This window comes from Leucobacter sp. BZR 635, assembly GCF_048061935.2.
GTDB lineage: Bacteria > Actinomycetota > Actinomycetes > Actinomycetales > Microbacteriaceae > Leucobacter.
The window spans coordinates 1-57,671 of the sequence record NZ_JBLUNZ020000024.1 but is presented as its reverse complement, the minus strand read 5'-3'; the positions used below and the strand labels follow the sequence as shown (position 1 = coordinate 57,671).

At 66.7% G+C, this 57,671-nt stretch carries 46 protein-coding genes and 1 tRNA gene (1 of these 47 running past the window's edge); 32 read left to right on the top strand and 15 right to left on the bottom strand.

Going from position 1 to position 57,671, the window contains the following annotated elements; all coding sequences use genetic code 11:
- The 17 genes from ACI1US_RS04410 to ACI1US_RS04330 form a co-directional block, all read left to right on the top strand.
- Window positions 1-593, top strand: the end of a protein-coding gene (locus ACI1US_RS04410) for an alpha/beta hydrolase (RefSeq protein WP_461638450.1). It extends 1,018 nt beyond the left edge of the window; 593 of the gene's 1,611 nt are visible here — the last part of the coding sequence; the start codon falls outside the window, past its left edge; its stop codon occupies window positions 591-593.
- 84 nt (window positions 594-677) lie between these two features.
- A tRNA-Thr gene (locus ACI1US_RS04405) sits at window positions 678-752 on the top strand.
- 183 nt (window positions 753-935) lie between these two features.
- Window positions 936-1,364, top strand: a complete 429-nt coding sequence (gene rplK / locus ACI1US_RS04400) for a 50S ribosomal protein L11 (protein ID WP_343962336.1) — start codon at window positions 936-938, stop codon at window positions 1,362-1,364.
- Window positions 1,365-1,374: 10 nt separating this feature from the next.
- Entirely contained in the window at window positions 1,375-2,064 is a 690-nt protein-coding gene (rplA, locus tag ACI1US_RS04395; protein ID WP_416549959.1) for a 50S ribosomal protein L1, read from the top strand.
- 556 nt (window positions 2,065-2,620) lie between these two features.
- Window positions 2,621-3,772 carry a serine/threonine-protein kinase gene (locus ACI1US_RS04390; RefSeq protein ID WP_461638448.1) on the top strand — a complete coding sequence of 384 codons (1,152 nt, stop codon included), beginning with the start codon at window positions 2,621-2,623 and terminating at the stop codon, window positions 3,770-3,772.
- A gap of 134 nt (window positions 3,773-3,906) precedes the next feature.
- The gene (locus ACI1US_RS04385; protein ID WP_461638446.1) at window positions 3,907-9,978 is read left to right on the top strand and encodes an Ig-like domain-containing protein; all 6,072 of its coding nucleotides are present in this window, start codon (window positions 3,907-3,909) and stop codon (window positions 9,976-9,978) included.
- Between the two features lie 121 nt (window positions 9,979-10,099).
- Window positions 10,100-11,101 (top strand): AAA family ATPase, encoded by a 1,002-nt coding sequence (locus ACI1US_RS04380; protein WP_461638444.1) that lies wholly within the window; start codon window positions 10,100-10,102, stop codon window positions 11,099-11,101.
- Entirely contained in the window at window positions 11,098-12,456 is a 1,359-nt protein-coding gene (locus tag ACI1US_RS04375) for a DUF58 domain-containing protein (RefSeq protein ID WP_461638442.1), read from the top strand. The genes ACI1US_RS04380 and ACI1US_RS04375 overlap by 4 nt, the downstream gene beginning before the upstream one ends.
- The gene (locus ACI1US_RS04370) at window positions 12,453-15,014 is read left to right on the top strand and encodes a transglutaminase domain-containing protein (RefSeq protein WP_461638440.1); all 2,562 of its coding nucleotides are present in this window, start codon (window positions 12,453-12,455) and stop codon (window positions 15,012-15,014) included. Before ACI1US_RS04375 ends, ACI1US_RS04370 begins: the two co-directional genes overlap by 4 nt.
- Window positions 15,011-15,826: a PP2C family protein-serine/threonine phosphatase gene (locus ACI1US_RS04365; protein WP_461638438.1), complete on the top strand. Its 816-nt coding sequence runs from the start codon at window positions 15,011-15,013 to the stop codon at window positions 15,824-15,826. The genes ACI1US_RS04370 and ACI1US_RS04365 overlap by 4 nt, the downstream gene beginning before the upstream one ends.
- Window positions 15,823-16,566: a hypothetical protein gene (locus tag ACI1US_RS04360; protein WP_461638437.1), complete on the top strand. Its 744-nt coding sequence runs from the start codon at window positions 15,823-15,825 to the stop codon at window positions 16,564-16,566. Before ACI1US_RS04365 ends, ACI1US_RS04360 begins: the two co-directional genes overlap by 4 nt.
- A 425-nt stretch (window positions 16,567-16,991) precedes the next feature.
- On the top strand, window positions 16,992-19,034 hold the full coding sequence (locus ACI1US_RS04355; protein ID WP_461638435.1) for a DUF5684 domain-containing protein: 2,043 nt from the start codon (window positions 16,992-16,994) through the stop codon (window positions 19,032-19,034).
- Window positions 19,035-19,617: 583 nt separating this feature from the next.
- Window positions 19,618-20,784, top strand: coding sequence for a branched-chain amino acid ABC transporter substrate-binding protein (locus ACI1US_RS04350; RefSeq protein WP_461638433.1), 1,167 nt, complete (start codon window positions 19,618-19,620; stop codon window positions 20,782-20,784).
- A gap of 83 nt (window positions 20,785-20,867) precedes the next feature.
- The gene (locus ACI1US_RS04345; RefSeq protein ID WP_461638431.1) at window positions 20,868-21,761 is read left to right on the top strand and encodes a branched-chain amino acid ABC transporter permease; all 894 of its coding nucleotides are present in this window, start codon (window positions 20,868-20,870) and stop codon (window positions 21,759-21,761) included.
- Between the two features lie 5 nt (window positions 21,762-21,766).
- On the top strand, window positions 21,767-22,945 hold the full coding sequence (locus tag ACI1US_RS04340; protein ID WP_461638429.1) for a branched-chain amino acid ABC transporter permease: 1,179 nt from the start codon (window positions 21,767-21,769) through the stop codon (window positions 22,943-22,945).
- Complete coding sequence (locus ACI1US_RS04335) at window positions 22,942-23,769, top strand: ABC transporter ATP-binding protein (RefSeq protein WP_461638427.1); 828 nt, start codon at window positions 22,942-22,944, stop codon at window positions 23,767-23,769. Before ACI1US_RS04340 ends, ACI1US_RS04335 begins: the two co-directional genes overlap by 4 nt.
- Window positions 23,766-24,476 carry an ABC transporter ATP-binding protein gene (locus ACI1US_RS04330; protein ID WP_416549957.1) on the top strand — a complete coding sequence of 237 codons (711 nt, stop codon included), beginning with the start codon at window positions 23,766-23,768 and terminating at the stop codon, window positions 24,474-24,476. The genes ACI1US_RS04335 and ACI1US_RS04330 overlap by 4 nt, the downstream gene beginning before the upstream one ends.
- Window positions 24,477-24,664: 188 nt before the next feature.
- Here the strand turns inward: ACI1US_RS04330 and ACI1US_RS04325 are convergent, their stop codons facing one another.
- The 7 genes from ACI1US_RS04325 to ACI1US_RS04295 form a co-directional block, all read right to left on the bottom strand.
- Window positions 24,665-26,170: an FAD-dependent oxidoreductase gene (locus ACI1US_RS04325; RefSeq protein ID WP_461638425.1), complete on the bottom strand. Its 1,506-nt coding sequence runs from the start codon at window positions 26,168-26,170 to the stop codon at window positions 24,665-24,667.
- On the bottom strand, window positions 26,167-26,508 hold the full coding sequence (locus ACI1US_RS04320) for a (2Fe-2S)-binding protein (RefSeq protein ID WP_461638423.1): 342 nt from the start codon (window positions 26,506-26,508) through the stop codon (window positions 26,167-26,169). Before ACI1US_RS04320 ends, ACI1US_RS04325 begins: the two co-directional genes overlap by 4 nt.
- Window positions 26,505-27,722: an NAD(P)/FAD-dependent oxidoreductase gene (locus ACI1US_RS04315; protein WP_461638421.1), complete on the bottom strand. Its 1,218-nt coding sequence runs from the start codon at window positions 27,720-27,722 to the stop codon at window positions 26,505-26,507. The genes ACI1US_RS04320 and ACI1US_RS04315 overlap by 4 nt, the downstream gene beginning before the upstream one ends.
- 13 nt (window positions 27,723-27,735) lie before the next feature.
- On the bottom strand, window positions 27,736-28,446 hold the full coding sequence (locus tag ACI1US_RS04310; protein WP_461638419.1) for a GntR family transcriptional regulator: 711 nt from the start codon (window positions 28,444-28,446) through the stop codon (window positions 27,736-27,738).
- A gap of 17 nt (window positions 28,447-28,463) precedes the next feature.
- Window positions 28,464-29,453, bottom strand: a complete 990-nt coding sequence (locus ACI1US_RS04305; RefSeq protein WP_416549954.1) for an ornithine cyclodeaminase family protein — start codon at window positions 29,451-29,453, stop codon at window positions 28,464-28,466.
- On the bottom strand, window positions 29,450-30,457 hold the full coding sequence (locus ACI1US_RS04300; RefSeq protein ID WP_416549953.1) for a proline racemase family protein: 1,008 nt from the start codon (window positions 30,455-30,457) through the stop codon (window positions 29,450-29,452). Before ACI1US_RS04300 ends, ACI1US_RS04305 begins: the two co-directional genes overlap by 4 nt.
- 110 nt (window positions 30,458-30,567) lie before the next feature.
- Window positions 30,568-31,473: a dihydrodipicolinate synthase family protein gene (locus ACI1US_RS04295; protein WP_416549952.1), complete on the bottom strand. Its 906-nt coding sequence runs from the start codon at window positions 31,471-31,473 to the stop codon at window positions 30,568-30,570.
- Window positions 31,474-31,750: 277 nt separating this feature from the next.
- On the opposite strand from ACI1US_RS04295, the gene ACI1US_RS04290 reads away from it, so the two are divergent.
- Window positions 31,751-32,935: a metal-dependent hydrolase family protein gene (locus tag ACI1US_RS04290; RefSeq protein ID WP_461638416.1), complete on the top strand. Its 1,185-nt coding sequence runs from the start codon at window positions 31,751-31,753 to the stop codon at window positions 32,933-32,935.
- 58 nt (window positions 32,936-32,993) lie between these two features.
- Here ACI1US_RS04290 and ACI1US_RS04285 read toward each other — a convergent pair whose 3' ends face one another.
- The 5 genes from ACI1US_RS04285 to ACI1US_RS04265 form a co-directional block, all read right to left on the bottom strand.
- A complete protein-coding gene (locus tag ACI1US_RS04285; RefSeq protein ID WP_461638414.1) occupies window positions 32,994-33,659 on the bottom strand; it encodes a GntR family transcriptional regulator in 666 nt (221 codons plus the stop codon).
- Between the two features lie 111 nt (window positions 33,660-33,770).
- Complete coding sequence (locus ACI1US_RS04280) at window positions 33,771-33,944, bottom strand: hypothetical protein (RefSeq protein ID WP_461638412.1); 174 nt, start codon at window positions 33,942-33,944, stop codon at window positions 33,771-33,773.
- Between the two features lie 45 nt (window positions 33,945-33,989).
- A complete protein-coding gene (locus tag ACI1US_RS04275; RefSeq protein WP_416549950.1) occupies window positions 33,990-35,021 on the bottom strand; it encodes a proline racemase family protein in 1,032 nt (343 codons plus the stop codon).
- 64 nt (window positions 35,022-35,085) lie between these two features.
- The gene (putP, locus tag ACI1US_RS04270; protein WP_416549949.1) at window positions 35,086-36,591 is read right to left on the bottom strand and encodes a sodium/proline symporter PutP; all 1,506 of its coding nucleotides are present in this window, start codon (window positions 36,589-36,591) and stop codon (window positions 35,086-35,088) included.
- Between the two features lie 88 nt (window positions 36,592-36,679).
- A complete protein-coding gene (locus tag ACI1US_RS04265; RefSeq protein WP_416549948.1) occupies window positions 36,680-40,243 on the bottom strand; it encodes a bifunctional proline dehydrogenase/L-glutamate gamma-semialdehyde dehydrogenase in 3,564 nt (1,187 codons plus the stop codon).
- Between the two features lie 145 nt (window positions 40,244-40,388).
- Here ACI1US_RS04265 and ACI1US_RS04260 point away from each other — a divergent pair, with 145 nt between their 5' ends.
- Window positions 40,389-41,324: a LysR family transcriptional regulator gene (locus tag ACI1US_RS04260; protein ID WP_416549947.1), complete on the top strand. Its 936-nt coding sequence runs from the start codon at window positions 40,389-40,391 to the stop codon at window positions 41,322-41,324.
- A 24-nt stretch (window positions 41,325-41,348) separates the two neighbouring features.
- Window positions 41,349-42,053, top strand: coding sequence for an endonuclease/exonuclease/phosphatase family protein (locus tag ACI1US_RS04255; RefSeq protein ID WP_416549951.1), 705 nt, complete (start codon window positions 41,349-41,351; stop codon window positions 42,051-42,053).
- Window positions 42,054-42,124: 71 nt separating this feature from the next.
- Here ACI1US_RS04255 and ACI1US_RS04250 read toward each other — a convergent pair whose 3' ends face one another.
- A complete protein-coding gene (locus ACI1US_RS04250; protein WP_461638408.1) occupies window positions 42,125-42,778 on the bottom strand; it encodes a GntR family transcriptional regulator in 654 nt (217 codons plus the stop codon).
- A 214-nt stretch (window positions 42,779-42,992) separates the two neighbouring features.
- On the opposite strand from ACI1US_RS04250, the gene ACI1US_RS04245 reads away from it, so the two are divergent.
- From ACI1US_RS04245 to ACI1US_RS04210, 8 genes are all read left to right on the top strand, one after another.
- Window positions 42,993-43,748: a PIG-L deacetylase family protein gene (locus tag ACI1US_RS04245; RefSeq protein ID WP_059059436.1), complete on the top strand. Its 756-nt coding sequence runs from the start codon at window positions 42,993-42,995 to the stop codon at window positions 43,746-43,748.
- Window positions 43,745-44,446 (top strand): 4-carboxy-4-hydroxy-2-oxoadipate aldolase/oxaloacetate decarboxylase, encoded by a 702-nt coding sequence (locus ACI1US_RS04240; RefSeq protein WP_461638406.1) that lies wholly within the window; start codon window positions 43,745-43,747, stop codon window positions 44,444-44,446. The genes ACI1US_RS04245 and ACI1US_RS04240 overlap by 4 nt, the downstream gene beginning before the upstream one ends.
- Window positions 44,412-45,506 carry a PrpF domain-containing protein gene (locus ACI1US_RS04235; RefSeq protein WP_461638466.1) on the top strand — a complete coding sequence of 365 codons (1,095 nt, stop codon included), beginning with the start codon at window positions 44,412-44,414 and terminating at the stop codon, window positions 45,504-45,506. Before ACI1US_RS04240 ends, ACI1US_RS04235 begins: the two co-directional genes overlap by 35 nt.
- A gap of 115 nt (window positions 45,507-45,621) precedes the next feature.
- A complete protein-coding gene (locus ACI1US_RS04230; protein ID WP_461638405.1) occupies window positions 45,622-46,425 on the top strand; it encodes an NAD(P)-dependent oxidoreductase in 804 nt (267 codons plus the stop codon).
- Window positions 46,422-47,537: an ABC transporter ATP-binding protein gene (locus ACI1US_RS04225; protein ID WP_461638403.1), complete on the top strand. Its 1,116-nt coding sequence runs from the start codon at window positions 46,422-46,424 to the stop codon at window positions 47,535-47,537. The genes ACI1US_RS04230 and ACI1US_RS04225 overlap by 4 nt, the downstream gene beginning before the upstream one ends.
- Window positions 47,534-49,312, top strand: coding sequence for an ABC transporter permease (locus tag ACI1US_RS04220; RefSeq protein ID WP_461638401.1), 1,779 nt, complete (start codon window positions 47,534-47,536; stop codon window positions 49,310-49,312). The genes ACI1US_RS04225 and ACI1US_RS04220 overlap by 4 nt, the downstream gene beginning before the upstream one ends.
- Window positions 49,313-49,362: 50 nt before the next feature.
- On the top strand, window positions 49,363-50,472 hold the full coding sequence (locus tag ACI1US_RS04215; RefSeq protein ID WP_461638399.1) for an ABC transporter substrate-binding protein: 1,110 nt from the start codon (window positions 49,363-49,365) through the stop codon (window positions 50,470-50,472).
- A gap of 95 nt (window positions 50,473-50,567) precedes the next feature.
- Window positions 50,568-51,752, top strand: coding sequence for an MFS transporter (locus ACI1US_RS04210; RefSeq protein ID WP_461638397.1), 1,185 nt, complete (start codon window positions 50,568-50,570; stop codon window positions 51,750-51,752).
- Window positions 51,753-52,089: 337 nt separating this feature from the next.
- Here the strand turns inward: ACI1US_RS04210 and ACI1US_RS04205 are convergent, their stop codons facing one another.
- Both ACI1US_RS04205 and ACI1US_RS04200 read right to left on the bottom strand, forming a co-directional pair.
- A complete protein-coding gene (locus tag ACI1US_RS04205; RefSeq protein ID WP_461638395.1) occupies window positions 52,090-52,794 on the bottom strand; it encodes a phosphonatase-like hydrolase in 705 nt (234 codons plus the stop codon).
- 9 nt (window positions 52,795-52,803) lie between these two features.
- On the bottom strand, window positions 52,804-53,592 hold the full coding sequence (locus ACI1US_RS04200) for a GntR family transcriptional regulator (RefSeq protein WP_461638393.1): 789 nt from the start codon (window positions 53,590-53,592) through the stop codon (window positions 52,804-52,806).
- Between the two features lie 140 nt (window positions 53,593-53,732).
- Between ACI1US_RS04200 and ACI1US_RS04195 the strand changes: the two genes are divergently transcribed.
- From ACI1US_RS04195 to phnE, 4 genes are read left to right on the top strand one after another with little or no spacing between them, the layout of a single operon-like run.
- Window positions 53,733-54,842, top strand: coding sequence for a TIGR03364 family FAD-dependent oxidoreductase (locus ACI1US_RS04195; RefSeq protein WP_461638391.1), 1,110 nt, complete (start codon window positions 53,733-53,735; stop codon window positions 54,840-54,842).
- 48 nt (window positions 54,843-54,890) lie between these two features.
- A complete protein-coding gene (locus ACI1US_RS04190) occupies window positions 54,891-55,811 on the top strand; it encodes a phosphate/phosphite/phosphonate ABC transporter substrate-binding protein (protein ID WP_461638389.1) in 921 nt (306 codons plus the stop codon).
- A gap of 5 nt (window positions 55,812-55,816) precedes the next feature.
- The gene (locus tag ACI1US_RS04185) at window positions 55,817-56,605 is read left to right on the top strand and encodes a phosphonate ABC transporter ATP-binding protein (protein ID WP_059059424.1); all 789 of its coding nucleotides are present in this window, start codon (window positions 55,817-55,819) and stop codon (window positions 56,603-56,605) included.
- A gap of 8 nt (window positions 56,606-56,613) precedes the next feature.
- Window positions 56,614-57,489, top strand: a complete 876-nt coding sequence (gene phnE, locus ACI1US_RS04180) for a phosphonate ABC transporter, permease protein PhnE (RefSeq protein ID WP_235590598.1) — start codon at window positions 56,614-56,616, stop codon at window positions 57,487-57,489.
- Window positions 57,490-57,671: the final 182 nt, after the last annotated feature.

The window sequence follows — 57,671 nt, the reverse complement described above, 5'->3', positions numbered from 1 at the left end:
CCTCTGACGGCCGCGTGCTCACCACGTCGACGATGCTCACCGCGATCGTCACGCCGCTGTACGCCGAGTCCAATTGGGGCTACCTTAACCAGCTGTTCGCGAGCGTTGCCGAGGGCGACGCCGATGTTGCGTTCGCGCTTGCCGACTCGTACTACGGGCGGATGGACGGGCAATACCTCGACAACTCGACCGAGGCGTTCCAGGCGATCAACTGCCTTGATTACCCGAACGAGGTCGACCCAGAGCGCATGCGCGAGCAGGCTGCAGAACTTGAGCGAATCGCGCCGACGATCGGCAGATTCCAGGGCTTCGGCGACGTGTCGTGTGCTGGCTGGCCGCACAAGGGGCCCGAGGAGCGGGCACCCGTGCGCGCGGCTGGTGCCGCACCGATTCTCGTGGTCGGAACCACGGGTGACCCGGCAACCCCGTACCGCTGGGCCGAATCGCTGGCCGAGCAGCTCGAGAGCGGCGTGCTCGTGCGCTTCGAGGGCGAGGGGCACACGGCCTACGGCCAAAACGCCTGCGTGAACGATGTTGTCGAGAGTTACCTCATCGACGGAACGGTGCCAGCAAGCGGCGTGACCTGTAGGTAGGCGCGGCGGGGCGCGCGGCGCGTGCAAACGAGCCTCCGCTTTCGTGCTAGAGTTTTCGCTTGTGTGCGGTGCAAACCGCGCCAGGCCGCCTTAGCTCAGGGGTAGAGCAGTTCCCTCGTAAAGAACAGGTCATCGGTTCAAATCCGATAGGCGGCTCCAAGTAATCACAGCAAGTTCCTCGTGAACACTGCTCGCTCAAGATGCGGGATCCGCGCGTATCGGGTAGGCTATTGAGGTTTGTGCTCGCGCCCCGCGCGCGGGCGGAACATCACCGCGCGCCGGAACGGCCGGCGAGGCGGGAGAACGAGTGCACAAGCATTCGTTCGGCGAAAGGAAACAATCATGGCAAAAGCCAAGAAGGTTACCGGTCTGATCAAGCTTCAGATCGCAGCCGGCGCCGCCAACCCGGCACCCCCCGTGGGTCCTGCGCTGGGTCAGCACGGCGTCAACATCATGGAATTCTGCAAGGCGTACAACGCGGCCACCGAGTCGCAGCGTGGCAACGTCGTTCCCGTAGAGATCACCGTCTACGAGGATCGTTCGTTCACGTTCGTCCTGAAGACCCCGCCCGCAGCTGAGCTCCTCAAGAAGGCAGCCGGCGTGCAGAAGGGTTCGGGTACCCCGCACACCGTTAAGGTTGCGAAGGTTACCGCTGAGCAGGTTCGTCAGATCGCCGAGCAGAAGCAGGCTGACCTGAACGCGAACGACATCGACGCAGCAGCGAAGATCATCGCGGGCACCGCTCGCTCCATGGGCATCACGGTCGAGTAAGGGTACGAACATGGCACAGAAGTCGAAGGCGTACCGCGCCGCTGCCGAGAAGATTCAGGCAGACAAGTTCTACACTCCCGCAGAGGCAGTTGCCCTTGCGAAGGAGACCGGTTCGGCAAAGACCGACTCGACCGTTGAGGTCGCAGTTCGTCTTGGCGTGGACCCCCGTAAGGCCGATCAGATGGTTCGCGGCACCGTGAACCTTCCCCACGGCACCGGCAAGACCGCACGCGTCATCGTGTTCGCAAACGGCGCTGCAGCTGAGGCTGCTATCGCTGCTGGCGCAGACGAGGTCGGCGGCGACGAGCTCATCGAGAAGGTAGCCGCTGGCTACACTGACTTCGATTCGGCTGTCGCGACCCCCGAGCTCATGGGCAAGGTTGGTCGTCTCGGTAAGGTACTGGGCCCCCGCGGTCTCATGCCGAACCCGAAGACCGGCACCGTCACGATGGACACCGCTAAGGCTGTCACCGACATCAAGGGCGGCAAGATCGAGTTCCGCGTTGACAAGCACTCCAACGTGCACTTCATCGTGGGCAAGGTTTCGTTCTCGCAGGAGCAGCTCAACGACAACATCGCGTCGGTTCTCGACGAGATCACCCGTCTGAAGCCTGCTTCGGCAAAGGGCAAGTACGTGCTCAAGGGCGCTGTCTCGACCACCTTCGGTCCTGGCATTCCGCTCGACGTATCGAACATGTAATGTCGCCGCGCGGGTTCGTCCCGCGCACACACGAAGACTCCCTCCGGGTATCCCGGGGGGAGTCTTCGTGTTTCAGGGGGGCAAAGCTGAGCGATCAGCATCTCCCCGTCGAGGGCACACGCCGCGGCAGCCTCGCTCGCGCGCAACCCACCAGAAACCCCGCCCACTTCCATCCTCCCACCCCCGATTAATCCATTCCGACCCCTTCGCGGCCCTCAGAAAGGTCGGTCTGAATTAATCGGGGCGGAGAGGACGCCGCGGGAGCCCCGCGAGGCACTCGGCGCACACCACCCAGTGTGAATATTCGGTAAATGCTGAGGGCTCGGTTCGCGGCAACCTAGTGTGAGTGTGGCGAAGGCCAAGAGTGAGAGCAGGGAAGGCCGAGCGTCGGCATGGCAAAGCCTGAGAACGGGGCCCCGTGGTGGTGAGCAGCCGCGGTCCAGAGTTATCCACAAGGCTTCCGCGCGCGCGTGTCCGGGCGCGTCACTGCATAGGATGGTTGCATGTCCGTCGCCACTTTTGACGCCTCCAAGCGTGTAACGCAAGCTGGCGCGCCATGAGTGATGGGAAGCAGCTGCGCCCGCCCGCGATCCCAGGGTTCTCCTATGTCCGCCCGCTCGGATCCGGCGGTTTCGCGCGGGTGTACCTCTACGAACAAGATATGCCGCGTCGTGTCGTCGCGGTGAAAGTGCTCGACGGCGGTGCCGGAACGGCTGAGGCCGAGCGCATGCGCGAGGTGTTCGAGAGCGAGGCCGACGTGATGGCGCGGCTGGCGAGCCATCCGTCGATCGTCACGATCCACCAGGCGAGCATCTCGCTCGACGGCTCCCCCTATATCGCCATGGAGTACTGCCCCGCGTCGATGGGGGCGCTCACGAAGGGCAAGCCGGCTCAGCTCGCCGACGTGCTCGATGCGGGGGTGCGGATCGCAGGCGCGCTCGAAACAGCGCACCGCGCCGGGGTGCTGCACCGAGACATTAAGCCCTCGAACGTGTTGCTCACAACGCTCGGCAAACCGGTGCTCGCGGACTTCGGGATCGCCTATGTCACGCAGCGCGGCCAGGCGGAGGAGGCCGAGGTGGCGATGTCGATCCCGTGGTCGTCTCCCGAGGTGCTGCGGCTGTCGATGAGTGGCTCGGTGGCGACCGAGGTGTGGTCGCTGGGGGCGACGCTCTACTCGTTCGCGGCGGGGCGCTCGCCGTTTGAACTCCCCGATCGTAGCCAGAATTCACGGTCCAAGCTGTCGGCGCGCATCATGAAGGCGGTGTACCCGCCTATTCCCGGCGCACAGGGCTACGGGCCGTTTGACGAGGTGCTGTCGCGGGCGCTGCGGCTGGACCCTGCGGCGAGGTTCTCGTCCATGGCCGAATTTGGGGCTGCGCTGCAGGAGCTGCAACGCGGCTATGGCTTCGATGTCACACCGCTGGAGGTGGTCTCTGAGGCGTGGCTGCCCCGCACCGAGAGCATCGCGGTCGGCACGCGCGGGCCCGTTGTGTCGAGTGTGGATCGGGTGTCCCGGGCCGAGGCGCGTGCCGAACACCGAGCCCAACAGCGAGCTCAGGCCAGAGGAACGGACAAGGACGGGCTCGTGCTTGACCGCCAGGGCGGCTCGTCGCTTCGCGCAGGCCTCATCGGGGCAGGCATCGCAGTCGCGGCGATCGCGATTGTCGGCGCTGTGATTTGGGCGGTTGTCGGGGGCTCAGGGTGAGTAGGCCAAGCCGGGCGAAGCAGCCTGGGCGCGCGAAACTCGCGGCCCGGCCTGGCCGGAGCGCTCACGCCGGGCGAAGCGCGCCTGGTGAGCGCGGCAGGCGATCGCGGGCGCGCGGGTGGATCGCGAGCGGCGTGATCGCGGCGCTCGTCGGCACCATTGCGGTCATCGCGAGTGGATTTGACGCGCAAGAGGTGCCCCGCCAGGAGCCGAGCGTGTGGGTTGCGCGCGATGCTGGCCAGTACGCGCGGGTGAACACCGAGACCGGTGAGATCGACACCGTGAGGAAGGTATCTGAGCCGAGCGGTGTCGTGCAGCTGGGCGCGGAGAGCCTCGTGCTCACAAACGGCAACGGCCGCGCATGGCCCGTGGACAGCGCCCGGACGGTGGACCTCACCGATCACGACGGCGATCCCGCGGAAGAGGCCCCCGCAGAAGCAGACGCAGATGCAGACACAGATGCAGAAGCAGACGCAGAAGCAGACACAGGGACAGCCGCCGACGCAGCCGCCACCCAGCCCCCCACCCCCGGCGCGGCCGAGCCCGTCAGGCTGCCCGACGGCACCCGCGAGGTGCTCGCGGCAGGCAAGCACCTCCTGCTGCGCACGGAGGCCGGCGCGGTCTACATCGGCACCCTCGGTGCCGATAGCGGCGGGGCCGATAACGGCCGTGCCGACAGCGGCGGGGCCAACGTGTCTTCCCCCGAGCAGTTGGCGGCCCGGCTGCAGTCGCTGCAGCGGATCGACCCGCTCGCCGAGGAGGCCGCGGCGACAGCAGCAGCCGGAGCGGCCGATCCCGATCAGCTCGGGCTGCGCGTTGACGCGATCGCGCTGTCGCCCGATGGCACGGCGGCGCTCTACTCGGCCACCGACGGTACGGTGTGGCGCTTCGACCCGCGGCGCGGCGACTTTGTTGGTGGCGCCGCCCAGGTTCCTGACGCGGTGACCGGGCTGACGGAGCCGCAGTTCGCCCTCGTTGCAGGCGACTGGGTGCTGCTCGACACCGACTCGGGCACGCTCTGGCGGGAGGGCGGCGACAGCGTCACCCTGCAGCTTGCCGGTGCCGCGAGGCTGCAGGCCAGCGGCGAGGGCGATGGGCAAGGAGCCGGCGGAGGCACCGCAGCGCTTATCGCCGACACGTCGGGGCTGTGGCGTGTGCCGGCGCAGGGCGATCCCGAACGCATTGCCGAGGCCACAGGCACGCCCGCGCAGCCGCGCTCGGTCGATGGCACCCGGTACGCGGCGTGGCTCGGGCAGAACAGCGGTGTGCTCTGGGACTCAGCGCAGCAGACGCCACGTGAGTTGCGCTTTGACGAGTCGGCCCGCGATCTCGGCGAGGTGGCTCCCGTGGTGTACACGAACGGTGACCGCGCGGTGCTCGGTGAGGCGCGCAGTGGGATGCTGTGGACGCTGCCCGAGGGCAGGCTGATCCCGCTGTCGCAGTGGACGATTTCTGACCCCCCGAAAGAGGATCAGGGCACCGTCGTGGTCGACGAGGTCACCGAGCAGGTGCCGCCGACCGCGCGTGACGATGCCTTCGGGGTGCGGCAGGGCGAGCCCGCGCCGCTGCCGGTGCTGCTCAACGACTTTGACCCGAACAAGCGCGACGTGCTCACGATCGTGCCGGAGTCGCTCGGCGAATCGCCGCTGCCGCCGGATTTTGGCGTGGTGGAGCTGATGCCCGACGGGCAGTCGCTGATGGTGCGGCCGCAGGCGGGTGCGACGGGGAGCGCGAGCTTCAGTTATCGCATCACCGATGGCGCGCTCGCGTCCGAGGCCGCGACGGTGACGCTCACGGTCGCCCCCGACGACGCGAACACGCCCCCGGAGTGGTGCCCGGTCGAGGGCTGCCAGCGGGTGTGGGAGGTGCCGCCGATCACGCCGGGCGGCACGCTCGTCTACCCGATTCTTGAGGGGTGGGTGGATCCGCAGGGGGATCCGATGATGCTCGCCGAGGTGGAGTCGCTGCGGCCAGAGGATCCGGTCTCCGCGATTGTCACAGCCGATGGTCGCCTTGCGCTGCGTCACACCGATGTGAACGCCGGGGCTTCTGAACTCATGCTGCGGCTCACGGTGCGTGACGGGCGCGGCGCGGAGCAGGCACGCGACCTGTCCGTCGCGGTGCAGCCGGGCGCGGTCGCCGAGTTCCAGGCGATGGCGACGACCGTGAGGGTGGGGGATCCGACGGTGCTGCGGCCGTTGGAGCGCGTCGCGGGTGGCTCGGGATCGTTCCAGCTCATCGACGTCTCGGTGCAGTCGGGGGAGGAGCGGGTGACCGCGGTTGCGCGGGCGGCCGCCGGACGGATCGAGGTCACGGCCTCCGAGGCTGGTGAGGCGCTGCTTTCGCTCGGCGTCCGTGACACGGTGACGGGGAGCGAGTTCACGGGCGTGATCCGCGTGACGGCGACGCCGGGGGTGCCGCCGCTGACGCTCCCCCCGCTGCGCGCATTCGTGCGGCCGCTCGCAGATTCAACCGTGGACATCTTGCACGCTATTCCGGGCGGAGCGGCCCGCGCGGTGTCGGTGTCGGCTGCGAACGTCGTGGACGGCGAGTTGCGTGCCGACGTGATTGAGCACTCGCAGGTACGAGTTGCGGGCAGCACGCCCGACGGCGGGCCAGGCCGCGTGGGCGCTGTGGACGTTACCGTGACCGAGGGCTCCGCCGAGGCGCAGGGCCGACTGACAGTGTTCCAGGTGCCCGAAGCGGGGGCGAAGGGCGCAGTCGCCGTCGCCGATACCGCGAGTGTTCGTGCTGGCGCGGTCGTCGATATCCGCGTGCTCGACAACGATGTGGCGGCTCCCGGAGAACGGCTCATCCTGCACCCGGAAGTGACCGGATCGGGAGCCGACGGCGAGCTCGCGTTCGCCTCGGGGAGCACCCTGCGCTACCTCGCCCCGAAAGAGCCGGGCACCTACCGCCTGAGCTACACGACCTACGGCGCTTCGAACCCGGAGGCCGGCGACGTCGGCAGCGTGACGGTGACGGTGGTACCGCGGGGCGCGAACCAAGACCCTCAGCCTGCGACGCTCACCGCTCGTATCGCTGCGGGCGAGCGCGCCCGGGTCGATGTGCCGCTGTCTGGGGTTGACCCCGACGGCGACCGGGTGCGGCTGATCGGAGTCGATGCGATCTCCGATCCACAGCTCACCGCGAGCCTCTCGGCGTCAGGAGCCGCGATCGAGGTCGCCGCCTCAGGGCAGGCGGCTCCCGGCGTGACGAGCGTGCCGTACACGGTGCGCGACGGCGAGGGGGGCACGGGAACCGGGACGCTGCGGATCATCGTGAGCCCAGCAACCGAAGACTCGGGGGCACCGATCGCGTCGAGCGACTACGTGCGACTGGTGCGCGGCTCCGGCGAAGAGGTTGCGGTGCGCCCGCTCGACAACGACATCGACCCCGCGCACGGCACCCTGGAGATTGTCTCCGTGGTGCCGAACCTCCCTGGCGGGGAGGCCCACCCCGACTTCCAACGCGCGAAGAAACGGCTGAACCTCGCGCAGCTCTCCAAGGGCGTCGTCGCGATCGCACCGGGTGACGAGCTCGGCACGATCTCATACCGCTACACCGTGAAGTCTTCGGTGTCTTCGAGTACGGCCGAAGGCCTGTTACTCGCCCAAACCTCGGAGCGCGTCGGAGCGCAGGCCCCGCGCATCACCGACACGGTGCTCAACGTTCGTGAGCGCAGCGAGCTCGCCCAGGGTGGCGTCGACGTCATCACCGACAAGGTGCGGTGGGCCGCCGGTGACCCCGCGGCACTCAAGCTCTCGCTCTGGGAAGGCAACTCCGGCGGATACCGTGTGAGCGGAAACTCGATCACGGGCGAGTACAACCCAGACGGCGACCTCGTGGCCTTCGAACTCTCCGGGCGCGACCCCTCGGGCGCTGAGGTGTCGAGCTTCGGCTTCCTCATCATTCCGCCGCTCGATGAGCTGCGCATCACCCTGAAGCCGGGGCTCAGCCCGCTCACGGTCGACGAGAACAAGACCGTAGAGGCGAGCCTGAACACGCTGCTCGACGTCACCGCGAGCGACCGAGTCGAACTCGCACAACACGCGTTCCCAGTCGGGCGCTCGCAGGCGAGCTGCTCCGCGATCTCGGCAGACGGCATCCGATATGAGGCCGGCAGCGAAGCGCCGTGGAACGACTCCTGCATGGTGAGTGTCAGGCTCGTCGGGCAGAAGGCGTGGACACTGCTGCCGATCCCCGTCGAGATCGTGCCGCGGGCCCCGATCGCGCAACTTGGTGCGCTCACCCGGACGGTGCCGCCGGGCGAGACAGAGACGATCGAACTGACTGACATGGTGCAGTGGCAGGGCAACCGCGCTGGCGACGCCGCGAAGCTCCGGTTCACGGCGAGTGGCGGGGGAGCCTCGTTCGACGTGCAGCAGTCGGGGTCAACCCTCACCGTTGCCGCCAGCGCCGACGCTACGCCGGGACGCCAGGAGAACGTGAGCATTTCAGTGGCCGGAGCTGGCGAATCAGCCGCTCCGCTCACCCTCCGCGTCGGCGATGCGCCGCGCGAGCAGCCGCGGGGCGGCACGATCAACCTCAGCTGCACCGTCGGCTCCGACTGCGCGGTCGACGTGATCGGCGCGGCGGGAGAATACGACCCCTTCGCAGGCAAGCGCGGCGGCGGCCTGAAGCTTGAGACCGTGAGCGCCGCCGCGTGCAGCTTCGGCACCGTGACGAAGGCGGACGAGCGGGGCGTGGCTGTGACCTGGCCCGATAGCCGCGGCCCCGGTGGCCGCTGCACCGTCGGCTTCACCGTGCGCGACGCGCAGGGCCGGCTCGGCGAGGGGAGTATCGAACTCGACGCGCAGGGCGTGCCGCGCGCGCCCGCGAGCCTGAGCCTGCAGAGCTACACGGGCTCGAGCGTCACCTTCGTTGCCGAGCTGGGCGCCGCCCAGAGCGCGCACCCCGCGATCACCGGGGTCGAAGTTTCGGGAGCCGGATCGAGCTCGTGCGTGCCAGCCGGGCCTGCAAGCTACCAGTGCGTCGTGTCGGGCCTCGAGAACGGCGCGCAGCACACGTTCACCGCGCGGGCCGTCAACGGCGTCGGCACCTCCGATCCGAGCTCCGCCGCAACCGCGTGGGCCTACAAGAGCCCCGAGGCCCCCACCGTCACGAAGCTGGAAAGCGTCGGCGGCCCCGGAATCACGGCGTCGACGGGCCGAGTCGAGTTCAGCCTGGCAGGCGGATCCGACGTGGCGAGGTACAGCGTGTCGGCCGGTGGATCCACGGAGGTGTTCGACGGATCAAACGCGTCGGGATCGATTGCCGCGGGCGTGGGCAACCAGACCTTCACGGTGGTGCCGCAGAGCCGATTCGCGCCACCCAACGGCGCGCCACCGGCCGCGAACGCGCTGACCGTTCCAGTGACGGTCGCGGGGCTCCCGAGCGTCGGCAGCCCCCAGCTCAGCTCGGCGGCAAAGGGACAGCTCACCGTGTCTGCGACCGGAGCGGGGGCGAACTTCGCCCCGGCATCGAGCCTCGGCTACACCTTCTCGACGCCCGTGCCCGCAGGCCAGACCCCCGCGGCCTGTTCGAACGACCCCGCGGGCTACCCGGCTGAATCCACGAAGCTGTTCACCGGGCTTGATGACTTCCAAAGCTACGCCGTGCGCGTGTGCGTGAAAAACAGCGTCGGTGTGGCGAGCAGCGAGATCGCGAGCGGCAGCCCCATCGTGCTGCGCGGCGAGAAGCCGCCGGTAATCGCCGGCCCCCTGAGCTTCTTGATCGACCCGGATCCGCGTGGCGCGGGCAGCAGGGTCGGCGAGTACGTCGTGGCGTACGAGGCGAGCCCCGAAGTGCTGCCCGGCCTTGAGCTGCGCTACTACGTCGACGGGGAACGGGTCGCTGGCCCCGTCCACGAGCTGGGCTATGTCGGAGAGCTCTCGGTGCGCCAGTGCCTCCCCGGAGGCGGCAGAGCGCTCTGCTCGGATCCGACGGTGATCGAACCGGCCGGTGCGCCGACGATTGTGCGCGCCGCACTCACCGACTCCTGTGTGCCGGTCGGCGACGCGAGAGCGGTCGTCGAGGTCTCCGCGGCCGCGCGCGACTCTGTGAGCGTTACCGGTTCGGAGACCGGAGCCGTTACGCTCACCTGGAACGGCGCGTTCGAGAGCCTGAACTCGCTCACACTCCAGGGCACCGCCTGTGGGCCGCCGGGGGAAGCAGTGCCGGGCGATCCTCCACCGGCCCCCTAAACTGCCAAGCAGCCGAGCAACTCAGCAACTCAGCAACTCCGCAATCCAGACCCCCAGTCACAGACCCGCCCTCCAGATCCGCAGTCCCAGACCACCAGGCCAGTACCCACCGAAGGAACCGATGAGCAGCGAAACCTCTTCCCAGCCCGAGCGGGCGAAGGCGATGACCGCCGAGCAGGCGCAGTGGGTCGCTCGGGTGTTCGACGCGAGCGCAGGCGCGATCGAGCAGGTCATTCACGGCAAACGGCGAGTCATCGAGCTCGTGCTCGCGAGCGTGCTCGCCGGCGGCCACGTGCTGCTGGAGGACGTGCCGGGAACGGGCAAAACGGCGCTCGCGCGTGCGCTCGGCCAGGTGATCCAGGGCACCTCGACACGCATCCAGTTCACCCCTGACCTGCTGCCCGGTGACATCACCGGTGTGTCCGTGTTCGACCAGCGGGCGGGCGTGTTTGAGTTCCACGCCGGCCCGGTCTTCGCCAACGTTGTGCTCGCCGACGAGATCAACCGTGCCAGCCCGAAGACACAGTCCGCGCTGCTCGAAGTCATGGAAGAGGGGCACGTCACCGTCGACGGGAAGAGTCACGACGTCGGCTCGCCGTTCCTCGTGATCGCGACGCAAAACCCGATCGAGCAGGCGGGCACCTACCGGCTGCCCGAGGCCCAGCTCGACCGGTTCATGATCAAGACCTCGGTGGGCTATCCAGACGACGCAGCGATGGCACGCATTCTCCTCGGAGACCGCGGCCGAGCGAAACAGATCGAACCGGTCGTGACGACCGAGATGATCGCGCAGGCGCAGGGCCTCGTGCAGCGAGTGCACGTGAGCCCGATCGTCGCCGACTACGCGGTGCGGATCGTCGAGGCGACGAGGCGTGCGAGCGACGTGCGGCTCGGCGCGAGCGTGCGTGGAGCGATTGCGCTGGTGCGGCTCGCGAGCGCGTGGGCCGCAGCGAACGGGCGACACTATGTCGTGCCCGACGACATCAGAGACCTGGCCCTCACCACGCTCGCGCACCGCATCGTGCTCGAGCCAGAGGCCGAGTTTGATGGGGTGAGCGCGATCGACGTTATCGGCCGCGTGCTCCTCGACATCCCCGTTCCGCAGGAGAACGGCACCGCGTGAGCCAGCACACTTCCCGGGCACCCGACTGGGGAACGGGTACGGCGAGCCGTACCTCCGGCACGACGCGCTGGGGCGACACCGGCACGGGCCGCGCGCGCACCCAGCGCACCCGCGCCCGCAGGTGGTGGCGGCGCAACCGCATGCGGCTGCTGCGCACCTGGCGGCGCTGGCTGCAGACGGTCACGCCAACGGGCTGGTTCGTGCTCGGGATCGTGCTGCTTGCGGCGACCCTCGGCGCGACGCTCGGGTGGGTCGAGGCCTGGTTCGTGGCGATCGCCGCGGCGATCGTGTTGCTCGTGGCGCTGCCGTTTCTGCTCGGGAGCCGCGCGTACCTCATCAGGCTCACGGTCGACCGGAAACGGGTCGTCGTCGGCGGGGCAGTGCAGCTCGGCATCGACATCGAAAACTCGGGTGCACGCCCCGCACTGCCGGCGACCGCCGAGCTGCCCGTCGGAGATGCGCTGCGGGAGATCCCCGTCCCGTTCATCGCGGGTCGTGGCCGCACGCTGATCCCCGTGCCGGTCGCCGCTGATCAGCGGGGTGTCGTCGAGGTCGGGCCTGTCACCCTCGCCCGGCGCGATCCGCTCAACCTGTTTCACCGCGAGGTGACCTGGCGCGACAGGCACCTGGTGCACGTGCACCCGAAAACCGTCACGCTTCCACCCGCGTCCGCTGGCCTCGTGCGCGACCTCGAGGGCGCGGCGAGCCGCCGGCTGACCGACTCCGACCTCTCGTTCCACGCGGTGCGCGAATACGTACGCGGCGACGCCTTCAGGCATGTGCACTGGAAGTCGACCGCGAAGACCGGCACCCTGATGGTGCGGCAGTACGAGGAGTCGCAGACGGCCCGTGCCGCGGTGCTGTTCGACGCGAACCGGGCGGAGTACGCGAGCGACGAGGAGTTTGAGCTCGGCGTGAGCGTCGCCGCCTCGGTCGCGCTGCAGGCCGTGCGCGAGGGGCGCGAGCGCTTCGTTGCCTCCGCCTGGGCCCCGGGGCGGCTGCGCCCGAGCATTGACGGGCTCGAGGAGCTTCCGTCGGGGACCCCGCAGCAGCTGCTTGACGCCTGGGCCGAACTCGAGGCCGCCGAGGAGGCGCGCCCGATCGAGCGGCTCACCCGCGCCCTCGCAGAGTCCCGGCGGCCGCTGTCGGTCGTGACGCTCGTCACCGGATCCGGCCCCGATACCTCTCGGCTGCGTCGCGCGGCCGTCGCCTTCCCGCCCGACGTCGCGGTGGTCGCGGTGCGCTGCGAGCGGCTCGCGGACCCGGCCGCGCAGCTCATCGACGGAACCTGGCTGCTCACCGTCGGCGCGCTGAGCGACCTGCCACAACTGCTGCTACGCGGAGGGCTCGTATGAGCGCGGGGCCAGAGGGGGCGCAGGGCCGGGTTGCACCATTCCTCGCCGCGATCCTCCTCCTCATTCCCATTCCCGTGCTGGCGGTGCTCGCCGCCTGGCCCATCTACGAGACCGGCCAGCTGTGGATCGTCGCCGGCGTCGGGGCAGCGCTCGCGCTGTGCGGGGTGCGGATCGGAACCCGGCGGCGCTGGGGGTCGCTCACACTCGCCCTGCTCGCCGCCCTGCTGCTCGCGGCAGTGCTCCCGCTCGGTGTCCCCGGCGCGCTCGCGGGCGGCCCGCGTGAGTGGCTGCGCGGTTTCGGTGACGGGGTCGCAGCAATCGCTCTCGGCTGGAAGCAGCTGCTCACACTCTCGTTGCCGCTCGGCAGCTACCAGACCGTGCTCGTGCCGTTCCTCGTCGTCGTCTTCGTCTCGGTCGCAGTGGCCGCAGCGCTCATGCTCAGGGGCGGCAGGTGGGCACCCCTCGCGGGAATCGGCGTCGTGCTGCCCGTGCTCTTCGGCACGGTGTTCGGATCGTCCGCCGTGAGCGCCCCACTGCGCGCCGGTGGGCTGAGCATTGCCGCGCCGCGCGAACTGGCGCTCTGGATTGCCGCGTTCGGCGCTGCCGCCACGTGGGTCGCCTGGTCGTCCGGGCGCAAGCGGCGAGCCGCGCTCCGCCGCGGACGGCTCGCGGACGCGGCACTGGACACCCCGTCCCCCCAGCCCGCTGGCGCCGATGGGCCGGGCCCGGGCGCACCTCCTGCTGCGCGCTCGCTATCGGGGCGACGTGCCGTCCGCCGGAATTCGCTGGTGCGCGGAACCATCGGCGCCCTCACCGTGGTCGCCGCGCTCGGAGCTGCTCTCGTAGTCGCCCCGATCGCGACGCAGGGCCCCCGAACCGTGCCGCGTGACGTCATCGACCCCGAGCTCGTCGTCTCAGAACGCGTGAGCCCGCTCGCCGCCTACCGCGGTTGGAAGCGCGATGACGCGTTCAGCAGCGAGCTGTTCGCGGTGTCGACGGCGAGTGGGGCCGCGGATCCTCTGCCGCCACGGCTCAGGCTTGCCGTGCTCCCCGAGTATGACGGCGTGGACTTCACCGCCGGCTCAGGCACCCAGGCCGGGCGCTTCGCCCGCTTCCCGAGCGGCGGCCCCGTCCCCGCACCGACCCAGGTGAGCGTGGAGATCCGCGAGGGCTACGCAGACGTGTGGGTGCCGATCGCGCCGCCGCTCGCCGCACCGCCGCAGTTCAGCGGCCCGCGCGCGAGCGCCCTGGCCGACAGCTTCTACCTCAACCGCGAGACGGGCAGCGCCGTCGCGGTGCCGACGGCCCGGGGCATGCGGGAGGGCGACGGCTTCAGCGTGACGATGGACGCGTCTGACGACGCCGTGCTCGACCGGACTCCCTCGACTGAGACCCCCAGGCTCGACGCCGACGCCTTCCCCGAGCTGCTCCGTTGGCTGCAACTCCAGCAGCTTCCGAACAGCGGCGACGGACTCACCACCGCCGTTGAACGGCTGCGCGAGCGCGGCTACCTCAGCCACTCGCTCACCGACGGCGACGGCGAGAACCTGTGGCTGCGTGAGCTATCGGCCGAGCACGGCACCCGTTTCGTGTCGAGCGCCGGCGGGCACTCGGCCGCGCGGCTCGAACAGCTCTTCGCAGAACTATCGGAGCAGCAGCTCGCCGCAGGCGACGGCAGCACAGCGGCGATGCTCGTCGCAGGCATCGGTGACGACGAACAGTTCGCCGCCGCCGCCGCGCTCATCGCACAGGCGATGGGCTTCGACTCGCGGGTCGTCGTGGGCGTGCGACTCGGCGGCACCGATGCCGGGGTGCCGGGCGTACCCGCCTGTTCCGAGGTGTGCACGGGCGAACACATCGCCGCCTGGGTCGAGGCCGCGGGAGCCGACGGGGTGTGGGCCCCGCTCGATGTCTCCCCGCAGATCGCGATTCCCCCGACACTGCTGCAGAAGGGTGAGCAGCTGCCCGAGTTCCCGACGCAGCCGGAGGATCGCGACGCGAGCGAGAGCGATCCGCCCGTCGGCATGACCGACCATGACAGCGGCGAGGTGAGCGAGACGGAGCCGGGCCGACTTGACGCGCTCTGGCCGGTGCTGCGCGTGATCGGGCTCAGCCTGCTCGGCGTGCTGCTCCTTGCCATGCTGCTGCTGTTCGTGCCCGTCACGAAACGACTCCGCTTGCGGGCCCGGCGAGGGCTGACCACCCCTGAGGCGCGGGCGCTCGCCGCCTGGGATGAGCTCCTTGATGCCTACCGTGACTCCGGGCGGCGGCCCGTGGCGGCCAGCCGCACCGACCTCATGCGCGAACTCGAGGTGGCTGACGGCGACTGGATCGCCTGGACCGTTGACCAGGCCGTCTACTCTCATGAGGGCATCAGCGAGGAGACGGCCGCTACGCTCTGGGAGATCGTCGATGCCCGAATCGCTGAGCAGTGGGATGATCGTAGTGTGTGGCAGCGGGCGCGGGCGCGATTCTCATTCGCTTCGTTCGGAAGTGTGACATGGGCGACCGGGCGCGATGCGCTGCGACGCCGTGGACAGAAGGAGGCGCCCGAATGATGCGTGGCGTGGAACTCGACTATGCAGTCGTGAGCGATGTTGGTCAGCGGCGAGCCGTGAACGAGGATTCGGCTCTCGCGCAATCCCCAACATTCCTCGTCGCCGACGGCATGGGTGGCCACGAAGCTGGCGATCTCGCGAGCCAGGCTGCGATCGAAGCGTTTCGCGGCCGCCTCGAGGCCGGCCGCCCCTCGACCGTTCCCGAGGTCTCTGCGGCGCTTGATGCTGCGCGCACCGCGGTCTCCGGCGTTGCCGCGGGCCGCGAGAAGGGGGCCGGCTGTACCCTCACGGGCGCGGTGCTCGTCGACAACGACGGCGACCTCGCCTGGCTGGTGCTCAACGTTGGAGACTCGCGGGTGTACCTGCACCGCGGGGCCGAGCTGCAGCAGCTCACCGTTGACCATTCGCTCCGCGACGAGGTCGAACCGGGCTTTCTCGGCACCAGGCCGCCGCGAAACATCATCACACGCGCACTCGGCTCAGCCGACACCACGGCAGACTCGTGGCTCCTCCCAGTCGAGACCGGAGCGCGCCTGCTCATCTGCTCAGATGGCCTCACCACAGAGCTCACCGACGAGGAGCTCCGGGCAACGCTCACCATGGGCGGCCGTGCCGACGCGGTTGCCGAAGAACTCGTGCGCCGGGCGAATGCCGCAGGAGGGCGCGACAACGTCACCGTGATCGTAGTCGACACCATCGGCGGCGGAACCGAGTGGCACCTCTCGGGCGAGCACTCCTCGCTCGCTGAGACCGACACCGACGACACCCTCACGGTGACGATTCCGCGCAGGCGAAAGGCCGGAGCAGAGTGACGGTGAGCGGAGAGGATCGGGCGAAGGTAACCGGTGCTGGCGGTGCCGGCAGTGCCGGCAGTGCAGGAAGCGCCGGAAGTGCCGGCAGCGCCGACGCTGTTGACGACGCGACGATCGCCGTGAGCAAGGGCGACGCTACCATTGCCGTTCGAGGTGCCCCGGCCCCGACGTTACCGGCACTGCCAGAGTCGCACGCACTGCCGGAGCTGCCCGATATTCCCGCAGCGCGTGCCGGGGAGGGCCCCGCGCCTGAGGCAACGATCCCCGTACTGCAGCCGGTGAAGCGCCGGCCGCCTGAGGCGGCGCACGCCGACGGCACCTCCGCGAGCACCACCTCCTCTCAGGTGGGGGCGCCGGTGATTGAACACGAAGAGATCCCGCCAGAACTCGCGAAGCTGCTCTTCAAGAACCCGCTCGATAAGAAGCGGCGCGCACCGGCAGCCCCCTTCCCCATCGAGGATGCGGCGCTGCCGCGCGGTGGTGTGCGCGGCGGGATGCCCGTCGTTTACGGCGCACGCAGCGAGAGCTTTGCCCACAGCGTGCGGTCGAGCGAGCTGGGACGAGCAATCGGCGCTCCGCCCGCCGGGTACGCGCTGCCCGCGGCTCCCCGTGACGGACTTCCCTCGCTCTCGCGCCTGAACCGGCGTTTCAGCGCTCTGGCCTGGGCGGGAGCGCTCGTCGTCCCGGTGGTCGCCGGCGTCGGGCTGTGGTGGGTGCTCACCACCCTGCTGCGCCCGTAACTCGGCGCACAGCCCGCCAGTCTCCCCGCGCGCGGGGCCCAAACACTGGCCCTGCTCAATTGTAAGGTGTATCCCTCAGCCATGCGGAGCGCTCAAAAGCCATGACCTCAGCGAGGTCATGGCTTTTTTGCTGCCAATCACTCCTGACTTCGCTGAGGACATATCTGCTGAGCGCTATTCAGGGTGGGCTTGCTTCGCTGCGAGGCCGGGCCCGGGGCGTGTAGGTTTCGCAGCTCCCCATGGGCGTTCGTCGGGCCTGGCGGTTGTGGCCTGCCAGTGAGGCGGGGGACATCGCTCGACTCACGATTCCTCGCCAATGCCGGAAGCAGCTACGCCCTCGATTGCGAAGCGCCCGAATAGTGCCGTCGTGAAAAGTCACGGTACCTTTGGTACAGCAACACGAGGCTGCGCAAAGTGAGGACTTCATGACGAACGATATGGGATACGGCGGATTTGGCGGACCAATTCTCGCCCTCATCGGCATCTGGTCGTTCGTCGGTATCGGCGTCTACATTTGGTACCTGTGGTCGCTCGCGCGCCTCTTCCCGTACCTGGGGCTGCCAGCGGCGCACGGCTGGATCCCAGTCTGGAACCAGTGGCGACTCATCGAACGCGGCGGCCTGCCCGGTTGGACTGCCGTCGTCGGCCTGATTCCGGGCCTGAACATCATCACTGTGGTGATGTCGATCATGGCTATCCACCGTATTAACCAGGAACACGACGAGACCACCGGGATGACGGTCCTCGGCGCGCTGGTTCCGCCGATGTGGGCGACGCTGCTCGGAACCCGACTGCAGGATCGCGGCTACGCCACTGGCGGTGGCCATGCTGGCTTCGGCCAGCCTGGCGGTGCGGGACATGGGCTCGTCGAATACGGACCCGACGGTCAGGTGTACCCGCTGCTGCCCGAGACGACTCCCGTGCAGCAGACGCACGGCATGCCGCCGGTGCCGCAGCGCGCGGGCGCAGGCTCTGCGCCTGCTGCGGGCGCTGCCCCTCATTCGGGTGCTGCCTCTGTTTCGGGTGCTGCCTCGACTGGGGCTACGGCACCCTCGGCACCCTCGGCACCCTCTGCGTTCACCGGTCGTCCCGGCGGATCAGGGGCCCCCGCGGGCCCCGCACAGTCGCCCGCCGCGCGCCCGGCCTCGACGCCGCTGCATCCCGGTGGGTTTCCCGCTCCGACCGTAGCCAGTGGTGACGCTGCCGGCGTCGGTGCGGGTAGCGCTCCCGCAGGCCCGCCCCAGACCCCTGTGACTCCGGCAGCGACTGCCGCTCCGGCCACCCCTGCGGTACCGGCAGCGCCGGCTCTGCCTCAGCGCAACCAGTGGGGGCTGAGCAACACGACGGAGGGCAACTTCCAGCGCCTCGCGAGCGAGCAGCTCCCGTCGCGCGAGGCGTCATTCGGCAGCAACTTCGACTCGCGGCCCTTCTCCTGGCCGCAGCCAGCACCACTTCCAGTCGACACGAAGGCGGCCCAAGCGGACCCGGCGAAGCCCGAGGACGCCGCGGTGCCGGTCACCGAGGTTCCGGCTGCTGCCAACCCGGTGAATCCCGCTCCGGCAGCAGGCCTGACCGCGCCGGCTGCTGCGGCTTCGGCTGCTGAGGTTCGAGCTGCTGAGGTTCGAGCGTCTGAGGCTCTGGCAGCTGCCGATCCAGCACCGACCGCTGCCGATCCGGCCCCCGCTGCCGATCCGGCGCCTGCTGAGTCGACGCCCGCGCCGGCCGCCGCGCAGGTTGCCGCCGGCAGTCCGGAGCCCGCACCGACTTCAGTGTCGGCCGTCGATATCGACCTTGCGGCCGCCGTAGCAGCGGAGCGCTCGGAAGCGCCTGCCGTGGACTTCCCCGTCGAGCACGTCGCCGGTTCTCCCGCGGACGCCGCGGAGCAGCCGCTTGCAGACCCCTCCGAAGATGCGGCCGTTGACGTCTGGGGTGATCCTGTGGACGAAGCACCGCGGGAGACTCCTGTTGCGCCTGCCGACGCGGTGAGGGCCCCTGTGGCCGAGGCAGCTCGTGACTCCGGTTTCAGCGTCGCCAGCCTGTTGGGCGGCCCGATCGCCCCGCCGCCCGCACCCGGCGGTTTCGCCGACGAGGACGACAACGAACCCGAGGACGACGATTTCGACCGGACAGTCGTTGTGGCCCGTCGCCAACGATGGGTTCTCGAGCTTCCAGATGGGGAGCAGCTCGAGCTTGCTTCCGACGACGTTATTGTGGGCCGCAAGCCTGTAGCGCTCGCCGGCACCGAGGTGCTCGTGGTGCCCGACGTGACGCGCACGCTGTCGAAATCGCACGCAAGGCTGCGGCTCACGGATGCGAGCTGGACGATCGAAGACCTCAACTCGACGAACGGGGTCTTCACGATCGACGCCGCCGGGAACCAGCGCGAGCTGACCCCGGGGCAGCCGGTCGAGGCGACAGAGGTGCTCATTATTGGCACACTCGAGGTTCGACTCCGGTCCGTGGACTAGCCAGCCTTCGGGCCGCTGCCGCTGCCGCCGGCTCTGCCCCTGCCGCCGTGCCCCGCGCCAAACGGATATGTCCTCAGCGACCGGACATCACTTTTGCGGTGGAAGTGATGTCCGCTCGCTGAAAGCATGCCCTCCCGCGCACCAGCGCAGCTACACCCTCCAACCGCGAACAGCCAGTGAGATCGGCAGCCCGCGCCTGGGGGCCAACGCCTCGCGCCCGCCTGCTCACGGTCGCGGTTTGTCGCGGAGCGTGCGTGGGTCCAGGAATGCACCCTCTGCCTGCCCAAGCACCGTCGTCCTGCATGCCCCGTGTATTCCATTCCGCCCCGTTTTCGGCCTTCGGAACACTCGGTTTGGATTAATAGGGTCGATCAGGAAGGGAAGGCCTCAACCGGGAATTCCGCGGAGATCACGAGACCGTGTCGGAATCGTGACCTATTTCAATTGCACTCCCGCACGCAATCAGTAACATTGCACTGACGGGCTCCTGCAGGTGTCGCGACCACTGACCAACGACGGTCTCGCTCCACCAAATGCATCGCCCGCCCATTATTCAACGATGAATGATTGAAAGGAATCGTCAATGATTTCACGTGCACACTCTGGCGGAAAACGGCTTGCAACCCTCGGCGCAATCGCCGCGGCTGCGGCCCTGGTGCTCTCGGGGTGCTCCGGCGGGCTCGCGGGCGGGGACGGCGGTGGATCGAGCGATGGGCCGATCAAGCTCGGCATGCTCGCACCGTTCTCCGGCTCTGAAGCCGCATTCGGCGATTACATGAAGTTCGGTGCCCAGCTCGCGATCGACGAAATCAATGCCGACGGTGGCGTCGATGGGCGCGACCTCGAACTCGTCACCGAAGATGACGGCTGCGATGCGACCCAGGCCGTTTCAGCAGCGAACAAGCTGGTGAGTGCCGGCGTGCACGCTTCGGTCGGCGGATACTGCTCCGGCGCGACGCTCCCCACGCTTCCTGTCTTTGAAGCGGCAGGAGTGCCGATGGTGATTCCCGCAGCGAACTCCACCAAGCTCGTTGGCCAGGGCGCGTTCCTCATCAACGGCACTGGCACCCAGCAGGCAGCTGCCGCGATCGCCTACGCAGAGAAGCTCGGCTCGAAGAACGTCGTGCTCATCGACGACAACACCGACTACTCGGTCGACCTCGCCAACTCCTTCGAGGAGCAGGCGGGCGACCTGAACATCGTGAAGCGCGAATCGGTGAACCCCGATGAGAAGGACTTCGCCGCGAACATCAACAGCGTGCTGGGCGTGAGCCCCGACTTCATCTACTGGACCGGCTACTACCAGGCAGGCGGCCTGCTCATCGACCAGCTCCGCTCGTCGGGTTACGACGGCATCGTGCTCGTGGGCGACGGCTCGGTTGACGCGCAGCTCTCGGCAATCGCGGGCCCGGCCATCGACAACGTCTTTGGCACCTTCACCCGCACCCCCGACATGCTCGAGGGTGGCGACAAGTGGGTCGCGGCCTACACCGAGCTCGCGAAGGCCGACCCCGGCCCCTACTCGATGCAGACCTACGAGGCAGTCAAGGTGATCGCCGAAGCGATGGGCGAGGCCGGCGGAACCGACGCCGAGGCAGTGAACAAGGCGCTGGGCGCAATGTCGGGCTTCCCGCTGCTCTCGGGCGACCTGACCTTCGCTGAAGACGGCTCTCGCGAGGGCGGCGGATTCGTGATCGTCTCGCCCACGGGTGAGAAGGGCGCGTTCATCCTCTCCGACGACCTGTCCTAGGTACTCTCGGTGGCCGGCTCGGCGCTGCCTAGCCGGCCACCTCACCCACCAACCCCTCCTCACCGTCGCAGAGAGGTTCACCTGTGTTCCAACTCATCTGGAACGGGCTCTTCGTTGGCTCGTTCTACGCTCTCGTCGCCCTTGGCTACAGCATGGTTTACGGCATCATCAAGCTGCTGAACTTTGCCCACGGCGACCTGTATATGCTCGGATCCTTCCTCGCATTCGTCGTGCTCGGCGGCTTCACCGGGCTCTTCGGGCTCGGCTCGATCCCCATCCTCCTGCTCGTGCTCCTCATCACCATGCTGCTCACCGGCGGTATTGGCGTCGCGATCGAGCGGATCGCCTACCGCCCACTCCGCACGAGCCCCAGGCTTGCGGCCCTCATCACCGCGGTCGGCGTCTCGTTCACACTCGAGTACGCAGTTCGACAGATCTTCGGCGCAAGCCCCCTCGTGTTCCCGATTCGCCTCCAGGGCGAGCCGCTCGAGATCCTCGGCGCGCGCGTCACCATGCCACAGATTGTGCTGATGCTCGTCGCGGCGATCCTTATGTTCGCGCTGCAGCGCTACGTGATGCATTCGCGGGAGGGACGCGCGATGCGCGCGATCGCCCTCGACCAGAAGGCAGCCCTCCTCATGGGCGTCAACGTGAACCGCGTCATCTCACGCACGTTCTTCATCGGCTCGGCGCTCGCCGGTGCCGCGGGAGTGATGGCCGCCGCGTACTACGGCACCATCGACTTCCTCATGGGGTTTGTGATCGGGTTGAAGGCCTTCACGGCCGCCGTAATCGGCGGCATCGGAAACCTCTACGGTGCGATGCTCGGAGGGATCGTGCTCGGTCTGCTCGAGTCGTTCGGCACCTCGTGGTTCGGCGGCCAGTGGCGCGACGTCTTCGCATTCGGCTTCCTCATTCTGTTCCTCGTGTTCCGCCCCACCGGCTTGCTCGGTGAGCGGGTGGTTGAGAGGGTGTGATCCGCATGAAGAAAACATCTGTTCCGCGCCTCGTAGCGCCGAAGCCATTCATCCAGCGACCTGCCCCGGTCACCGGGCTGCTCGCACCCGAGCGGTTCATGAAGATCGTCGGCGCGGTCCTGTTTGTTGCAGCCCTCGTGCTGCCGTTCATCTCGGCGACGCCGTATCTCATCTCGATCCTCACCTCGGCAATGATCTACATCGTGCTCGCGATGGGACTCAACGTCGTCGTCGGCTACGCCGGCCTGCTCGACCTCGGCTACATCGCCTTCATGGCGGTCGGGGCATATACGAGCGGGATCCTCACAACCCAGTTCGGGCTGTCGATGCTCGAGACGATCCCGTTCGTGGTCATCGCCTGCATCATCGCGGGCATCGTGATCGGCGGCCCGACGCTCAGGCTCCGCTCCGACTATCTCGCGATCGTCACCCTCGGCTTCGGCGAGATCATCCGCATCACCGCGAACAACCTGAAAATCACCGGCGGCCCCTCGGGCATCCACGGTATTCCGACCTGGTCGTTCTTCGGCTGGTCGTTCGCAGACGGCCTCGACATCGGCGGCATCCACTTCGGCCCGAAGATTCTCTTCTACTACTTCGTGCTCATCGTCGGCATCGGCCTCGCGGTCGTCGCCGTCGCCCGCCTCGGCAAGGGCAAACTCGGTAGGGCGTGGAAGTCGGTTCGCGACGACGAAGACGTCAGCGAAGCAATGGGCATCAACGGCTACACGACGAAGCTCGCCGCATACATTATCGGTGCGGTCTGGGGCGGCTTCGCGGGCACGCTCATGGCGGGGCACCTCTCCGCGATCTCGCCGAACAGCTTCGAGTTCTTGTACTCGGCACTCGTGCTCATGGCCGTGGTGCTTGGCGGTATGGGATCCACCCCCGGCGTCATCATCGGCGCGCTGTTCGTGTCGCTCGCGCCCGAATTCCTGCGCGAGTTCTCCGAGTGGCGCTTCCTGCTGTTCGGCGTGCTCCTGGTGGTCGCGATGATCTTCAGGCCGCAGGGCATCTGGCCGGCGAACGCCGTGCTGCCGTTCCTGAAGAAGCGTGAGATCCCCGAGATCCCACCGACAGCGGCCGTCGGCGTCGTGGGCGTCGACGACGACTACGAGGGTGAGGTCTACGAGGGGTCAGACGCCCCCGCTGCGACCGCTGACGACGAAGAGGGGAAGCGATGAACACGATCCAGACACCTGCCCCCGTGGCCGGAGGCAGCACCGCGCCGCCCGACTCCCGGCCGCTGCTGCTCGACGTTCAAGGCCTCGCGGTCTCGTTCGGTGGCATCAAGGCGGTCGCGGGCCTGAGTTTCTCGGTGCACGAGGGCGAGATTGTCTCCGTGATCGGCCCCAACGGGGCTGGGAAGACGAGCGCCTTCAACTGCATCTCAGGCTTCTACCGGCCCAACGAGGGCGACGTCATCTTCGATGGCGAGTCGGTGACCCGAAAGAAGCCGTCGTACATCACCAACCGGGGTATGGCGCGCACCTTCCAAAACGTGCGGCTGTTCTCCGACATGACCGTGCTCGAAAACGTGAAGACGGGGATGCACTCGCACCTTGCTCAGAACGTCTTCGACGCCATGCTGCACACGCCCCGCTACAAGCGCAGCGAGGCGCAGTGCACGGAGGATGCTCGCGGCTGGCTCGACTTCGTGGGCTTCCGGGCCGACGACGAACTGCTCGTCTCGCAGCTGCCCTACGGTGAGCAGCGCCGGGTCGAGATCGCGAGGGCGCTCGCGACGCAGCCGAAGCTGCTGCTGCTCGACGAGCCCGGTGCGGGCCTGAATCACAACGAGAAGAATGAGCTCATGGGGCTCATTCGCCGCATCCGCGATCTCGGCGTGAGCATCGTACTCATTGAGCACGATATGGGCCTCGTCATGGAGATTTCGGAGCGTGTCGTCGTGCTGAACTACGGCAAAGAGATCGCCGACGGGACGCCTGAACAGGTCAAGAACAACCCGTTGGTTATCGCCGCCTACCTCGGAGAGGAAGAGGAATGAGCAAGCTCGTACTCGAAAACGTTGAGCTCTACTACAACCGGGTTCATGCGCTGCGCAACCTCAGCCTTGAGGTGAACGACGGCGAGATCGTGTCGCTGCTCGGCAACAACGGGGCTGGGAAGACGTCGACGCTGTCGATGATCTCGGGCCTCGTCCGCGCGAAGAGTGGCAGCGTGACCTGGGGGGACAAGGATCTCACCAAGCTGCAGCCCTGGGACATGGTGGGGGCGGGGCTGCTGCACATTCCTGAGGGGCGGCGGATCTTCTCCACGATGTCGGTGCACGAGAACCTGCTGCTCGGCGGATACCTGGTGAAAGACCAGAAGCTCATCGCCTCGCGCGCCGACCACGCCTACGAGCTCATGCCCCGGCTTGCCGAGCGGCGCGACCAGCAGGGCGGAACGCTCTCGGGCGGCGAGCAGCAGATGCTCGCGCTCGGGCGTGCGCTCGTCGGCGGGCCGCAGCTGTTGCTGCTTGATGAGCCCTCGATGGGTCTCGCGCCGCTCATCGTGAAGCAGGTGATGGACATCATTCGGGCGGTGAACCAGGAGGGCACGACCGTGCTGCTCGTCGAGCAGAACGCGAAGGCGGCGCTGAAGATCGCCGACCGCGCCTACGTGCTCGAGTCGGGGCGCGTCACCCTCCAGGGCCCAGCGTCGGAGCTGGCCGAGGATCCCCGCGTCATCGAGGCCTACCTGGGCGCGTAGCGCTGGGCTGCGCCCCGCCCCTGCCCCGTCGCTCAAAGGGCATGTTTTCAGCGAACGGACATCAGTTTTTCGGTCAAACAGATGTCGTTTCGCCGAAAGCATGTCCTTTGAGCGCCCGTGAGGGGAAGGGGAAGCGGAGGGAAGGGAGGAGAGGGGCGCAGGGGCAGGGCGGGCGCGGATCGCGCGCCCTACTCCAGGTCGAGCAGTGCGCTGAGGGGGAGCGGCTGCGCGAGCGGCCGCTTTGCCGACTGAGCCAGTGATGCCCGGGCATCGTCAGCAGCTGGCGAGGCAGGCCCGCCGACAGCGCCGGCCCCGGCAGAGAGGCACGACACCGCGAAGCCGCAGACGCGCCCCTGACACCAGCCCATTCCTGCACGGGTGAGGCCCTTCTCGGTGCGGAGGTCGTGCGCGGCGAGGTCGTCGTGGGCGTGCCCGATCTCGCCCGCGGTCACCTCCTCGCAGCGGCACACGGTGGTGTCGGGGGTGAGGCGATCCGCCCAGCCTGCGGGCACGGGGTGCGCGAGGTGCATTGCTTCGGCGAAGGATCGGTTGCGGGCGAGCGTTCGCCGCTCAGCGCCCGTGACCGAGGTGGCGCTGCCGGTGGCGTCTCCCGCGGCCGCGCGGCCTGCGATCTCACCCTCGAGCACCGACAGCGGAGCTCCGCCGACGCCGGTGACCTCTCCCGCGAGGAACAAGCCGGAAACGGAGGAGCGGCCGACCTCGTCGACGACGCCGACGAGCGAGCCGTCGACGTCAACGCGGGTCTGCACGCCGAGCTGCACTGGGAGTTCGAGCTGCGGCGTGAAGCCCCAGCCGAGGCCGACGCCGTCGATACCGGTGATCTCGCGCTCGCTGCCCGAGACGATTGCCCCGTCGGCACGAACCTTCGCGGTGCGGACGCCGGTGACGTGGTCGGTGCCGAGGATCTCGGTGATGACTGTGCGGATCCGGTAGGGCACGCGATGCTTCACGAATGCCGCGACATAGCCTGCGCCCTCGAGTGCTTTGGAGGGGACTCCGGCTGCGCGGTGCGCGCGGGGGATCCAGCCCATGAGCGACGCAGACTCGAGCACGGCCGCAACCGATCCGCCCGCCTGCGTGATGTTTGCGGCGACGGGGAGCAGGAAGGGGCCGGTTCCCGCGATGACGAAGCGCTTGCCCGGGAGCATGCCGTTCTGCTTCACGAAGGCCTGAATGCCGCCCGCGGCCATGACGCCGGGGAGCTGCCAGCCTGGCACGGGGAGCTGCCGGTCGTAGCCGCCGGTCGCGAGCACGAGCGTTGCGGCCCGAAGCGACGGCACCGCGCTCCGACCCCCGCCGTGAGCGGGGGCGAGCTCGAGCGCGAAGCCGGTCTCGGGAGCCGCAGAGAGTGCCCGTGCCATCCAGACTGAGGTCGAGGCGAAGTAGTGGATCGTGCCAGCCGCGATGCCGGCGTCGAAGCGGGCGCGGAGGGAGAGGTATTCCTGCCATCCGTGGTGGTACTCGCCGCCGTCGGTGACCCCCGCGGCCTCGGACCGGTGCCGCCAGTACTGGCCGCCGGGCTGCTCAGCGGAGTCGATCACCGCGACCCGGGCACCGCCCTCGGCGGCGGCTGCGGCCGCTGCGAGGCCCGCCGGACCCGCCCCGACAACGGCAACGTCGAAGCGTGGGGCGGCCGCTGTGGATCGCAGCTCTGAAGTCTCTGCGCCGCTCATGCTGCGTCACCCGTCTCCCGCGAATCGGTTCCAACGGCGCCCGAGGGGTGCTCGGTCGCGCCGGGGCCCGATGCCGCGCGCACATCCATGCCCTCCGCGAGGGGGATCATGCAGGCGCGCTGACCTGACTCGCCGTCGATTTCAACGAGGCAGTCGAAGCAGACGCCAATGCCGCAGAACAGGCCGCGGCTCGCGCCCGAGCGGGTCGCGCGCCAGGCGTTCTTGCCAGTGGAGATGAGCGCGGCTGCGACACTCGCGCCGGGAGCGCATGCGATGGGTTCGCCCTCGAAGGTGGCCTGGACCTCGCCGGTCGGCGTGGTGTTCGGGGTGGCGCTCACGCGGCGGCCTCCGTTCCTTGCTGAGTGGTGTCTGCGGCGGTATCTGGGCCGGTGCCGTGATCGTCGTATCCGGGCTCATCGAAGCGTTCGGGTCTGAACGGCGTGAGCGGCATGTCGGGTTTGAGCCCTGCAAGGGCCTGTCCGAGGAGCTTTCCGGTGCCGACGGAGAGCCCGATGCCCGCACCCTCGTGACCGGAGGCGTGCCAGAGGCCGGGCGCGCGCGGGTCGTGCCCGATCACGGGGAGGTGATCTGGGCAGAAGGGGCGGAAGCCGTGGTAGTGGCGGAGAATCCGGGTCTTCTCGAGGAAGGGGAAGAGTTCGATCGCGTTTGCGGCGATCTGCCGGAGCGCGTCGGGGCTGACGGTGTTGTCGAAACCGATGCGCTCGCGGCTGGACCCGATGAGGATCGTCCCGGCGGGGGTTCCCTCGACGACCGGAGACGACTGCAGGCCGGCGTCGCCGCTCCCGACGTTGTCTATGTACTCAGCGGCATACACCTTGTGATGCACCATCGGGTGGAGCGGTTCGGTCACGAGCACGAAGCCGCGGCGCGGGTTTACGGGGACATTGACGCCGGCCAGTGCCGCAATCTCGGGGGCCCAAGTGCCCGCGGCGTTGACTATATGCTCCGCGGAGAATTCACCCTGCGGGGTGCGCACGCCGGTGACCCGCTCGCCCGAGCGCAGCAGCGCCGTCACGGGTGCGTTGACGACGAGTTTCGCGCCGCGATCCCGCGCGAGACGTAGCAGGTGCGAGGCCGCGAGGATCGGCTGCACCTGACTGTCTTCGGGGTAGAAGGCCGCGCCGAGCGCCTGGTCGGTGACGTGAGGCTCGAGGGCGCGGAGCGCCGGGATATCGAGCGGTTCGGCGACGATGCCGAATGACCGCTGTGAGGTGGTGACGCGCTCGAGCGAAGCGAGACTTGTTTCACGTGAAGCAACGATGATTCCGCCCTTCGACTCAAACTCCCAGAGGTGCCCGAACTCGGCGAGCTCGCCCTTCCAGGTGTCGATCGAATAGCGCATGAGCTCGAGCTCGGGCCCGAGCTCTTTGTCGGAGACGAGGATGTTCCCCTCGCACCTAGACGTCGTGCCGCTCGCGGGTAGCCCGCGCTCCACCACCGTGACCGAGAGGCCCTGCAGCGTTGCAAAGTACGCGGTCGCGGCACCGATGATTCCGGCACCGATGATGATGACGTCTGTGCGTCCGGTCATACTGAGCTTCCTGTCATGAAGTGCTGTCGGCGGCGCTCTGGCCCTCGACGGTTCCTGTCGCCCACACGTCGCGGGCGTGGCCGATGTGATCGCGCATCAGCTGCTCCGCACCCGCGCCGTCGCCGGCCCGCAGCAGTCTGATGAGTTCGTGGTGCTCGTGCGCAGATGGCCCGAGCCGCCCGGTCTCGGCGAGCGCCTTCAGCCCGTAGAGCCGGGTGCGGGTGCGCAGCGAGGTTGCGAGCTCGGTGAGCTGCGGGTTGTCGATGTGGGTGAGTACGAAGTGGTGGAATTCGCGGTCGTACCGCAGGTATTCCTGGAGGTCTTCGGTCTCGGCGGCGACGAGGCACGCGTCAGCGAGCCGCTCGAGCTCCTCGAAACCCTCCTCCGAGATCCGCCCGATCGCAGCCGGCATCGAAGGCGGCTCGATCAACAGGCGGATCGCGGCGAGGTCGTCGAGCTCCTTGTCGCTCATCGTGGTGATGCGGAAACCCTTGTTCTTGATGGTTTCCACGAGGCCCTCGCGTGCCAGATCCATCATTGCCTCGCGTACCGGCGTCGCGGAGACCCCGAGCAGCTGCCCCAGCGTGGGGGCTGACACGAGAGCGCCTTCTGCGATCTCACCGGTGATGATCGCCGTGCGCAGCTGCTCGAGCACGGTTTCGCGCAGGTTGAGCGGCCGCTTCAGCGGGGTGAGGCGACGTGAGGGGGAAGGCTGGCTGGGCATGGGGGCTCCTACTGTGGCTATGGGCGCGTGCGCGCTGTGTAGACAGCGCTCGCGCACACAAGATCCTCCCACGACATCCCCACACCCGTATAGAAGGCGGGGCGGCCGAGCGTGCGCGTGAACTTGCCGAGCACGAGGTCTTGGAGGTTCGCTGGCGGGTTCGACTCCCACGCGGCTTCGTCGTAGGTGGTGGCGAGGTTGCCGTTCTCGCGGCGTGCGGATCCGCGGCCCTCGACGGCGACATCCGAGCGCAGCACGAGCGCGTCGTCGATCTCGCGGGCGTCGAGGCCGTGCGTCCCTACCGCCGCGACGATGGCGTTCGGGGCGACGAGGGTGCCGTCGAAGAGCGGGGAGGTGGCGGTGGTCATGGTGAGGATGATGTCGGCTGCCGAGATGGCTGCCTCGTGGTCGCTCGGCGCGGTGACCGAGACCTGGCTGGTCTCGGGGGCCGCTGCGAGGGTGCTGATGAGGGCCTCGACGCGCTCCGGGCGGCGGCCGATGATCTCGAAGGAGGCGTCGGGGAAGTCGACGAGTGCCGCACGGATGTGTTCGATTGCCTGGGTGCCCGCGCCGAAGATGAGGATCTTCGGGTCGGTGCCGAGCTCTGCGCCCGCGGGTGCGAGGCGCGCGAGCTGCCGCACCGCGGTGAGCGTCGCTGACGGGGTGCGGATCGCCGTGAGGCAGGATCCCTCCATCACCGCGAGCGGTGCGAGCGTGTCAGAGGAGTACAGAATGTAGAGGCCCTGGATCTTTTCGAGTCCGCGATCCGGGTTCTCAGGCGCGAGGGTGAGCGCCTTCACGCCGCTGAATGTCGCGCTCTGCGCTGGCATGAGGAGGAACTCGCCGTTCGGGGCGTCGGCGAACAGGCGCGGCCCGTCGCTCTCGGGGGTGAGGCCGTCGCGCAGCGCGGTCTCGAGGGCATTGATCGCCGTCTCGAAGGTGAGGAGCTCGCGCACCTCATCGGCGGAGAAGAAATCGATGCTCTGCGGAGCGGGCGTGTGGGTCACAGCAGGAATCCCTTCGGGAACGGATCGGTTGGGTCGAGCATGTACTGGGCCGTGCCGGTGATCCAGGCGCGGCCGGTAATCTTCGGGATGACCGCGGGGCGGCCGGCGACGGTCGTCTCTTCGACGAGGCGGCCGACGAAGCGCGAGCCGATGTACGACTCGTTGATGAAGTCCTGGTCGAGCGGCAGCTCGCCGCGCGCGTGCAGCTGCGCCATGCGCGCGCTCGTGCCGGTGCCACAGGGGGAGCGGTCGAACCAGCCGGGGTAGATCGCCATCGCGTGGCGCGAACGCTCAGCGGTGGATCCGGGAGCCTCGAGGTACACGTGGTGGCAGTCGCGAATGTCCGCCCTCTCGGGGTGTACCGGAGCATCGTCCTCGTTGATCGCGTCCATGATGGCGAGGCCGGCCTTGATGAGCTCGTCCTTGTTGGCGCGATCCTCACGGAACTCGATGCCGAGCTCGTCGAGCTTCACGATCGCGTAGAAGTTGCCGCCGAAGGCGAGGTCGTACTTCACGGTGCCGAGGCCCGGCACCTCGACCGAGGCGTCGAGCCGCTCCGAGTAGGAGGGAACGTTCGTGATGGTGACGCTCTCGGCCTGCCCGTCGTTCACGGCGACCTCGGCGATGACGAGGCCAGCGGGGGTGTCGAGACGGATCGTCGTGACGGGCTCAGTGACCTCGACCATGCCGGTCTCGACCAGCACGGTGGCGACGCCGATGGTGCCGTGGCCGCACATGGGGAGGCAGCCGGAGACCTCGATGTAGAGCACGCCCCAGTCGCAGTCGGGGCGGGTGGCGGGCTGCAGGATCGCGCCGCTCATCGAGGCGTGGCCGCGCGGCTCGAACATGAGCAGTTCGCGTAATTCGTCGTTGTTCTCCATGAACCAGGTGCGGCGCTCGGCCATCGTGTTGCCTGGGATGGGGCCGACGCCGCCGGTGATGACGCGGGTCGGCATGCCCTCGGTGTGCGAATCAACGGCGTGGTAGACGCGGGACGTGCGCATGAAGGGGCCTTTCTGAAGAACGAAGTGTGTGGGTGGGGCGGGGCCCCGAGACGGGAATGGATCGTGCGGCGAAAACGCCGCACGATCCACCCCGCGGGTACTGCGAGTTGCTACTTACCGTAGCCCTTGGCGGCTGCCTCGAGGGTGTCGGCGACGATCTGATCAGCGACCTCCTTGGGCAGCGGCAGGCGCGGCGGGCGGCTCGGGCCACCGTAGAGCCCGAGTGCATCCATCGAGAGCTTGATCGACTCGACGAACTCGGTCTTGGTGTCCCAGCGGAGCAGCTTGTGCAGGTCGCGGTAGATCACCTTCGCGCGCTCGAGATCGGCGACGTTGCCCGAGGTCGAGAGCTTGTAGAGCTCAACGGTTGCCTGCGGGATCGCGTTCGGGTAGCCAGCTACCCAGCCGACGGCGCCGGCGATGCCGACCTCGAGCACCGAGTCATCGGTGCCGATGAGGATGTCCATGGTCGGAGCGAGCTCCTGGATTTCGTAGATGCGGCGGGGGTCGCCCGTGAACTCCTTGACGCCGACCATGTGGCCCGCCTCGTGGATCTCGGCGATGAGCGACGGAACGAGGTCGACCTTCGTGTCGAGCGGGTTGTTGTAGCCCACGATCGGCAGGCCTGCCTTCGCGACCGTTGCGTAGTGGTGCTTGACCTGCTCGTGGTTTGCGCGGAAGGTGTTCGGCGGGAGCTGCATGACGCAGTCAGCGCCTGCCTCAGCTGCCTGCTCTGCCCAGCGGAGCGACTCCATGGCGCCGTATGCGCCGGTGCCGGCCATGACCGAGAAGCCCTCGGGGGCTGCGTCGACGGCAACCTCGATGACCTTGGCGCGCTCGGCCTCGGTGAGGTTCTGGTACTCGCCCAGCGAGCCGTTCGGCGCGATGCCGTCGCAGCCGTTCTCTGCAAGGAAGTTGACGTGCTCAGCGAACTTGTCGTAGTTCACCGAGAGGTCGTCGTTCATGGGGAGCGCGGAGGCGACGATAACGCCATGCCAGGGCTTCTTCTCAGCCATTGAGATATTCCTTTCAGGAATGGGTGGAGTACTTGGGCCACTCGTGGTGTGTGACATTGCACAGGTTATCCAGGTTTGCGGGGGAATGCAAGATCGAGGCACCAAACACAGCAAGGGCGTCAGCTTCCCGACAGAGTTCGTCCCGGTGCGGCGCTCGTGTTGGTGCTGTGCGAAGGACAGGTATCCTGGGCCCGAAGCCACCGCAGCGACGTGTGCGCGGGTGCCACGGCCGATCGGCCTCCTGGCGCAGGCTAATCAGGTCAACAGGAGGAGTCACGTGAAATCACAATCGCTTTCCATTCTTGGAGCACAGGTATGGGACGGCACTGGCTTCGCGCCCCGCGACCTCCACATCGTTGACGGGCTCGTCACCGACGCGGCCGCGCCCGACGCTGAGACGCTCGACGGCAGCGGCGGCTGGCTGCTCCCCGGCTTCATCGACGCCCACTTCCACGCCTACGCAACCAGCATGGACGGGCTCGAGAACGAGCGCGGCCCGCTGAGCTACGCCGCGATCAACGGCACCCGCCGGCTCGAGAAGGCACTCCGCCGCGGCTTCACGACCGTGCGCGACGTCGCCGGCGGCGACATCGGGCTCGCCCACGCTGTCGACGCCTCGCTCTTCGACTCACCCCGGTACCTCTTCACCGGGCCCGCGCTCAGCCAGACCGGTGGGCACGGCGACCCGCGCTCCGAGCACGTCGACATCTGCTTCTCGCACGGCCACATGTGCGAGGTCGTCGACGGTGTGGAGGCGCTGCGTCTCGCAGTGCGCAACCGGCTGCGCACGGGCGCGCACGCGATCAAGATCATGACGAGCGGCGGGGTGTTCTCGCTCGCCGACCCGCTCCCGATCCCGCAGTACTCACCCGAGGAGGTGCGCGTCGTCACCGAGGAGGCAGGCCGCCGCGGCAGCTACGTCGCTGCGCACGCCTACTCCTCGGAGGCCGTCATGCACTCGATCGAGAACGGGGTGCGCTCGATCGAGCACGGCAACCTCATCGATGCGGCGACCGCGCAGGCGATGGCGGATCGCGGTGCGTTCCTCGTGCCGACGCTCGCCGCCTACGATGCGATGGATCGCCGCGGAGCGGAAATCGGACTGAACGCGATCTCGCTTGCGAAGAACTCCGAGGTGCTCTCGAAGGGGCAGGAAGCGGTGCAGATCGCGCTCGCCGCAGGCGTACAGGTCGGCTTCGGATCCGACCTCATGGGCGACCTCGAAGACGACCAGCTGCGGGGAGTGAAGCTGCAGGCAGATGCGAGCGGCGCAGCCGCGACGATCCACTCGCTGACACGCGTGAACGCGCAGCTCATCGGCGACGACCGAGCCGGCTCACTCACCGTGGGCAGCTACGGCGACGCGCTGCTGCTCTCGGAGAACCCGCTCGAACTGGCGGGCGCGCTCTCCGAGCCCGCCGCCCGGCTCGCGGTCGTGCAGGCCGGCCGCGTCATTCGCTAGCCGCGCGCCCCGGGCGCGCGAGTTGCAGCTTGTACCCCGCGCGCCTGGGCCGGCCGAGCTACCTGAGATCTGGTGAGCTCCACTCTTTCCAGCGCAGGTAGCGCAGGTGCGCGAGCATGAGCTGCTCGACCGCAGCGGCGTCGCCTGACAGGAGCGCGTCGAGAATATCGCGGTGCTCCTGCGCGGTGGCAATGAGCTCCCCACGCACCGCGAGCTCGTAGATTCCATACTGGCGGGTGTGGTCACGCAGCGTGCCGACAAAATCGGTGAGGCGAGGGTTGTCGAGGAGCCGGAGCAGCCCCAAGTGAAACTCGTGGTCGGCCGCGAAGAACTCGATGAGATCGCCGGCCTCCGCGGCCACAAAGAACTTGTCGACGATCGCCGAGAACTCCGCCTCGCGGGCGAGCACGAGCGGAGACCCCGCGAGCTTCACCATCGAAGGCACTTCGAGCATCGTGCGAAGGTCGGCGATGTTGTGGCGATCCTTCTCGCTGATCTCTAGCACCCGGAAGCCCTGCTTCCGCACGACCTCCATGATCCCCTCGTTAACGAGGGTGAGCATCGCCTCGCGCACGGGCCCATGCGAGACGCCGAACTGGCCCGCGATCGCCGAGGCCGAGTAGACCTGCCCGGGCTTGAGCGTGCCTGCCACGAGGAGCCTGCGGATCTCGGCGAGCGCCTCCTCACGGAGCGTAGTAGGCGGGATCCGCCGCATCTCGACCATGAGATCTCCTCTGTGCAGGGGGCTGCTGCCGCCGGGCGCGTGAGCCGGGCGCTGGAGAAATTCTATCGCGTGGGGCGGGGAGCGCCCGGAAATCTCTGGGTCGACGGGCAGCTAACGCTGCGCGTCGGCAAAGCGGCGGATCGCGTCTGCCGGGTCGACAAGCCACTCGCGGGCCTCCGCGTGATCTCGGTGATGCGCAATGAATGCCGCGACCACGTTCGGGTCGGAGCCGAGCTCGAGACCCTCCGCCGTGAAGATCCTCCCGTCTCGGGCCTCGATCGACACGCACGGTACGAGTCGCTCCTTCCGCCCCGCGCCCCGCGCCGCAGCCTAGCGGAGCGTGAACCCGGTGCCGAGTGTGTCTGCAGGGTTGAGCATGAAGCGGTGCTCGCCGGTCTGGTAGGCGGTGCCGGTGACGAACGGGATCACTGTCGCTGTGCCGTCGGCGCGTGCCGTGCTCGCCTCCCAGATCGCCGAGAACACGGTGTCGACGATGGATCGGTGCTCGAGCGTCTCGTTCGCCCCGAGCACTCCGGAGTCGGCGAGCAGCGCGACGCGGGCGCCGGTGCCGGAGCCGCAGGGGGAACGATCGACCTCGCCGTCGGCGAAGACGGTGATGTTGCGCTGGATCGGGCCGTGCTCATGTCGGCCGAGGTCGTCCCAGAGGATCGTGCCGTAGACGCCCGAGAGCCGCGGGTCGTCAGCGAACTGGGCCTCAGCGGAGTCGTTGAGCGCCCACTTGATCTCACGACCGAGCGCGATGAGGTCAGTGTATTGCGCGGGCTCAACCGTGAGACCGAGATCCGCCGCCCGCACCGACGCGTAGATCGCGCCGGAGTAGCTGAGATCCACTACGACATCGCCCCGCGACGTCGCGAGCGGAATATCGCGCGCGATGACGTGCGAATCAACGTTTCGGAAGGTCGCGCCCACGAGCTCACCGCCGCTGCGCTCAACGAGCGCGGCAACCCGGCCCGACGGCACATCGATGACAACCTCGGTGACGCCGTCGGGGTCGCTCTCGACGAGGCCCGTGTCGGTCGCCCACACGCCGAGCGCGATGGTGCCGTGCCCGCACGCGGTGGAGAAGCCGTCCTTGTGCCAGAACAGTACGCCGAAGGCCGCACCAGCGTCGTCGGGCGGAGTGATGAAGCCGCCGTACATGTCGGCGTGGCCGCGCGGCTCGTTGCAGAGCAGCTGCCGTAGCTCGTCGATGCCGCCCGCATTCGCGATCGCGGCGACCCGGCGCTCGCCGACGGTGCTGCCGGGAAGCTCGGGAAGACCCGCGTGGACGATTCTGAACGGCTCACCGGCCGTGTGATAGTCGGTGGTGTGGATCCAGGTCTGCGGTGCGTGCGTCATTGCTGCGTGTCTTTCGTATGTGGGAGGTGGAGCCGGGGCACCCGGACGGATGCCCCGGCGGGTGTTACTGAGAAGCGTGCTTTGAATCGGGGAGGACGATGCTCATCGTCGTCGTGAACTCGCCGTCGATCTCCTCGTTCTTCGTATAGGTGAAGCGGCTCACGATCATCGCCGTGACCAGGGCAAGCACGAAACCGGGGAGGAGCTCGTACAGTCCGGTGTCGAACGCCTTCCACACGAACACGGTGACCGCGCCCACGAGCATGCCCGAGAGCGCGCCCCAGTTCGTGAGTCCCCGCCAGTACAGGCTGAGCAACACGACGGGGCCGAAGGCTGCGCCGAAGCCGGCCCACGCAAAGCTCACGAGGCCAAGGATCGAGTCGTTCGGGCTGATCGCCAGGAGCGCCGCGACGACTGCGACCGCGAGCACGCCGAGGCGTCCGAGGATCACGAGGCTCTTCTCGCTCGGCGGTGTCTTCCGCATGATGCGGTAGAGATCCTCGACGAGTGCCGAAGAGCACACGATGAGCTGGCTCGAGAGCGTGCTCATGATCGCTGCGAGCACCGCGGCAAGCACGAGACCGGCAACGAGCGGGTGCAGCAAGACCTGTGACAGCAGCAGCACGATCGTCTCGGGGTCGCTCGGGGCGCCACCGAACTTGTCAAAGTAGGCGATTCCGACGAGGCCAGCCGAGACTGCGCCCAGCAGCGAGAGGAACTGCCACGACGTCGCGATGCGGCGGGCCGACTTCGCCTCGCCGGGGGTGCGCAGCGCCATGAAACGCACGATGATGTGCGGCTGGCCGAAGTAGCCGAGGCCCCAGGCGAGGCCCGAGATCACGACAAGTGCGACCGCGCCCGTCGTCAACTCGGGGCCGCCGAAGATCGAGAGGTTCGCGGCGCCGACGGTCTCGACAATCGACACCGTTTCGCCGAAGCCGCCGATCGTGATGATCGCAACGACGGGAACGACGATGAGCGCGATGACCATCATGAGGCCCTGCACGACGTCAGTGAGTGACGCGCCGAGGAAGCCGCCGAAGAGCGTGTAGCCGAGGGTAACTGCGGTGACGAGCAGCATGCCGACGAAGTAGTCGCCTCCGAATGCGCTCTCGAAGAACTTGCCGCCGGCGACCATGCCGGAGGAGGCGTACAGCGTGAAGAACACGAGAATGATGATGCTCGATACCGAGCGAAGCAGGTGCGACTTGTCTCGGGTGCGGTTCTCGAAGAAGCTCGGAACGGTAATCGAGTTCTTGGAAACCTCGGAGTAGGCGCGCAGCCGTGGGGCGACGAGCCGCCAGTTGAGGTAGGAGCCGAGGAGGAGGCCCACGGCGATCCAACCCTCGATGAGGCCGGTCGCGAAGATCGCGCCGGGAAGACCCATGATGAGCCAGCCGGACATGTCCGAGGCACCTGCGGAGAGTGCGGCGACCCACGGCGGTAGGCCGCGTCCGGCGAGCATGTAGCCCTCGTGGCTGCTGGTGCGGCGGAATGCGATCCAGCCGATGGCGAGCATTGCGGCGAAGTAGATGCCGAGTGCGAGGTAGAGGAAGAACTGATCAGTCATTGATGTTCGCCTTTCAAATGCGAGCCGTGTGGCTCAAATGCCGAGGGGCTGGGAACCGTGTGGCTCCCAGCCCCTCGCACTGCGGACCCTAGATCAGGCCCTCGGACAGCTTGTTCGGCGTGCCGAAGCGGTGGGCCGTGATGGACACCGCCTGCTCGTGCATGAACGGTAGCATCTCAACCCGGCCAGCCGAAACAACGTCGCCGCCGTACACGGCGATGTCGGGCTTGCCACCCGTCGCTGCCGTGATCGCGGCGAGACCGTCTGCGCGGCTCGCGCCCGCAACGAGGCGGATGCGTGCGCTGGCGTTCGGGCCGTCCTGCGCCGCGATCCGGCCGAGGCGAGCGGCCCAGGCCGCGTCATCCTCGAAGTGGATCTCGACGCCAGCAGCCTTGAACGCCTTGCTGATCGGCTCGGGAAGCGCGGCCGGGGTGCTCACCGACGGGCGGCTGCCCGCGGCGATGCCCGCTGCGACGACGCGAATCGCCTGGTGGATCGGCGCATCAGCCGCGACGCGCACCGTGACGGGCACGGGCTTGTAGCGGAGCAGGTTGCGCTCGACGCCGACGTCCGAGGCGTCGCGTGCGATCCCGAACTCGTCGTTCCACGCGGTCGCGTCGGTGCCGAGAGCTGCGCGCAGCCACTCGAGCTCAGCGCCCGACACACCGGCCTGCTGCGCAGCGGTGAGGATCGGGGCAGCCGCGGGGCGTGGAGCAGTGAGTGCAGCCGTGACCGGTGCGTCCTCCCAAGCGCCGAGACCGTAGAGGTAGCTCGGGCCGCCGGCCTTCGTGCCAGCGCCAATCGCCGACTTCTTCCAGCCACCGAACGACTGGCGACGCACGATCGCGCCGGTGATGCCGCGGTTGATGTAGAGGTTGCCGGCCTGGATGCGATCCAGCCAGAGCGCCATCTCGTCACGGTCGAGCGAGTGCAGGCCGCTGGTGAGGCCGTAGTCGATCTCGTTGACCATGTCGATTGCCTCGTCGAGGGTCTCAGCGGTCATGATGCCGAGGATCGGGCCGAAGTACTCCGTGAGGTGGTACTCGGAACCGCGCTTGACGCCCTCGCGAACGCCCGGGCTCCAGAGCTTGTTGTTGCCCTTCTTGTCGGCAGCCAGCGGGCTGTCGCTCTTCAGCGGCTTCGGCTCGATGAGCCACTTCTCGCCCGCGCTGAGCGTGGTGAGGCCGCGGAGCAGCTTGCCGTCGGGCGCCGTGATGATGGTGCCCATCTGGGTCTCGAGGTTTTCCGGGGTACCCACCTGCAGCGAGCGAGCCGCGTCGAGCAGCTGACCGCGGAAGCGCTTCGAGGTCGCAACCGAGCCGACGAGGATCACGAGCGATGCAGCCGAGCACTTCTGGCCGGCGTGGCCGAACGCCGACTGCACGACGTCCTTCGCAGCGAGGTCGAGGTCCGCGTTCGGGGTGACGATGATCGCGTTCTTGCCGCTGGTCTCGGCGAGGATCGGGAGATCCTGGCGCAGCTCGCGGAAGTTCACCGCGGTCTCGTACGCACCCGTGAGGATGAGGCGGTCGACGCGCGGGTCAGCGACGAGCTTCGAGCCGAGCGCGCGGTCAGCAAACTGCACGAACTGCAGGACGTCGCGGGGAACGCCCGCCTCCCACAGCGCCTCGATCATGACGGCACCGGAGCGCGCCGAGTTCGAAGCCGGCTTGATGATGACGGCCGAGCCCGCAGCGAGCGCGGAGAGCGCGCCACCGGCGGGGATCGCGACGGGGAAGTTCCACGGCGGAATCACCGCGGTGAGCTTCTGCTGCTTGTAGGTGGCACCGTCAACCTGGCCGATGACCTGCCCGAGCATCGCGTAGTAGTTCGCGAAGTCGATGGCCTCGGAGACCTCGGGGTCGCCCTGGTCGAGCGTCTTGCCGCACTCGGATCCCATGACCTCGAGGAGGGCGCCGCGGCGCTCCTCAAGCTTCTCGCCCGCGAGGTAGAGGATGCGTGCGCGCTCGTCTGCGCCGAGCGCCTGCCAGCCGTCAGCCGCGGCTACGCCGCGAGCGACGATCTCATCGAGCGCCTCAGCGGTCTCGACACGGGCCTCCGCGACGAGGTTGTCGCCGAGCTTCGAGCCGACCATGCGGTCAGCGATCTCGCGGCCCCAGACGTGGTTGCCCGGAAGATCCGGGTCGCTGTCGGGCGCGTTATCGAACTCGCCCTTGCGGCCCTTGGCAACGAGCGCCTCGACGCGCGCCTCGGCACCCGCTGCGTCGTAGACGCGGCGATCCTGCACGCGGTTCGACGGCGGCACCGAGTAGTTCGCGGGGTCGCCGTCTGCGGTGATCGCTGCGAGCTCGTCGAGCGATGCGAGGAAGCGATTCTTCTCGCGCTCGAAGAGCTCCTTGTTCTCGTGGACCTCGAACACGGCCGACATGAAGTTCTCCTGGCTCGCGCCCTCCTCGAGACGGCGGATGAGGTAGGAGATGGCGACGTCGAACTCGTCAGGGTGCACGACGGGAACGTAGAGCAGCAGCGAGCCAACGTCGCGGCGTACTGCCTCAGCCTGGCCGGTAGCCATGCCGAGGAGCATCTCGACCTCGAGGCCCGACTCTGCGCCGCGGCCCTTGGCGAGCAGCCATGCGAGTGCGAGGTCGAAGAGGTTGTGGCCCGCGACGCCGATGCGCACGTTCTTCACGCGCTCGGGGGTGAGCGAGTAGTCGAGGACAGCCTTGTAGCTCGTGTCCGAATCCTGCTTGGTGCCCCAGGTCGCTGCCGGCCAGCCGTGCACGGCCGCGTCGACGAGCTCCATCGGGAGGTTCGCGCCCTTGACGAGACGCACCTTGATCGAGGCACCGCCGCGAGCAACGCGCTTCGCCGACCACTCCTGGAGGCGCATCATGGCGCCGAGAGCGTCGGGGAGGTATGCCTGGAGCACGATGCCGGCCTCGAGGTTCAAGAACTCGGGGCGGTCGAGGATCCGCATGAAGACCTCAAGCGTGAGGTCGAGATCCTTGTACTCCTCCATGTCGAGGTTGATGAACTTCTGCGGCGACGCTGCTGCTGCGCGCTCGAACAGCGGGATGAGCTGGCTCTCGATGTGCTCGATCGCCTCGTCGAATGCCCAGTGGTTGTGCGGTGCGACGGTCGAGGAGACCTTGATCGACACGTAGTCGACGTCCGGGCGTGCGAGCAGCTTGTGCGTGCCCGCGAGGCGACGCTCTGCCTCGCCCTGGCCGAGGATGGCCTCGCCGAGGAGGTTCATGTTCAGGCGAACGCCCTCGGTCTGGATCTTCGAGATCGCCGGGCCGAGCTTCGAGTCGGTCGCGTCGATGATGAGGTGGCTCACCATCTGGCGGAGCACCTTGCGTGCGATCGGCACGACAACGCCGGGCATGGGCTTGGCGAACGCGCCGCCCATGCCGATGGCGCCGCGCATCACGCCGGGGAGGAACCCGGGGGTCAGGGGCACGAGCTCCTTGAGCTTCTTCGCTGCGACGCTGAGGTCCTCGGGGCGCACGACGCCGTCGACGAATCCGACCGTGAAGTCGAGGCCGTTGGGGTCGCGCAGGACGCCAGCAAGGCGTGCTGCTGAGGCGTCAGTCGGGATACTGGCGGCTTCATTGATCCACTTGCGTGCGAGCGCGATGGACTCTTCTGCGAGGTCCTGGGGGCGTGGGGTTGCCTGAGACAACGGCATTCCTTTCGTACATGGGTGCGGGCGCGCGCGGATGCGGCGGCCCTTTGCCCGATGAGCTAAGTGTGAGCGTTCGCAAGCTTGAAGTAAAGCGATGCTTTCTGAGCGATAATGTGAAGTAAAGCTAAACGATTGATCGGGGGCTGGAATGCTCGAAATGAAACGGCTGCGACTGCTCTGGGAGCTGTCAGCCCGGGGCACCGTCGTGCAGGTCGCTGAGGCGCTAAATTACAGCCCCTCTGCGGTGTCGCAGCAGCTCGCGCTGCTCGAAAAAGAGGTCGGGACGCCGCTGCTCAGGCGCGTCGGTCGCACCCTCGAGCTCACCGCTGCTGCGGAGGCGCTCGTCGCCGAAACCGAGGAGCTGTTGGCCGGGCTCGAGCGAGCAGAAACCGCGGCTCACCGGGTGCGTGGAGAGGTCGCCGGGCGTGTCCGAGTGGCGGTGTTTCAGACCGCCGTGCTCGCCTTCATGCCGCAGGCGCTGCGCCGACTCCGCACCGAGTACCCAAACCTTCGCGTTGAGATGGTGCAGCACGAACCCGAAACGGCGCTGCATGAGACCCGCGTGCGCGGCTTCGACCTCGTCGTCGCCGAGCAGTATCCGGGCCACGCGACCGCACAGTTCGAGGGCCTCGATCACGCCCCGCTCACCTACGATTCCATTCAGCTCGCGCTGCCCCGGGTCGGAGCGGGCGACGCCGAGTTCGATCTCGTCGAGAGCCTGGCAGATGCCGCTGGGCTGCCGTGGGTGATGGAGCCTCGCGGCGCCGCCTCGCGGCACTGGGCCGAGCAGGCCTGCCGCAGCGCCGGCTTCGAGCCAGATGTGCGCTACGAAACTGCCGACCTGCAGGCCCACGTTCGGCTTATTGAGTCTGGCAACGCGGTCGCGCTGCTGCCGGGGCTCGTGCGTGCGGAGTCGCGGCTGCGCATGGTGGATCTGCCTGGGGATCCGCAGCGCTCCATCTTCACCGCGGCGAGAATCTCGAACGCCGAGGCACCAGCTGTGCTGGCTGTACGAGAAACCCTTGCAATTGAGGCGGCTTCCCTGGCAAAAACAGCAGAAAACACAGTCACGGTTGAACCATAGGAATTGCGACGTATGCTTGGCCGGGTGAGGACGATTAGTTACAACCTGCGAAAGAACCGAGCTATCGGTGAGCTTGCCGACCTCGTCGACACTCACGGAGCCGAGCTGCTCTGTCTCCAGGAAGCCGAGACGGTCAATCTGCCGTCGCGCATCGGCTCCCTGTCCCTCGTGCACGCGACCGAGAAGAACCGCCTCGGGCTCGCCATGTACGTCGACTCCGAGCGTTTCGCGGTGCGCAGCGCGCACGCGTTCCAGCTCAAGAAGTCGCTGCACGACCGGCTCCTGTCGCCCGCGCACGAGCGGCTGCTCGGCGCGCGCATCCACGACCGCGCGACCGGCTCAGACTTCATTGCGGCCTCATTTCATGCTGCCCCGCTCACCGCGCTGAACTCGCTGCGGCGCATCCAGATCCGCACCGCGATCGACGAGCTCAGTGGCATCGGCCCCGGGCTACCGACGATTATGGTCGGTGACTTCAACTACCCGGTGTTCCAGAATCGCCTGACGGCGACCATGCTCGAGTCGGGCTACAACACCAACTACTCCGACAAGCGCACGTACAACCGGTACTTCCTGTTCCGCGGGCACTACGACTTCGTCACCTCGACAGGCTTCGAGATCGACCGCGTACAGACACTCGGCCGCGGCTCCTCGGACCACCTGCCGATCCTCGTGACAGCGGCCCGCCACGGCGCGCTGCTGCGCGACCAGCTGCCGCTGGCGGCGTAGCGCTCTGCAGGATGCCCCTCACCTAGCAAGGGGGTGAGGCACCCCCGCGCAGGCTCGCAGCTTGCTGGGCTTCAGCTTTCGCGCATCGCTGCGATGACTCCCTTGAGATGGGAGATGGTCGCCTGCTCAGCGGCATCGGCATCTTCGGCAAGCAGTGCATCGATGATCTCGAGGTGCTCGGGGCCCGAACGGGCTGCGCGCCCGGGTCTGAAGCTCAACCGGAATTGGTGGCGAGCCCCCTGTGCCTGCAGGCGTTCGAGGATCTGGGTGGAAGTGTGGTGAGCGCTAAGCTCGCGGATGTAGTGGTCGAGCCGCTGGTGGAGCACGGAATACTCGGCGAGGTCACCTGATTCGAGCGCATCGACGATTGCGGTGCGCAGCTCCGTTAGGTAGTCGCGAGCTGCTGGGGTCATCTGCTCCGCTGCCTTTCGTGCGCAGAGTGACTCAAGCGCGGCGCGAGCCTCGACGATTTCGATAGCCTCGTCGAGCGAGATGGCGCGAACTCGTGCCCCGCGGTTGGGAAGGTGTTCGACCAGGCCCTCGGAAGTCAGTTTCAGCAGTGCGTTTCGGACGACAGCTCTGGAGACCCCGAATTGTTCGCACAGATCTACTTCGACGAGGCGCTGGTGGGGTACAAATTCGCCCTCAAGAATGGAAGAGCGAATCGCGGTGATGGCATCGTCGAGTGTACTTAGTCGCTTCTGTGCGGTTTCAGAGGTCGTCACGTGCATTCCTCACTGTCCGGGGTCTTCCGGCTATAGGTGCGGCGTTTTGTTCGAGCCTATCGCTCACAAGGCGCCGAGGGATATCCTTCTCTCAAAATTGTAAACAATTTCTTGACCAATTTTGTGTTGTGTGTTTGAGTTGTCACGAAAGCACCCCCGCTGTGGCTGCGGTAAACGTCTGCAAACCCGGCGTGAGTTCGAGGAGGAACAACACTTGTCACACACATCAGCGTCTCTGCTTGTGATCAGCGCCCACGCTGGCGATTTCGTATGGCGCGCCGGTGGCGCGATTGCTGCCGCGGCGCTCCGCGGCGAGAGGGTCACCGTTGTCTGCCTCTCCTATGGTGAGCGCGGTGAGTCTGCCAGCCAGTGGCTGGCGGGTAAGGACCTCGAAGAGATCAAGGCAATGCGCCGTTCCGAAGCCGAGGCGGCAGCCGCTGCATTGGGCGCAGACATTGAGTTTATGGACATGGGGGATTACCCTCTGCTTGAATCACAAGAAGCGATCTCCAAGCTCGTAGACGTGTTCCGGCGTACTCAGCCGACTGTGGTGCTCACGCACGCGCTTGCTGATCCATATAACGAAGACCACCCCGCTGCTGCGCGGATGGCGCTCCGTGCTCGCGTGCTTGCGCAGGCGATCGGTGTGCAGAATTCCGACGGATCGTTCCCGTCGCAAGACGAGATTATTGGCGCGCCTCCCGTGTTCTTCTTTGAGCCCCACCAATCCGAGCAGTGCGACTTCAAGCCGAACTTGCTGCTCGACATTACTGAGGCTTTTGAGCGCAAGCAGCGTGCAATGGAGTGCATGCCCGCTCAGAAGCACATGTGGAGCTACTACACCGACCTCGCGGTCCGTCGCGGTGTGCAGGTCAGGCGGAACGCTGGACCGAACCTTGGACTCCCTCATGAGACAAAGGGTGAGGCCTACGTGCGTTTCCTTCCGCAGGTAACGGGGGAGCTGTCGTGAGCCATCTAATCGTTACGGATATAGCTCGGGCCGACTCTGCCTCGATCGCGGAGCTCGAAGCGCTCGGGGTGGCCACGGTGCACGAAGCGATGGGCCGCACGGGACTGGTTGGAACTGGGGTCGTGCCGGTGCAGGCCGGCGCAAGGATTGCGGGGAGCGCGGTTACGGTGCTCTGCTGGCCCGGAGATAACCTCATGATCCACGCGGCAGTCGACCAGTGCGAACCGGGAGACGTGCTCGTAGTGACCACCGTCTCGCCTTCGCTTGATGGGTCCTTTGGTGAACTGTTCGCAACAGCATTGCAGCGTCGCGGAGTGCGGGGCATCGTCACGTCGGGCGGGGTTCGGGACGTTGCCGAGCTTCGTGAAATGAACTTCCACGCATGGGCAGGTGCCCAAAACGCTCAGGGAACCGTCAAGGCGACCGGGGGTAGCGTGAACGTCCCGATCGTCCTGGGTGGCGCGCAGGTCCAGCCGGGCGACGTCGTCGTCGCAGACGATGATGGTGTTGTCTGTGTGCCGCGCGAGCGGATCGCTGAGGTGCTCGAGAATTCGCGGGCTCGGATTGCCAAAGAAGAGATCGCGCGCGCACGCTACCAGGAGGGTGTGTTGAGCCTTGACCATAACGGGTTGCGGCCTCTACTCGCTGAGCTTGGCGTTTCGTATGTTCGGCAGCAGGAGAGCGCAATTGGCGACTGATGTAAGTGACGCGGGCATTCCCTGTCTTTGGATGCGAGGTGGTACCTCAAAGGGAGCGTTCTTCCTCGCGTCTGACATGCCGCAGGGGGCGCAGGAGCGCGACGATCTCGCGCGGCGTATCCTTGGCAGCCCGGATCCCCAGCAAATCGATGGCATTGGTGGAGGGCACCCACTCACAAGCAAAATTGCCATTGTTGGGCCAGGGCGTAAAGCTGGAGTGGACCTCGAGTACGAGTTCTTGCAGGTGGCCGTCGAGACTGGGGATGTCACCCGCGCACAGACGTGCGGCAACCTACTTGCTGGCGTCGTTCCGTTTGCCATTGAACGTGGCCTGTTGCAAGCCGGGGCAGAACGCACCACCGCGACGGTTCACCTCGTGAACACTGGAGATCAAGCGTCGGTGAGTTTTGCCTCTCCGGGCGGTGTCCTCGATTACTCCGGTGATTGCGCGTTGCCCGGAGTACCTGGCGCGGGCAACCCGATCGAGATTGAGGTCAGTAGCGGGGGCGGAGCGCTGCTTCCGAGCGGAAGCGAGATCGATGACATAGATGGGGTTCCAGTGACATTGGTCAATAACGGGATGCCAGTCGTCGTGGTTCGTGCGAGTGAAGTCGGGATAATCGGTAACGAGAGTCCAGAGGCGCTTGAGGCGAACCGGGCGTTTCTCGGGCGAGTAGAAGAGCTCAGGATCGCTGCCGGTGAACTCTTCGGGATGGGCGACGTATCTCAGCTCTCGGTACCAAAGATGATGCTCATCTCGGCCCCCCAGGCGGAGGGGGACATCACAGTACGGGCGCTCATTCCCCACCGCGTGCACCGCTCTGTGGGGGTGCTTATGGCGGCTGGCGTGGCAGCGGCAACACGGATACCGGGAACTGTTGCCAGTGAGTGGGGCGGCGAAGGAGAGGCCGTGGTTCTTGAGCATCCAGCTGGGGCTTTCACATCACGGGTGCGAATCCGAGAGGACGCCGTGCGAGGGTGGCTGGGGAGCTCGATCGCCACACGCACCACACGAAAGCTCTTTGAGGGGCGCGTGTTTCCCAGGCCGACTGGTAGCTAACCTCACACAAAATGCAAGCGTGACAATTGTGTTATCTAAATTGTTAACGAAATGCTTGCCGATATTGAAACCATCAACTAGCGTCGATGCACATCACGCTTTTCAGGAGTCAAAGATGACAATCGTTGCAGTTCTCGGTCTAGGAGAAGCTGGGGCACTCTACGCCCGCGGCTTCCGCGACGCGGGGTATGAAGTGGCCGGGTACGACCCGTTCACGACGCTTGGTGACCGTGACATTCGCCAGGAGGCAGATCTCGCGACGACTCTCGGCGGCGCCGAGCTTGTGATCAGCCTCGTTGGAGCTCGCGCGGCAGCTGCGGTAGCCAACGATGCGTTTCCGATGCTGGCCGCAGGAACGGTGTATGCCGACCTCAACACAGGTAGCCCCGCGTTGAAAGCTCAGCTTGAAGAAGGGGCATCTTCGGCAAACGTGTTGTTCGCTGATGTCGCTGTGCTGGCACCAGTTCCTCGTGCAGGGGTGCGTACGCCGCTCATGGCGAGCGGTAAGGGCGCTGAGCGATTCCGCGAACTCGTGATGCCGGCGGGCACGCCCGTCGAAGCTATCGGCGGAGCCGCCGGGGACGCGGCAGCCCGGAAACTGCTTCGGAGCGTGTTCATGAAGGGTCTTGCTGCCGTCGTTATTGAGAGCGTCGGGGCAGCGGAGCGTGCTGGTGCAGACACGTGGTTGCGTGAGCAGATCGTGTCGGAGCTGTCGGGCGATGCGAACGTGCTCATCCAGAGGCTGATCGACGGCTCACGTTTGCATGCAGAGCGGAGGGCGCACGAGGTCGAAGATGCACAGGCTTATCTCGACGAACTCGGTCAACCCACTTGGATGAGTGCCGCTACCATCCAGTGGTTCGCACAACTGCTCCACGAGGCAGACTCAGCGCACAGCAGCGAAGGAGCTCACGCATGACTATCAAGATCGAAAACCTCACCCTCAGCTACGGCGATTCTGTAGCAGTCCGCAACCTAAGTCTTGAAATCGAGCAGGGTGAGGCGTTAGTTCTGCTCGGACAGTCCGGCTGTGGCAAAACCAGCACGATGCGGTGCATCGCAGGTCTGGAGACGCCAGATGAAGGACGAATCTCAGTCGATGGCGAGGTGCTCTTCGACTCTGAACGGGGTATCAACAAGTCTTCGCACAAGCGCAACATCGGAATGGTGTTCCAGTCGTACGCGATCTGGCCGCACATGAGTGTGTTTGAGAACGTTGCGTTCCCGCTTCGCATGAAGAGGGTTTCTAAGGCAGAAATTGTCCGTCGTGTTGACGAAGCAATCACCGTGGTAGGTCTCGACGGTTTCGCTGATCGAGGCGCGAGTATGCTCTCGGGCGGACAGATGCAGCGGGTTGCACTGGCGAGGTCGATCGTGATGGAGCCATCAGTGATGCTGCTTGATGAGCCTCTCTCAAACCTAGATGCCCGCCTCCGTCATCGGCTTCGTACCGATCTCCGCGAACTGCAACACCGACTCGGCCTTACTGCCGTGTACGTGACTCACGATCAGGAAGAGGCTCTCGCGCTCGCGGATCACATTGCGATGATGCAGTTTGGTCGAATCGTACAGATTGGTCGGCCGGACGAAATCTATGGACGCCCCTTGAGTGCCTCCATTGCGGACTTCCTTGGTGTGTCAAACATCATTCCTGTTCGTGCGATCGGCCCTGAAAGCGTCGGTTTTGCAGGTAGCGATCTCGCAATCAAGGTCGGCCCCTATGAGGCCAGCGCCGGGGAGCTTCGCGCTTGCATCCGCGCTGAAGACGTCCTGATCGGAGACGATGCCCCTGCGGCGGCTCCAAACACCCTTGAAGGGGAGATCGTAGCCCGCGAGTTTCTAGGGGCAACTGCGACGTTCCGCGTGCGTCTTGCTCCGGGGGTCGAACTCGACGTGCTCGGCACGAAGCAGCAGGCGAACCGCACCCGTGAGGGAGAACGCGTGCGAGTCCACCTCCCCGTGGCAGCCGTACAGGTGCTTCCCACCGAGGTGCCGGAGCTCGCGAACACGGATCGGGAGACGGCACGATGAGCGGCCAGGCAACGCCGTCGGATGCGACCGGCGTGATCATCACTCGCAGGGGTTCCCGCCGTCGCCCAGCCTCATCGGCCCAGGCGCAACCGCGCAAAATTGCGGGAGTCATCGCGCTGTACGGGGTGCTCGGCATTCTTATTCTGCTTCCAGTCGCACTGGTCGTGCTCTCGGCTTTCACGACGGAGACGCCGCGACCCGGAAACATTTCACTCTCAAATTTCACGCTGTCGAACTTTGCAACGGTATTCGGACCTGGCGCAATGCGCGCCGCGGGCAACTCGTTGATTGTTGGAATCGGCGGCTCCGTGGTGGCGTTGCTTTGCGGCGGCTTCCTCGCCTTTGTGACGGCGCGTACCAACGCTCCCGCTCGACGCTTCTTGTACTTCGCGGGACTAGTGCCGATGTTCCTACCCAGCTTCGTTGGAGCGTTGGCCTGGGGCCTGCTGGGCGGACCCAACGCGGGACTCCTCAACATTCTCGCCCGCGATCTCGGCTTCGCGCCCTTTATGAACATCTACACATTGCCCGGCCTCATCATGCTGCTCGGCATCTACTACGCACCGTACGCATTCCTGCTCATCCATGCTTCCTTTAGCCTCATGAACCCCGACCTCGAAGAATCCGCGCGCGTTCACGGTGCAACGCCCGGTCAAGTGCTTCGTCGCGTTACGTTTCCGCTCGCGACTCCGGCTATCCTCGGATCGGCGATTCTGATCTTCACACTCACAGTGGAGAACTTTCCTGTGGCACAGATGATCGGCTCCGCCGGTGGGCTCGATACCCTCCCGACCTACATCTTCCGGCTCATGAACTCGGCGCCCTCGCGTGGCAATGAAGCAGCCGCGGTAGCTATCGCTCTCGTCTTGGTCGTGCTCATCGTCACCGCGATCCAGCGTCGAGTTGTGTCAAAGCGCACCTTCACTACCGTCTCAGGTAAGGGCCTGAAGCCTGCGAAAGTGGATCTGGGATGGTTCCGGATACCCTCACTGGTACTCGGCATCATCTACTTCGTGATCACTGCTGTGCTGCCCATCGGGGCGCTTCTATTTGTTGCTATGCATGACTCGCCATATGTGGGCAGTGTCATCGGCTCCATTCAATCCGGCGCACTGAACCTCGACGCATTCGTCGAGGTGCTCAAGAACCCGACTGCGCACAAGGCGACTATGAACTCGCTTGTGGTGTCGATCTCGGCGGCGCTCATCGGAACCGTGCTCGCTTTCATCGTGTCTTATGTCGTCAACCGAAGTCGCATTCCTGGTCGCGCAGGCCTCGGCTACATCAGCATGATCCCTCTTGCCGTGCCCGCCATTGTTCTCGGCCTGGGGCTGCTCTGGACTTGGCTGCTCATTCCGCTCCCGGTGTACGGAACCCTGGTCGTCATGGTGATTGCGTTCACTGCTGCTCAGATGCCCCAGGGCTTCCAAGGTGCGAGCTCAGGCATTCTGCAGATCCACCAAGATCTCGAAGATAGTGCGGTGATGCACGGAGCCAATCGGATCCGCGCAATCTGGCGGATCACTGTTCCGCTACTGCGGGTGCCTCTCACCTCGACGTTCCTACTGCTACTTATGCTGTCGATGCGTGAATTGACAGTGCCGCTTTTTCTATTCACGACCGATACACGGCTGCTCTCGATTCTGATCTTCGACAACTACGAGAACGGAATTCTCCAAGCAAGCGCCGCCACGAGCGTGCTGTATTGCGTTCTGATCTTCTTGCTCGCATGGCTCGCGAGACGTTTCGGCGAAGATCGGCAGCGAAAAGTATGACTCCACCAACAACTCTCCAATCTCAGACCACATTTCAGAGAGGAAATGCAATGAAAGCACGAATGATGAGAGGCTTGGCTGTTGCCACAGCCGTCGGCCTGATGCTCGTAGGGTGCTCGAACGGAGGTAACGACACTGCACCCGCCGATCCTGCATCTGGAGGAGATCTCGTGATCGATGGGGAACTCGTCGCAACCGCGGAAATGTATGAAGCCGCAAAGCAAGAAGGGACCCTTGTGTTCTACACCGGGGCAAGTGAAGTTTCAGAGAAGGAAGTTACCGACGCGTTCACTGCACTCACCGATATCCCGGTTGAAATCGTCCGACTCGCGCCCAACAAGCTTCAGGAACGTATTCTCAGTGAGAACGCGGCAGGAAAGTTAGGTGCCGACCTCGTTCGAATCTCGGGTGAAGACCTCATCGTGGCACTCGCAGAAGACGAAGTGTTTCAGCCGACTGAGCTGACGGATGATGTCTCGGGTTCCCTCATCGACGGTGCAGTTTTCGATGACGGTTTGTACTACAACAGTTTCGACCGGGTATACAGCTTTGGCTACAACAACCAGGTAATCCTAGATGCTGATGCGCCAAAGAACTGGGCTGACCTGACGGAAGCGGCTTACAGCGGCAAGGTTGGTCTTGTGCAGGTCGGCGCGGGCGGAAGCACAGCGGCCCTCACTCGCTTCCAGTTTGACGAGCTTGGTGAGCAGTGGATGAAGGATCTCGCAGCAAACGATCCTCGAGTGTTCGACTCATCGGCTAACCTCACGGATGCGTTGGCTCGTGGCGAGATCGGCGTAGGTATGGTGCCAATTGGGACCGCTTACTCGGCAATCCTCGCCGGTGCTCCCATCACCATTGCAATGCCTGAGGAGGGTGCAGCGGCTTACCCGTTCTATCTCGGCCAGACCAAGTCCACTTCGCGATCAAACGCGGCGACTGTCTTCGTGAACTGGCTGCTGTCAGCAAACGGTCAGTCGCTTGCAGCATCGATTGGGGACTACCCAGTCAATGAGCTCGCACCGAGCCCGACTATTGGTGATGTAGAGCTCCCCGCGCTCGATTCGGACTTCTTGTACCGGTCAACTCTTGAGGAATCGCTTGAGAACCTCGAGGCAGATGCGAAACTCTGGATGCAGATCTTCGACTACACAGGCTAACGCGGAGCGAATACAGATGCGATACCCGGGCCGTGGGTGGAAACCGAAAATCGGTTTCCACCCACGGCCCGTATTCGTGGTGAAAGGGGAAGCGCGTGAATCTGGCGTCTCGTCCAGCTCGAAAGTCCGCACACGGCCTCCTACTCGTGCACGCGACGCTGGTGCAAATAGTGAGTTACGGCCTCCGCGCTGCGATCGCGTATGAGCTACTCGCGCTCGGCAAAGACGGCGTGTGGCTTGGGTACTCGGCTGCCGCGTTCGCGTTACCGCCACTTTTGCTTGCGCTACCTTCCGGCAGACTTGTCCACCGATTTGGTGAACGGGTGTCGATGCTCATCGGGGCGGTTGCGTTTCTACTGTCGGTGATCGCGGTGTTGGGATTCGGCACGAACCCGGTGGGTCTCATCGTGGCTTCTGCGTTCCTAGGCTGCGGAGTGCTGTTCTCTGTCATCGGTGAGCAGAGCTGGGTGATGAGCGTCGTACCAGGCCGTCGACTCGACTTCGCATTCGGAATTTACACTCTTGCGACTTCGACAGGGCAAATGCTCGGCCCGCTCATGCTCCTCATCCGCTCGCCGGCTGTCGCAGAGACCGCGGGGGACTCCTCGCCGGAGATGCTGGCGATTGCTCTGCTGTGCCTGCTGGTATCAGTGGTGATTCTGGTTCTCTCAGCCTGTATCCCCGCGAGTGGCGCTGGGAATAGCTCTCGATCGACCGGGGGAGTGCTGTTACTCTTGCGCAGCCCAGGGGTGCCTGCCGCGCTCTTTGCGAGTTCAATCGTGCTCACCTCGCTTGACATAGCGATTGTGTATCTGCCGTTGCTCGCTGAGGGGCTCGGTATCTCTGCTGGATGGGTGAGCGCGATGCTGGTTGCTCGCGGTGCCGCAACCATGGTGTCCCGTCTGACGCTTTCTCCGATGACGAGACGTTTTGGGCGTAGATTCGTGCTCGTTGCTGGTGGTGCGCTTGCCGGAACCGCGCTGTTGAGTCTGATATTCCCCCTTCCTGCAACTGCGATCTTGGCAGTTTGTGTCCTTTACGGATTGGCCGCTGGTACGGTGCAGCCACTGACGATGTCCTGGATGACGCTCATTACTTCCGTCGATGAGCGGAGTATGGCAGCGTCGCTCCGTTTGCTCGGAAACCGTATCGGGCAAACCGGAATTCCGCTGATTGCAGCGGGGATCTCATCAGCAGGAGGGGCGGCTTCCGTGTTTGGTTTCGTCGGCGCAGGCTTGCTCGTGGGCGCTGTCTTATCTCGAGCCGCCCCCAACGACTGAGTAAGCGGTCGGTGGCTTCCTCCATCTCCGCTCAGAAGTCATGCCCTCAGCGAGATAAGGGCGTATTGGCGGGGGAAACGCCCTTACCTCGCTGAGGACATGACCTCTCTGCGGGATGTCGCGGGGGCTGGGCGGGCGGCGCCGGTGTGAGGGGCCCCGCGCCCCACCCGCCGTCTCCTGGTCAATCTGCGCCAGCGCCCTCGCCCAAATCGGGCCTGCGGTGGCGCGAATTGACCAGAAGAGGCGCGCGAGAAGAGCTCAGGGGAAGAGTCTTCTCGCGCGCCAAGGGGGATGGGCCAGCACCGCGGGGCGGGGAGCCCGCGCCGCACCGCGCGGGCTAGAGACCGAGGTAGCCGGGGATCGCGGCGACCGAGTCGAGGATCGCCGTCGGCTGCTCGCCCGCGAAACCCTCACGCTCGAGCTTGCCGCTGAGCACGCCGATCGAGATTGCGGCACCCGAGTTCACCCCCGAACGCACGTCGACGGCGGTGTCGCCGGCCACGAGCACGTCGGCCACATTAGTGACGCCGGTCGCCTCCATGGCTCGGTGGATCATGAACGGTGCCGGGCGGCCCGCAGCCACGTCGTCGCCGCAGGAGAGCGCGTCAACGCGCACGCCGCCCGAGCCAGTCGGAGCATCGGCGTCAGCCGACACCGTCCAGCCGAGCCCCGCGAGGATGCTCTCGGCGACGTCGCGGGAGAAGCCGGTCGTCAGCGCCACCTTGATGCCCGCGGCCTGCAGCTGGCCGATCGCCTCGGGCACGCCCTCGACCGCGGTCGGCGGCTCTGCGGTGTAGTACTCGTCGAGGAGCACGCGGAAGCGGTCAAAGGTGGCCGCAACCTTTTCAGGAGTCGCGACGCCGCCACCGAGCTCGATGAGTGCGGTGATTGCCTCGCGCTTCTCAACGCCCATCCAGGTCTGGAGGTTCTCGGGAGTGACGGCAACGCCGGTCTCGGTGACGGCGTTCTCGAGCGCGCGGTAGACAGATCCGCCGTCGTTCACGGTGGTGCCAGCCATATCGAATGCGGCGAGAGAGATCATGTTTGGTCCTTACTGAGGGTTCGGCTCATTCGCGGATTCGCGAATGAGGTGGGTGCGATGCGCGGCGGTGTTCTCGAGCGCGAAGGTCGTCATGGAGGGCAGATAGCGGTCGTCGGCGCATTCGATGACGGAGCCGTCTTCGGCCGTTGAGGTGCGGCGCGCGCGCAGCAGGGGGGATCCGGGGGAGACTCGCAGCCATTCAGCGTCGAGCGGGTGCGCGGCAACAGCGTCGATGACGTGGCGGGCGCGGGTCGGTATGTGGCCGTGGAGTGCGAGCGTCTGGTAGATGCTGCCCTCGTCGAAGGTCGCGGTGAGCATGTGCACGCCGATGGCGTAGGCGAAGCTCGTGCGCTCAAATAGGGCGGGCTCGCCGTCGAGCGTGCGCAACCGCACGACCTCGACAATCGTGTCGTCTGGAGTCACCCTGAGCTCTCGGGCGACGTGCTCGGTTGCGGGGCGCTTGGCGACCTCGACGACCTGCTGGCCCGGCACGAAACCCGCGCTTTTCGCCCACTCCGTGAAGGAGAGGAACGTGCCGAACGACTGGGAGGGGACGGCTCGTTGGACGCGGGGCGGGGCGCCCCGCCCTCCCGTGATGACGCCCTCGGCGCGGAGCGCGGCGAGTGCCTGTCGCACGGGGCCGCGGGAGGTGCCGAACTCGGCGATGAGCGATTTCTCGCTCGGCACGCGATCCCCGGTCTCCCACGCGCCCGACTGGATACGCTTCGCCATCTCTTCGTAGAGCTGCATGTGCAGGGGCTGGTTCGCGGTCATGTTCGTCAGCGTACAAGTTGTCATTACATCTTTGGAGGCCGCCGGGTGCCCGCAGGGTGAACGTTTGGTGAGCAGTTTTCACCACTTGGTTTCCGAGGTGAACTCTCCGCGAACAGCGACGGAAAAAGTTGTCATGACTTCTTTCTGGGCCGCATGCTCGAACTATGACAACGCACATCGCAATCGTCGGCGCCGGCATCGTGGGCCTCTCCCACGCAGTCGCAGCGCTCGACGCGGGGTACAAGGTAACGGTCGTCGAACAAGACGCCGCTGCCGTGCTCTCTAGCATCCGCAACTTCGGCCACGTCTGCACGTCGGTGCAGGCGGGGGAGCTCGGCGAACTCGCCCGCGAGGCGAACCCGATCTGGCGCTCGCTCGCAGAGCGCGCCGGGGTTGAGGCTCGCGTCTCCGGTACCCTCGCAGTTGCGCGGACCGAGGCCGAGGAGGGCGTGCTCGAGGAGCTCGCGGCCCTCCGCGCGCCAGCGGGAAGCGAGATGCTCGACAGCAGTGCCGCGGCCGCAAAGCTCGGTATCACGGGAAGCACGGGGATCCGCTCGGGGCTGCTGCTCGCGGGCGACATCACCGCGAACCCGCGCACGGCGGTCGCGAGGATCGCAGCCTGGGTGGACGCCCACGAGCACGGCGAGGTGCGCTTCAACACTTCGGTGCGGGGCATCAGCGAGGAACCGAGGCTCGCGCTCGAGACGAACCGCGGTGACATCGCGGCGGATCACATCGTCATCGCCACCGGCCACCTCACGGGCCGGCTCTTCCCCGAGCTTGCGAGCGACGTGCGCGAGTGCGTGCTGCAGATGGCGCGAGTGAAGGCACCGCACGTGATGGGGCTCGGCCCTGCTGTACTCACGGGCACGTCGATGTTGCGCTACGGCGCTTTCGACGGGCCGGCGCAGCAAGTGCTCCGCGCCGAAATGCAGGCCACCCGCCCGGAGCTACTTGAGATCGACGCGAACGTCATGTTCACGCAGCAGCCAGACGGCACACTGCTCGTCGGCGACTCACACCGCAGCTTCGACTCCGCTCCGCCGTTCCTCGACGAGCGCTGGAGCGAGCTGCTGCTCGGCGAGGTCGCCTCGCTGCTCGGCACCGAGCGACTCCAGGTAATCGAACGCTGGCAGGGGATCTACGCGACCAGCGCAGATCGCGACCTGCTGCGCGAGACCCCCATGCCGGGCGTCTCGGTCGTGAGCCTCACGACCGGCGTCGGCATGACGATCGGCCCGGCGCTCGGTGCCCGCACCATCGCCGCGCTCTAACCCACACACTTACCGACTTTCACTACCCCCACACACCCTAGGAGAATCGTGAAGAAGACCACCACCCTCGCCGCTTCCGCGGCAATCCTGCTCGGCCTCGGCCTCGCAGGCTGTTCACCCGCAGGCGACTCGGCCGCCCCCGAGGGTGACGCCGCGAGCGTCACCTGCCCGGACGGCAAGATTCGCTTCGGCATCCTCCCCTACGAGGATCCGGATCGTCTCGAGCCCGCTTACCAGACCCTCGCGAAGGCGCTCTCGGAGAAGCTCGATTGCGAGGTCGAGGTGTCGATCACCGAAGACTACGCAGCAGAGGTTCTCGCAATGGAGAACGACCAGCTCGAAATCGCACAGTTCGGCCCGCTCGGCTTCGTCTTCGCGAACGAGCGCGCCGACGCAGACGCCATGGTGTCGTTCGGCGACGCAGAGGGAAAGCCGACCACCTACACCGGCGGAATCTGGGTTCCCAACGACTCGAGCGTGCAGAAGATCGAGGATCTCAAGGGTAAGACCCTTGCACTCGGCAGCCCGGGCTCGACCTCGGGTGACGCGATCCCGAGCTCGGCGCTCGCCGACGCCGGCATCACCGACGACGTGACCGCAGACTACGCAGGCGGCCACCCCGAGGCGCTGCTCGCACTCGTCAACGGCACCGTCGACGCCGCGCAGATCAACTCGCAGACCCTCGCAACCGCGACCGCCGAGGGCACCTTCGACCAGTCGAAGTTCCGCCAGATCTGGGAGTCTGACCCGATCCCGAACGACCCGATCACGGTTCGCGGCAACATGCCGCAGGAGTTCAAGGACGCCGTGAAGGACGCTCTGCTCAGCCTCGACAAGAAGGATGTCGAGACCGTCAGCGGCTTCCTCGGGGTCGACCCGGCCGGGCCCCTGATCCCGGTCACGAACGACACCTACAAGCCCCTCTTCGACCTCGCAGAGACCATGGGCCTCACCGAGAAGGACGTCTAAACCTCATGACGATCACCGCGACCAGCACGAGCGCCCCCGAGACCGAGCGCGTCGAGCCAGAAGTACTCCTCGACGTCCGCGCGATATCCAAGAGCTTCGGCGGCCGAGTCGTTCTCAATGACATGAGCATGCGTGTCCACGCAGGCGAGGTTGTTGCGTTCCTCGGAGCGAACGGCTCGGGTAAATCGACGACGCTGCGCGCGGTGAACGGCCTCATTGAGGCGGACTCCGGAGACATTGAGATCACCGGGGTTCGCCTCAACGAGGCGAGCTCGGCACGCAAGGCGGAGGCCCGCCGGGCGGCCGCCACCGTGTTCCAAAAGATCCACCTCGTGCCCCGCCGGACCGCGCTGCAGAACGTGTGCGCCGGCGGCTTCTCCCGGCTTCCGGCCTGGCGCTCGATCCCGCCCCTGTTCGGCGACGAGCTCAAGGAAGAAGCCATGGCCTGCCTCGAGCGCGTGGGCCTCGCAGACCGCGCCCATGACAAGGCCGGCAGCCTCTCGGGCGGCCAGCAGCAGCGCGTCGCCATCGCACGCGCGCTGTGTCAGCGCCCCCGCATGATCCTCGCCGACGAGCCCGTCTCGGCGCTCGACCCGCGCGCAGCCGACGACGTGATGCGGCTGCTGCGACAGCTCGCCGTCGAAGAAGGGCTGGGGGTCGCAGCCGTGCTGCACCAGCCCCAGCTCGCCCGGCTCTACGCAGACCGCGTCATCGGCCTCCGCGACGGTCACCTCGTCTTTGACTGCCCGACGGCAGAGCTCGACGACACCGAACTCGCGGCCCTCTACCTCTAGGACGACCAGTGACCCCCACCTCAGCGCCCGCGCGCACCCCCGAACACGCAGCCGACCCGGTGGACGACTTCGCGCCCGCACCGGCCCGGCTCCCCGTGCCGAGCGACCCGAAGACGATCACGCGGATCGGCTCGTGGAGCACGATCATCGTCGTCCTCGTGCTGCTGCACCTGCTTGCCTTCCAGGCCACCGACTTCCGCCCCGACGCGCTCGTGACCGGTGCCAAGGGCATGATGAACTTCATCTCCGAGGCATTCCCGCCCGACCTCAGCTCTGACGTGCTCGCCCGCGGCCTCGAGGGCGCGCTCACGACGCTCTGGGTCGGCCTGCTCGGCACGACGGTGTCGGTTCCGACGGCGCTGCTGCTCGCCGTGTTCGCGGCACGCACGACGACGCCGAACGCGTTCGTGTACCAGATCGCCCGCGGCATCCTGTCGTTCTTCCGCGCGGTGCCCGACATCGTGTTCGCGCTCATCTTCGTCACCGCGGTCGGCCTTGGTCCGTTCGCGGGTGTGCTCGCCCTCATCTGCCACAACACCGGCGTCATGGGCAAGCTCTGGGCCGAGGCGATGGAAGACATCGACCCGGGCCCCGAGCAGGCGCTCCGCACCGCCGGTGCCTCGCGCTGGCAGGTTGTCGCGAACGCGACGATCCCGAACGTACTGCCGCAGCTCACCGGCCTCCTGCTCTACCGCTTCGACGTGAACGTTCGCTCGTCGCTCGTGCTCGGCCTCGTTGGTGCCGGCGGCATCGGCCTGCTCATCAACAAGGCAATCAAGACGTTCCAGTTCGACGAGATGCTCACGTACCTCATCATTATTCTGCTCGTCATCGTCGCGGTGGATCTCGCCTCGGGTTGGATCCGCAAGCGGCTGCAGAAGTAGCTCGCACACGCAACAGGGCCGCGGCGCTGCTAGCTTTCGCTGAGCTGACCGCGGCCCTGTCGTGTTGGCAGTTATTGTCGCTTCGGACCCGCCGAAGCGACAATAACTGCCAACTCCGGAGCGGGGCGAGCGGGGCGAGCGGGGCGAGCGGGGCGAGCGGGGCGGGGCCCGCCGGCTACTCG

Bases quoted from the DNA above. Each gene is read 5' to 3' on its own strand.
- ACI1US_RS04200 (WP_461638393.1), bottom strand. From the start codon at position 53,592: ATGACAACTTGTACGCTGACGAACATGACCGCGAACCAGCCCCTGCAC.
- ACI1US_RS04310 (WP_461638419.1), bottom strand. From the start codon at position 28,446: ATGCCCAGCCAGCCTTCCCCCTCACGTCGCCTCACCCCGCTGAAGCGG.
- ACI1US_RS04185 (WP_059059424.1), top strand. From the start codon at position 55,817: ATGACGATCACCGCGACCAGCACGAGCGCCCCCGAGACCGAGCGCGTC.
- ACI1US_RS04285 (WP_461638414.1), bottom strand. From the start codon at position 33,659: ATGGTCGAGATGCGGCGGATCCCGCCTACTACGCTCCGTGAGGAGGCG.
- ACI1US_RS04390 (WP_461638448.1), top strand. From the start codon at position 2,621: ATGAGTGATGGGAAGCAGCTGCGCCCGCCCGCGATCCCAGGGTTCTCC.
- ACI1US_RS04315 (WP_461638421.1), bottom strand. From the start codon at position 27,722: ATGACCGGACGCACAGACGTCATCATCATCGGTGCCGGAATCATCGGT.
- ACI1US_RS04205 (WP_461638395.1), bottom strand. From the start codon at position 52,794: ATGATCTCTCTCGCCGCATTCGATATGGCTGGCACCACCGTGAACGAC.
- ACI1US_RS04335 (WP_461638427.1), top strand. From the start codon at position 22,942: ATGAACACGATCCAGACACCTGCCCCCGTGGCCGGAGGCAGCACCGCG.
- ACI1US_RS04340 (WP_461638429.1), top strand. From the start codon at position 21,767: ATGAAGAAAACATCTGTTCCGCGCCTCGTAGCGCCGAAGCCATTCATC.
- ACI1US_RS04225 (WP_461638403.1), top strand. From the start codon at position 46,422: ATGACTATCAAGATCGAAAACCTCACCCTCAGCTACGGCGATTCTGTA.
- putP (WP_416549949.1), bottom strand. From the start codon at position 36,591: ATGACTGATCAGTTCTTCCTCTACCTCGCACTCGGCATCTACTTCGCC.
- ACI1US_RS04350 (WP_461638433.1), top strand. From the start codon at position 19,618: ATGATTTCACGTGCACACTCTGGCGGAAAACGGCTTGCAACCCTCGGC.
- ACI1US_RS04295 (WP_416549952.1), bottom strand. From the start codon at position 31,473: ATGGCTGAGAAGAAGCCCTGGCATGGCGTTATCGTCGCCTCCGCGCTC.
- ACI1US_RS04380 (WP_461638444.1), top strand. From the start codon at position 10,100: ATGAGCAGCGAAACCTCTTCCCAGCCCGAGCGGGCGAAGGCGATGACC.
- ACI1US_RS04330 (WP_416549957.1), top strand. From the start codon at position 23,766: ATGAGCAAGCTCGTACTCGAAAACGTTGAGCTCTACTACAACCGGGTT.
- ACI1US_RS04195 (WP_461638391.1), top strand. From the start codon at position 53,733: ATGACAACGCACATCGCAATCGTCGGCGCCGGCATCGTGGGCCTCTCC.
- ACI1US_RS04235 (WP_461638466.1), top strand. From the start codon at position 44,412: ATGTTCGGCAGCAGGAGAGCGCAATTGGCGACTGATGTAAGTGACGCG.
- ACI1US_RS04220 (WP_461638401.1), top strand. From the start codon at position 47,534: ATGAGCGGCCAGGCAACGCCGTCGGATGCGACCGGCGTGATCATCACT.
- ACI1US_RS04355 (WP_461638435.1), top strand. From the start codon at position 16,992: ATGACGAACGATATGGGATACGGCGGATTTGGCGGACCAATTCTCGCC.
- ACI1US_RS04275 (WP_416549950.1), bottom strand. From the start codon at position 35,021: ATGACGCACGCACCGCAGACCTGGATCCACACCACCGACTATCACACG.
- ACI1US_RS04260 (WP_416549947.1), top strand. From the start codon at position 40,389: ATGCTCGAAATGAAACGGCTGCGACTGCTCTGGGAGCTGTCAGCCCGG.
- ACI1US_RS04325 (WP_461638425.1), bottom strand. From the start codon at position 26,170: ATGAGCGGCGCAGAGACTTCAGAGCTGCGATCCACAGCGGCCGCCCCA.
- rplK (WP_343962336.1), top strand. From the start codon at position 936: ATGGCAAAAGCCAAGAAGGTTACCGGTCTGATCAAGCTTCAGATCGCA.
- ACI1US_RS04370 (WP_461638440.1), top strand. From the start codon at position 12,453: ATGAGCGCGGGGCCAGAGGGGGCGCAGGGCCGGGTTGCACCATTCCTC.
- ACI1US_RS04300 (WP_416549953.1), bottom strand. From the start codon at position 30,457: ATGCGCACGTCCCGCGTCTACCACGCCGTTGATTCGCACACCGAGGGC.
- ACI1US_RS04365 (WP_461638438.1), top strand. From the start codon at position 15,011: ATGATGCGTGGCGTGGAACTCGACTATGCAGTCGTGAGCGATGTTGGT.
- rplA (WP_416549959.1), top strand. From the start codon at position 1,375: ATGGCACAGAAGTCGAAGGCGTACCGCGCCGCTGCCGAGAAGATTCAG.
- ACI1US_RS04265 (WP_416549948.1), bottom strand. From the start codon at position 40,243: ATGCCGTTGTCTCAGGCAACCCCACGCCCCCAGGACCTCGCAGAAGAG.
- ACI1US_RS04230 (WP_461638405.1), top strand. From the start codon at position 45,622: ATGACAATCGTTGCAGTTCTCGGTCTAGGAGAAGCTGGGGCACTCTAC.
- ACI1US_RS04215 (WP_461638399.1), top strand. From the start codon at position 49,363: ATGAAAGCACGAATGATGAGAGGCTTGGCTGTTGCCACAGCCGTCGGC.